We start from the raw sequence: 56,680 nt of genomic DNA, 5'->3' as shown, positions 1-56,680 counted from the left end.
TGAAGTGGTCGCCAGCCTCGATATGATGAAAGGAGTGGTCAGCCTGCCCCACGGTTGGGGCCATGCGCGACCGGGCGTGCAGATGACAATTGCCAGTGGCCAGCCAGGTTCCAGCGCCAATGACCTGACTGACGAATGTCAGCTCGATGAGTTGTCGGGCAATGCGGCATTGAACGGCGTTCCGGTGACCGTGGCGGCGGCGTGAACATGTCTGTCGGGGAGGCCGAGCATGGCGCTCGGGTTTCCGTTACAATGCGCCACCGTGCCGACCACTGAGTCGGAAAGTTCAGCCGAGGTGCTCCATGGATATCATCGAAACGATTAAAGAGCAGATTGCCAACAACACCATTCTGCTTTACATGAAAGGCTCGCCGAATGCCCCGCAGTGTGGGTTCTCCGCGAAAGCCGCCCAGGCTGTGATGGCCTGTGGTGAAAAATTTGCCTATGTGGATATCCTGCAGAACCCGGAAATCCGCGCCAACCTGCCAAAGTACGCCAACTGGCCAACCTTCCCACAACTGTGGGTCGCTGGTGAGCTGGTTGGTGGTAGCGACATCATGACTGAAATGTCTGCCGACGGATCGTTGCAGGCACTGATCAAAGACGCCGCCGCCAAAGCCGCCGCTGCCAAGACCGAAGCCTGAGACGCAAGCTCCCTACGGGTATACCGCGACCCAGTGTAGGAGCTGCCGAAGGCTGCGATCTTTTGATCTTCAGCATGTAAAAAAGCCCCGCCTCTGTAAAAGAGAGCGGGGCTTTTCATTGCGTTCAAGAAGTTACTGCACATTGCCGCTGCAATCGTGCCGCAGCGCTTACTCTTCGCCCATCTGCGATTGCAGATAGTTCTCAAGACCGACTTTATCGATCAGGCCCAGTTGGGTTTCCAGCCAGTCGATATGTTCTTCTTCGGATTCAAGAATGTCTTCGAGGAGTTCACGGCTACCGAAGTCGCCAACGGTTTCGCAATGAGCGATAGCGACTTTCAGGTCGGCATGGCCGTCGCGTTCGATCTTCAAGTCGCACTCAAGCATTTCCTTGGTGTGTTCGCCGATGTGCAGCTTGCCCAGGTCCTGGACGTTCGGCAGGCCTTCAAGGAACAGGATGCGCTTGATCAGCTTGTCAGCGTGCTTCATCTCGTCGATGGATTCGTGGTACTCGTGCTTGCCGAGCTTGTTCAGGCCCCAATCTTCATACATACGCGCATGCAGGAAGTACTGATTGATCGCGACCAGTTCATTGGCAAGGATTTTGTTGAGATGCTGGATGACTGTAACGTCGCCTTTCATGGTGGGAGTCCTGCCCTGTATTAGCTGTATATAAGGCAGAGTTTGAGCCGGGTAATTAACAGTGTCAAACCTAAGTTATTGAAACTTAAATGAAAATTAATCGGAATAAGAATGTTTGTGTTCCGCGTCTAGGCTCTAAGCGATTGATTTTCAGACATAAAAAAACCGGACATCAAGTCCGGTTCTTCGAAATACGGTAGTTATGCGGCTGTAAATTCTACGGGGTAGGGGATCGCCGCCTGGGCCGTTTGCAGTTTGCCCAGTGTTTCACGCACCACTTCCTTGGCCAGGCAAGCGCATTTACCGCATTGGCTGGCTACGCCGGTAGCTTGACGGACTTCTTTGTAGCTGCAGCAACCTTCATAGATTGCATCGCGGATTTGACCGTCGGTGACGCCAGTGCAGAGGCAGACATACATAAGTGAGAACCGTCGCTGGTTGTGACTCAATTGCGATGGATCTTAATGTTAACGAGAATGATTGTCAAAGTGGTTTCAGAAGGCTTTTCGTCATAAGGGCGTGTGACTGACGAACGGTTTCCTCTCGCGCCTTGTAAAAAATATAGCAGCGGCCATTTTGCCCGTCAGACAAAAACCGCTAAGGACAGGCGAAAAACGCGGTGTATGATGGTCGGCCTTTTGCGAAGGAGGTTCGTGTCACAGGGCTGTCGCCTGAGGGTGACAGGCTGGCATGAGCCCTGTTCTTCAACGTTATTACACCAGGAGATATCCAATGAGCGTACTCGTAGGCAAACAAGCCCCTGACTTCACCGTACCGGCCGTACTCGGCAATGGCGAAATCGTAGACAGCTTCACCCTGTCCTCGGCCATCAAAGGCAAATACGGCCTGGTGTTCTTCTACCCACTGGACTTCACCTTCGTTTGCCCGTCCGAGCTGATCGCTCTGGACAACCGCATGGCTGACTTCAAGGCACGCAATGTTGAAGTGGTCGCCGTTTCGATCGACTCGCACTTCACCCACAACGCATGGCGCAACACCCCGGTGAACAATGGCGGTATCGGCCAGGTTCGCTACACCATGGCTGCTGACATCAAGCAGGAAATCATGAAGGCTTACGACGTTCAGTCCGCTGACGGCGTAGCTTTCCGTGGTGCGTTCCTGATCGACGACAAAGGCGTTGTCCGCTCGCAGATCATCAACGACCTGCCGCTGGGCCGTAACATGGAAGAGCTGATCCGTCTGGTTGACGCTCTGCAATTCCACGAAGAGCACGGCGAAGTTTGCCCTGCCAACTGGAAAAAAGGCGACAAGGGCATGAACGCTTCGCCAGAAGGCGTTGCGGCTTACCTGACCGAGCACGCTGCTGCGCTGTAAGCCAGGCGTCCGGCAATAAAAAACCGGCCTCACTGAGGCCGGTTTTTTTATGGGCGGGATAAACCGGCGACCAGTATCAGTCGTTGTAGTCTTCCCAGCCGCCCATCTGTTTCCAGCGATTGACGATGCCGCAGAACAGCTCAGCGGTCTTCTCGGTATCGTAGCGAGCCGAATGAGCCTCGCGACCGTCGAAGTCGATGTCCGCTGCCTGACAGGCCTTGGCCAGTACGGTTTGACCGTAGGCAAGACCGGCGAGGGTCGCGGTGTCGAAGCTGGAGAAAGGGTGAAACGGGTTGCGTTTCATGTCCAGGCGCGCGACTGCTGCGTTGAGGAAACCCAGGTCGAAGCTGCTGTTGTGACCGACCAGGATCGCCCGTTTGCAACCGTTGGCCTTCAGGGCCTTGCGAATACCGCGGAAGATATCGGTCAGCGCCGCTTCTTCACTCACCGCCATGCGCAACGGGTGATCGAGTTTGATCCCGGTGAACTCCAGGGCTGCTGCTTCGATGTTGGCGCCTTCGAAAGGCTCGACCCGGAAGAAGTAGGTGTGATCGGGGTACACGAACCCTTTTTCATCCATGGCGATGGTGGTTGCGGCAATTTCCAGCAGGGCATCGGTGGCCGAGTTGAAGCCACCGGTTTCTACGTCGACGACAACCGGCAGGTAACCACGGAATCTGGCAGCCATTGGATGACGAGGACCACCTCCACCGCCTTGACCGTCCTGTTCGTCGTCGAAATGGTCTTCACTCACGCGTGTTCCTCCAGCAGGCGCCAGCGCAGTTTTTCACCGGCGCGCAGCGGGATAACGGTCAGCTCGCCAAATGGCAGGCTGGTTGGGGCGGTCCACTCGTCGCGGACCAGGGTGATGCGATCGGTGTTCGCCGGCAGACCGTAGAAGCGCGGGCCATTGAGGCTGGCGAAGGCTTCGAGCTTGTCCAGCGCATTACGCTGTTCGAAGGCTTCGGCATACATCTCGATCGCGGCATAAGCGGTGTAGCAACCGGCACAGCCGCAAGCCGCTTCTTTGGCGTGCTGGGCATGGGGGGCCGAGTCGGTACCGAGGAAGAACTTATCGCTGCCGCTGGTGGCGGCGTCGAGCAGGGCTTCCTGGTGGGTATTGCGCTTGAGGATCGGCAGGCAATAGAAGTGCGGCCGAATCCCGCCGACCAGCATGTGGTTGCGGTTGTACAACAGGTGATGCGCGGTAATGGTGGCGCCAACATTGGCCGAAGCCGAGTTGACGAACTGCACGGCGTCGGCGGTGGTGATGTGTTCGAACACCACTTTGAGCGTCGGGAAACGCTCGACCACGCGACGCATGTGCTCATCGATGAAGATTTTTTCCCGATCGAAAACGTCGACATCGCCACGGGTGACTTCACCGTGAACCAGCAAGGGCATCCCGACTTCGGCCATGGCCTCCAGTGCAGGGAAAATCTTGTCGATGCTGGTGACGCCAGAGTCCGAGTTGGTGGTCGCGCCGGCCGGGTACAGCTTGGCGGCGTGAATGAAACCGCTGGCCTTGGCCTCACGAATTTCTTCGGGCTGGGTGCGGTCGGTCAGGTACAGAACCATCAGCGGTTCGAAACGGCTGCCGGCCGGACGTGCGGCGAGAATCCGCTGGCGATAGCCATCGGCTTCAGCAGCGTTGCGCACCGGAGGTACCAGGTTGGGCATGATGATGGCGCGACCAAAGGTGCGCGCGACATCCGCGACGGTATTGGTCAACACGGCACCATCGCGAAGATGAATGTGCCAGTCGTCGGGACGCAGCAGGGTCAGGCGGTCGGACATGAGGGAATTCCAGGCGGGTCAAACTCAGGGGAATGCTACCGGAAAAGACTCTTCCAGGCACTCGCTATCAAGTTTTACGACAAGCTTCCGATACCCAACAGGCAGGCCGTGAATATATGTGTCGGTCTTTTTGTCGTAGAAGCCAGTGGAGCCTCCCGTGCGCCAGCGTTATTTAGCCTTGCTCAGTGTGTTTGCCAGCCTTCCCGCGATGGCGCTCACTTTCCAGACTCGTCTGGAGAGCATCGAGTGGACGGTCGAAGGTGACAAGTTCGAATGCCGCCTGACTCAACCGATCACTGATTTCGGTTCGGGTGAGTTTGTGCGTCGCGCCGGCGAGCAGGCGACATTTCGTCTGAAGGCCTACAACTCAATGATCGGTGGGGGTTCCGCCACCTTGCTGGCGGCGGCCGCGCCATGGCAGCCGGGGCGTGGCGACATCAACCTGGGGTCGGTGAGAATCGGTAGTGGCAACGTGCTGTTCAACAGCTCGCAAGCTCAGGCCGGGCGCCTGATCAGCGGGTTGATGGATGGTCGCAGCCCGGTCGTTCGACATTCCTCGGGCGACGGTCGGGTGTCTGAAGTCCGTCTGTTGCCGGTCAAGTTCAGTAAGGCCTACAGTGACTATCAGGGGTGCGTGGCCAAGCTGCTGCCGCAGAATTTCGAGCAGGTGAAGCAATCCGAGATCGGTTTTCCGGGGGAGGGTATCGATCTCGACGCCAACGCCAAGGCTCACCTGCAGGTCATGCTGGAGTTCATGAAGGCCGATCCGACGGTCAACCACATTGAACTCGACGGCCATTCCGACAACAGTGGCAACCGCCTGACCAACCGTGAACTGTCACGACGCCGGGCGCTGGCGGTGATGGATTTCTTTAAGGCCAATGGTGTTCAGGAGTCGCAGATCACCCTGCGTTTTCACGGTGAGCGCTATCCGCTGGCGCCTAACAACAATGCCGCCAACCGGGCGAAGAACCGCCGGGTTGCCGTGCGCCTCGAACGGGTCGCACCGACCGAGAAACCGGCGCCGCAAGCCACGGCCGCCGCGAGCAGCGCGACGACCTCCTGAACCTGCTGAATTCGTCGCCCGCTCGACATAATCTGTCGCTTCGTCGTCATAAGCTGTCGCGCCTCTGTAAATTATCCTGCATGAGCGGTAGACTTGACAGCTTTCCGTAGAACCCCGTGGAGTGATGGCATGGCGGACGTAAACAAGGTCGTTCTGGCGTATTCCGGCGGCCTGGACACTTCGGTGATCCTCAAGTGGCTGCAGGATACTTATAACTGTGAAGTAGTGACCTTCACCGCTGACCTGGGTCAGGGCGAAGAGGTCGAACCGGCCCGCGCCAAGGCACAGGCCATGGGCGTAAAAGAAATCTATATCGACGATCTGCGCGAAGAGTTCGTGCGTGATTTCGTGTTCCCGATGTTCCGCGCCAACACCGTTTACGAAGGCGAGTACCTGCTGGGTACTTCCATCGCTCGTCCGTTGATCGCCAAACGCCTGATCGAAATCGCCAACGAAACCGGCGCGGACGCCATTTCCCACGGCGCGACCGGCAAGGGCAACGACCAGGTTCGTTTCGAACTGGGCGCCTACGCTTTGAAGCCTGGCGTGAAAGTGATCGCTCCGTGGCGCGAATGGGACCTGCTGTCCCGTGAGAAACTGATGGATTACGCCGAGAAGCACGCGATTCCGATCGAGCGTCACGGCAAGAAAAAATCCCCGTACTCGATGGATGCCAACCTGTTGCACATCTCCTATGAAGGCGGCGTGCTTGAAGACACCTGGACCGAGCACGAAGAAGACATGTGGCGCTGGACCGTCTCCCCGGAGAACGCTCCTGACAAACCGCAGTACCTGGAACTGACCTACCGCAACGGCGACATCGTTGCACTGGACGGCGTCGAAATGACCCCGGCCACCGTGCTGGCGACCTTGAACCGTATCGGTGGCGAACATGGTATCGGCCGTCTGGACATCGTCGAAAACCGCTATGTGGGCATGAAGTCCCGTGGTTGCTACGAGACGCCTGGCGGCACCATCATGCTGCGCGCTCACCGTGCGATCGAATCGATCACCCTGGACCGCGAAGTGGCTCACCTCAAAGACGAGCTGATGCCTAAGTACGCCAGTCTGATCTACACCGGTTACTGGTGGAGCCCTGAGCGTCTGATGCTGCAACAGATGATCGATGCTTCCCAGGCCCACGTGAACGGCGTAGTGCGCCTGAAGCTGTACAAGGGCAACGTGATCGTCACCGGTCGCAAGTCCGACGAGTCGTTGTTCGACGCCAACATCGCGACCTTCGAGGAAGATGGCGGCGCCTACAACCAGGCCGATGCGGCGGGTTTCATCAAGCTCAACGCCTTGCGCATGCGTATCGCGGCGAACAAAGGCCGCAAGCTGTTCTGAGACCTTTGATGCGGTAATGGAACTGTGGCCTTGTCGATGACAAGGCCACAGTTCTGAAAAAGGGCTGCTGCATATTACGTTTCGCTTTCTGCTGGTTTCTTCTAACCATTCTTTCTGCTGCCTGCCTTTGATCTCACTTCAAGGGCTGCCTTGCTTTGTGCGACGGGTCAAAACCTAGCCCATAATCGTTACGCCATGTGAGCTCAAATTGTAAGAAATACAGAACGTTGCGTTGTTGCGTTTCTTTAGTTGTTTCCAGTATTTGAGCGCGCTGTCCTTCAGCACTATCTCCGAATCGGCGCACGTGAGAAATACGATCACTTGTGCAGGATTATCCGGAGCGTACCGGATACTCTCCATCAGGGCGCTGAACGCCATTTTTTTGGTTATCCAGCGTGCATCAATGATGTGCAGATCCTTTAGCGGTGCGGGTAGCTGCACATGGTGTTGGGCCGAGCGTTCAGGCGATACTCTGGAAGTGCTGTTTCCCGAGTGATCGGCGTTGTCCATGACTTTTATAAAATGCTTTCCCTTCTCGAAATCGGAGGGTGCGTAAAGCGATCGATAATTGAAGTTGAGTGTGGCGAAGAAAAGAAAAAGCAAATAAAAGGGAAAGCTGATCAGAAACCAGATGTAGAGCTCTCTCTCCTTGTTGTCAAGAAAGGGCAGCGATACAGCGGCTGATGTTTCGGACAGTGCTGCAAATATTGCAATGATTGTCATGGGGTTGGTGATTCTTTTTTTGAGTTTTTTCATGTTTTTTACTCATTGGGTATTATCTTTTTCTCTGTTGGTTTATAGGGTGTGTCTTGATGCTGATAATGCATGTATGAGTGTTTTTTTTGTTTTAAATTTCTTTTTGCTGTGTGGTTGAGGTTGATATAGTAACTGCATTGTTCTGGGTCTGGGTATGGCTGTTTATTTGTTTTAAGGTTGTGTGGGTTTATTTTGCTTGTGAAGTATTGCTGTGTGTAAGGTTTTTTGAGAAGTTTTGGTCGGGTTATGTAAGATCCTGCAAGATACTCGTTACCTTTAAGGGTAGCTTAATAGTCGATGTCTGTCGGACCAAGGGCGTTGAACCCTGTTTTTTGGGGTGTGAATTGTTACAAAGAAACGATCGAAGCGTTTAGCCGTGTTCGGCCAATAAAATCTCTGGCTCATCGTGTGCAATGATTTCTTGTAGGAATAATCCGTGTTGTTTGTAGGTAATGTCTCTCGGTGCGAGTGGTCGAGGGGGACGGCATGCCATGGGTGAAACGACTAGGCTATGGTGCGGGCTCTAAAAATTCGAACAGCGAAAATTGGACTTGCCCATGAATAAAGTGCTGATCGTGGATGATCACCCCGTCATTCGTCTTGCGGTACGTATGCTAATGGAGCGTCATGGCTACGAAGTCATTGCAGAAACAGATAATGGCGTGGATGCATTACAAATTGCCCGTGAACTTATGCCGGATATTGTCATTCTGGATATTGGAATACCAAAACTGGATGGGCTGGAAGTTATTGCGCGCCTGACATCGGCGGCGATGCCTCTTAAAGTGCTGATATTGACGTCCCAGGCTCCAGGGCATTTTTCCATGCGTTGTATGCAATCGGGTGCCGCCGGATATGTCTGTAAACAACAGGATCTTACTGAGTTGCTCAGTGCAATAAAGGCCGTACTGTCCGGTTATAGCTACTTTCCTAATCAGGCGCTGCATACTGTGCGCTCCAGTCTTGGGAATGCCAGTGAAGCCGATATGGTGGATCGATTGTCCGGGCGGGAAATGATGGTCCTGCAGCAGTTGGCCCGAGGAAAGACAAACAAGGAAATCGCCGATGGAATGTTCCTCAGCAATAAAACCGTCAGTACTTACAAGACTCGCCTGTTGCTAAAGCTCAATGCTCGCTCACTGGTCGATCTTATTGAATTGGCTCAGCGTAATGGCCTGGTATGAGTACGCCAGCGTTTGACGAGGGGCTATGAGTGGGCGTTTGTCGGGGATCGGCACTTAGTAAAAAGCCTCCGTTTCGGGAGGCTTTTAGGTGTCAAAGGTCAAAATCGTAATCGGCCAATTGCTTTTGCAGTCGGCGCTCCTCCAGCAGATTGTCGATGGTGCGGCGTTTGCTCAGGTTGGTCTTCGCTACTTCCACCACCGGTTCTGCGTCATCGGCCTCAACGGGGGTGAAGTCGTCTTCTACGTCCAATTGCTCTTTGCCAGTGCTCATAAGATTAACTCCAGGCTAAGACTGCCTTTGGCGCTCCTTATATCGACAATTTCCCGGCGGGTAAAAAAGATTTTTTCAATCGGCTCATCATAAAAATTAATAGCGCCTCAATCGTCCGAGGTCTTTTGCTTGTATTCGCATAAGTCCTCGATCCGGCAGCTGCCACAACGCGGCTTGCGGGCCAGGCAAACGTAGCGTCCGTGGAGAATCAGCCAGTGATGGGCGTCGAGCAGATATTCCTTCGGCACGAATTTCATCAGTTTCTGCTCCACCTCGACCACATTCTTGCCCGGAGCAATGCCGGTACGGTTGCTGACCCGGAAAATGTGGGTGTCCACGGCCATGGTCAGCTGACGAAATGCGGTATTGAGCACCACGTTGGCCGTCTTGCGACCGACGCCGGGCAACGCTTCCAGCGCTTCGCGGGTTTGCGGCACTTCACCGCCATGGCGCTCTACCAGCAAGCGACAGGTTTCGATCACGTTTTTTGCTTTGCTGTTGAACAGGCCGATGGTCTTGATGTATTCCGACAGTCCTTCGACGCCCAAGGCATGAATCGCCGCCGGCGTATTGGCCACCGGAAACAGTTTGGCGGTGGCTTTGTTGACGCCGACATCAGTTGATTGCGCCGAGAGAATCACGGCGATCAGCAGTTCGAACGGCGAGGAATAGGCCAGCTCGGTCTTCGGTTCAGGATTGTCTTCGTGAAACCTGCGGAAAATTTCCAGACGTTTTGCGGCATTCATGGGCGATGCGTTTCCTCGAAGGAGGTCAATGTGGGTGTCGGGCGGGTCCAGGCCTGACGTGCGGCGATCAGCAGTCCCAGCAGAATAAACCCGCCGGGGGCCAGCGTGGCCAAGCGCAGGCCACCGTCAGCGGTGAGCACCCAACCTTGCCAGTCCGGTTGCGTAGCACCGGTCAGCCAGGGCAGATGGCTACCCAGTGTCCCGTTGCCGATGAGCTCGCGCAGCAGGCCCAGGCCAATCATCAAGGCGCCGAACAGGCCGCACAGGCGCAGGCGATCACGTCTTGTGCTTTGGAAAAAACCGTTATGTTCCAGCACGACGCATTGCAAAGCGATCAATCCGGTATAGAACCCCAGATACTGGTGCCATTGAAGCGACCAGGCTTGCGTGGCGAGTTCCGCACAACTGGTCAGTGTGGCAGCCAGCAGGAGGCAGGCCAGTAAATGTGTTGCCGGAATCAGTCGCGAGCGCAAGACGCCCATGCTCACCCCATAAATACTGAGCACCAGAGCGAACATCAGCCACAGGCCCAGGGCCGTTACCAACGAATCAGTGACGCCGATCAGAGGCGCAAGCATCAGCGAGTTCTGCAGGGTTGATGACTTATTCATGGGCACTGCTCCCGATCAGCGATTGCCGGTGTTCGTCGAAGTAGCGCAATGCATCGTGGGTGGCATTGATCACCGCTCTTGAGGTGATGGTCGCGCCCGCAATCTGATCGAATTGCCCTTGGTCCTTTTTCAAGGCCCAGCCCTTGTCATCGGGTTCGGTTAGCGACTTGCCGGTAAACACCTGAAGCCAGGCGTTGGGCCAGTCGGCGAGCTTGCCGCCCAGCCCCGGGGTTTCCGATTGCTTGAGGGTTTTGACCCCCAGCAACTTGCCATGGGGGTCGACGGCGATCAGCAAATCGATGGAGCCGGCGTAGCCCAGTGTCTGGCTGCGCAGCAACACGGCGCTCGGTTGGCCGGCCTTGGACGCCAGGTAGCCACTCAGCAGCGTGCTGTTGGCCAGGCGAGTGTTTTCGACGCTGAGGGGCTGTTCCAGTGGTTGATTGTCGTAACTGTCGGGGGCTAGCAGATCCAGCAAATTGCGACTGTCGATCAAACGTTGTTCGGCGGCAATGCGTTCGGCGCTGGTGTGCTGCACGAGGTAAGTCGCGCCTGTCCCCAGGCCCGCCAGTAATACCAGGGCCACAACGCTTGTCGCTCGGTTCATGGGCTGACCTGCGCTTGCCTGGAGGCGGCAAACCGCTCCAGCGCCGGTACACAGAGGTTCATCAGCAGGACGGCAAAGGCCACCCCGTCCGGATACCCGCCCCACGTGCGAATCAGGTAAGTCAGTAACCCCACACCGGCGCCGAACAGCAACCGGGCCGTGGGGTTTTTCGCGCCGGATACCGGTTCCGTCACGATGAAGAAGGCACCCAGCATGCTCGCGCCGGTGAGCAGATGAAACAGTGGCGAGCCATGGGAGTCAGAGCCCGAACCGTTCCAGCACAGCAGGCTGATGATGAACAGGCTGGCGAGCATGCCGACCGGCGCATGCCAGCTGAACACCCGCCGTTGCAGCAGAAACGTGCCGCCGGCCAGAAAGGCCAGGTTGACCCATTCCACGCCCCGGCCGCCGAAATGGCCGAATGCCGGGTTGCCGGCGAACAGTTCGTCCATGGTCAGGCTTTTGTTGATTCGCAGGCTGTCCAGCGCCGTGGCCTGGGCCCAGGCATCCGGTGTCTGGCCGAGGCTGAAGCCGAACACCTGTTGCAGGCCACCGAGCAAGTCCATGCCATGGGACGACGGCCAATGGGTCATTTGCTGGGGAAACGTCACTAAAACCAGGGCAAAACCGAGCATCGCCGGGTTGAACGGATTCCTGCCGACGCCGCCGTACAGGTGCTTGCCAAAAAAAAGTCCGAATGCGGCGGCGCTGACGGTCAGCCACCACGGGCAATAAGGCGGCAACGCCAGGGCCAACAGGGTCGCGCTGACCAGCGCACTGCCATCGCACAACGTCGGTTTTACAGGTTGCTTGCGCAGCTGCAACACCGCCGCTTCAACGGCCAGTGCGGTAGCCGCCGTCAGAATCAGGTTGATCAACACGCCCCAACCATACAACCAGAACAACATCAGCATTCCCGGCAGGGTGGCCAGCAATACCAGCTTCATGGCCTGCTGAAGGCGTTCATCCACCGATTCAAGGGGCGGCATAGGTATCCACCTGCCGCTCGGCTTCGCTGAGCGCATGTTGCAATGCTGCGATCTGTTCGGCCGACGCTTCGCTTGTTTGAGCCTTCTTCAGTTCGGCGCGGCGCATGGCCAACTGGATCTTCGCCCGTTTCAGCTCGGCATCGTTCGCCTGAGCCGGTGGTGCAGCGACTTGCGGCGCACTGCTTTCCAGCAGCAACAGCGCCTGTTCAGCGGCTTCGAACTGCTGTTGCAGCACGATCAGTTGCGATTGCTGTTCGAAGGTCGGTGGATGCCCGAAGGCCTTGAGCGATTTGTTCAGCTGCGCCCGACTCATCGCCAGATCGACCTTGGCCTTTTTCAGTGCCGCATCGGCATTGGCGGCCTTCTGTGCGCGCACGCGTTCGAGCGCGGCCTGAACCGGGTCGAACGTCACTTCACTGTGCTGCACGGCGCGTTGGGCGCGGGCCTGGCGTTCGGCGAGTTTCTGTTCCTCTTCGCGGTGTAAGCGGGCATTGCGCTGTTCGAAGCGACGTCGCGCGCGGTTGCGCTTGGCGGCCCGGGCCTGTTGCTCCTCCAGGCTGAACGCCAGCCCACCGACAATCGGCAGCGTGGCCAGCGGTAGCGGATGCATCTCGATGCAATCCACCGGGCAGGGCGCCACGCAGAGGTCGCAACCGGTGCATTCGTCGACGATGACCGTGTGCATGAATTTCGCCGCGCCGACAATCGCGTCGACCGGGCAGGCCTGAATGCATTTGGTGCAGCCGATGCATTCGGCTTCGCGGATGTACGCGATCTGCGCCGGTGCCGAGCCGCGACTGACGTCCAGTTCCAGCACCGGCACTTTCAGCAACTCGGCGAGGGCCGCGATGGTTTCGCTGCCACCGGGTGGGCACTTGTTGATCGGCTCGCCGCTGGCGATGCCTTCGGCGTACGGTTTGCATCCGGGGTGGCCGCACTTGCCGCATTGAGTCTGCGGCAAGAGGGCATCGATGCGTTGAATCAGACTCATGTTTTGATCAGCCCGCTGAATCCGAGAAAAACCACCGCGATCAATCCGGCACCGATCAATTCGATCGGCAGGCCGCGAAAGGGCAGGGGGACATCGTTATCGAGTGTGCGCTGGCGCAAGTCGCTGAACAGGCTCAGCACCAGCCAGAAACCCAGCCCGGCACCGAGGCTCAGGGCTATGGCGTGGAAAAGTCCCTTGTCGTCCTGAGCATTGAGCAACGTCAGTCCAAGCACGCCGGCATTGCCCAGCAGCAGGGGCCAGAGACCCTCGAATGAAAGCTTGGCAAATAACCGTGGAAGCAGCTTCAGCAGCGGGCCGATCAGCAGAACGCTCAGCGGCAGGAATACGAACAGGCGCAGCGATGTCAGCCCCAGCGGCACCAGCAGCCAGTGGTAGAACGCATGGCCGAGTGTGCCGACGATCAGCATCAGGCACGTTGTCGCGACGCCCAGCGCATGGACCTGTCGCCGCCCGCTGCCCAGCACCGGATCGACGCCAAGCGGCCAGTGCAACACGAGGTTGTTGATCAGGGCAGCGCTGATAAGCGTAAGAAGCAGTTCGGTCATGATCGTGCCGGTAAGAACAGGGCTTTCTTAAAGGGCTCTCTAAAAAGAGATTAGGCATTATCCGGCAAGGAAGGAGGGTGGGCCAGATATGAAAATCCCACAGTCGCGCCGGGCACGACTGTGGGATCGGTTTAGCGCAGGACCTTACTTGATGCGCTGACCTGGCTTGGCGCCGCTGTCGGGGCTCAGCAGGTAGATTTCTTCACCGCCAGGGCCGGCCGCCATCACCATGCCTTCGGAGACCCCGAATTTCATTTTGCGCGGCTTGAGGTTGGCAATCATCATGGTCAGACGGCCCTCAAGCTTGGCCGGGTCCGGGTAGGCGCTCTTGATGCCGGAGAGCACGTTGCGTTGCTCATCACCGATGTCCAGGGTCAGGCGCAGCAGTTTGTCGGCACCCTCGACGGCTTCGGCCTTGAGGATCAGCGCGACGCGCAGGTCGACCGCGGCAAAGGTATCGAACTCGATCTCCGGCGACAGCGGATCCTTGGTCAGTTCGCCGTTGCCTTGAGGCGCGGCGGCTTCGCCGGTGTCGGTCTGGCTGGCGGTCAGGTCTTCTTTCGAGGCGTCGGTCATGGCTTGCACTTTTACCGGGTCGATGCGGGTCATCAACGGTTTGAACTCGTTCAGCTGATGGTTGCTGAGCAAGGTGGCGTGGTCGTTCCAGGTCAGCGGTGCGACGTTCAGGAACGCCTCGGCATCGGCGGCCAGCAGCGGCAGCACCGGCTTGAGGAAAATCACCAGTTGGCGGAACAGGTTGATGCCCAAGGCGCAGATGGCCTGGACTTCATCCTGCTTGCCTTCCTGTTTGTTCAGCGACCACGGTGCCTTGTCGGCGATCCAGGCGTTGGCACGGTCGGCCAGGCCCATGATTTCGCGCATGGCCCGGGCAAAGTCACGTGCCTCGTAGGCTTCGGCGATGCTCGGCGCTGCGGCCAGGAACGCTTCGGTCAGCTCCGGCGCGGCGTTGCCGGCCACCAGCACGCCAGCGTTGCCTTTGTGGATGAAACCGGCGCAACGGCTGGCGATGTTGACGACTTTGCCGACCAGATCCGAGTTGACCTTCTGCACGAAGTCTTCGAGGTTCAGGTCCAGGTCATCGACGCCACGGCTCAGCTTGGCCGCGTAGTAGTAGCGCAGGTATTCCGGCGACAGGTGATCCAGATAGGTCCGGGCCTTGATGAAGGTGCCGCGGGACTTGGACATCTTCTGGCCGTTGACGGTCAGGTAGCCGTGCACGTTGATCCCGGTCGGTTTACGGAAACCCGCGCCTTCGAGCATCGCTGGCCAGAACAGGGCGTGGAAGTTGACGATGTCCTTGCCGATGAAGTGGTACAGCTCGGCGGTGGAGTCCTTGCCCCAGAACGCGTCGAAATCCAGCTCCGGCGTACGGTTGCACAGGTTCTTGAAGCTGGCCATGTAGCCGATCGGCGCGTCCAGCCACACGTAGAAGTACTTGCCCGGCTCGTCGGGAATCTCGAAGCCGAAGTACGGCGCATCGCGGGAGATGTCCCACTGTTGCAGGCCGGCATCCAGCCATTCGGCGATCTTGTTGGCCACGGCCTCTTGCAACGTGCCGCTGCGGGTCCAGGCTTGCAGCATTTCCTGGAAGTCCGGCAGCTTGAAGAAGAAGTGCTGGGAATCCTTGAGCACCGGCGTGGCGCCGGAAATCGCCGACTTCGGATCTTTGAGGTCGGTCGGCGCGTAGGTTGCACCGCATTTTTCGCAGTTGTCGCCGTACTGGTCTTCGGTGCCGCATTTCGGGCAGGTGCCCTTGATGAAGCGGTCGGCCAGGAACATTTTCTTTTCCGGGTCGAAGTACTGCGTGATCGAGCGCGTGGCGATGTGCCCGGCGTCGCGCAGCTTCAGGTAGATCTGGCTCGACAGCTCACGGTTTTCTTCGGCGTGAGTGGAGTGGAAGTTGTCGAAGTCCACCAGGAACTCGGCAAAGTCGGCGCTGTGTTCAGCCTGGACGTTGGCGATCAGTTGTTCCGGGGTGATGCCTTCCTTTTCCGCGCGCAGCATGATGGCCGAACCGTGGGCGTCGTCGGCGCAGACATAAATGCATTGGTTGCCGCGGTGCTTCTGGAAGCGCACCCACATATCGGTCTGGATATATTCCAGCATATGGCCGAGGTGGATCGAACCATTGGCATAGGGCAGGGCGCTGGTGACGAGGATCTTGCGTGGCTCGGACATGGGGCTCGGCTACTTGATGAAACGGAGGTCGGCCACTATAAAGCGCCGGCGCATATTTTTCACCCCGTGAGCCTGTTTCATTGGATGAGTAACGGATGATTCAGTCTTTTGAACATCCCGCCAAACCATCAGAACAGGTAGGATACCCGCCTGATTTTCCAGTCTTGCTATCGGAGTTGCCCATGAGCGCCGTCAATCGCGTAGCGGTGGAAACCGTCCTTCGCCAATACACCGACCCTTATCTGAACCAGGACCCGGTCAGCGCCGGGTGCGTGCGCAGCATCGATATTCAGGACGATCGTGTCAGCGTCCAGCTGGAGCTGGGTTACGCCGCCGGTCTGTTCAAGAGTGGCTGGGCGCAGTTGCTGCAACTGGCCATCGAGGGCCTGGACGGCGTGGTCACTGCCCGCGTCGAGATCACCAGCGTGATCGCCGCGCACAAGGCCCAGGCGCAGATTCCGGGGCTGGCCAACGTCAAGAACGTAGTGGCCGTGGCGTCTGGCAAGGGTGGTGTGGGCAAGTCCACCACGGCCGCCAACCTGGCACTGGCGCTGGCTCGTGAAGGCGCCAAAGTGGGGATTCTCGACGCAGACATCTACGGCCCGAGCCAGGGCATCATGTTCGGCATCCCCGAAGGCACCCGACCACAGGTCAAGGATCAGAAATGGTTCATTCCGATCGAGTCCCATGGCGTCGAAGTGATGTCCATGGCCTTCCTGACCGACGACAACACGCCGATGGTCTGGCGTGGGCCGATGGTGTCCGGCGCCTTGTTGCAACTGGTCACGCAAACAGCCTGGGGCGACCTGGATTACCTGGTCATCGACATGCCGCCAGGCACCGGCGACATCCAGTTGACCCTGGCGCAAAAAGTCCCGGTGGCCGGTGCGGTGATCGTGACCACCCCGCAGGATCTGGCATTGCTGGATGCGCGCAAGGGCGTGGAAATGTTCCGCAAGGTCAACATCCCGGTGCTGGGCGTGGTCGAAAACATGGCCGTGCACATCTGCTCCAACTGCGGGCATGCCGAGCATCTGTTCGGTGAGGGCGGCGGTGTGAAGCTGGCCAACCAGTACGGCGTCGAACTGTTGGCTTCGTTGCCGCTGTCGATGCTGATTCGCGAACAGGCCGATGGCGGCAAGCCAACGGTGATCGCCGAGCCTGACAGCCAGATTGCGATGGTTTACCAGGAACTGGCCCGCCATGTCGGTGCGCGGATTGTGTTGCAGGAAGCCGCGACGCCGGCGATGCCGAACATCACCGTCAGCGACGATTAAACCGCCGAAAAGAGATCGCAGCCTCGCTTCGCTCGACAGCTCCTACAGGTGTAAGCCAATCCCTGTAGGAGCTGTCGAGCGAAGCGAGGCCGCGATCTTTTGATCGTGCTTCAGATGCGCAACCCGCCATCCAACTCCAGAATCCGACCGGTGTAGTAGTCATTCTCGAAAATGTAGGCCGCCGACTGGGCGATCTCTTCGGGTTTGCCCATGCGCTTGAGCGGGATCCCGGAGGTCATTTTCTCCAGCGCTTCAGGTTTCATGCTCAGGGTCATTTCGGTTTCGATAAAGCCCGGCGCAATGCCCGCCACGCGAATCCCATAGCGCGCCAGTTCCTTGGCCCAGGTCACGGTCGCCGCGGCGACACCGGCCTTGGCGGCGGAGTAGTTGGTCTGGCCGATGTTGCCGGCGCGCGAGATCGACGAGATATTGATGATCGCGCCGCTGTTGTTCAGCTCGACCATTTTTGCCGCGACTTCACGGGTGCACAGGAACACGCCAGTCAGATTGACGTCGATCACCGCTTGCCATTGGGCCAGGCTCATCTTGGTCATTTCGCCATCCTTGACCTTCAGCAACAGGCCATCACGCAAAATACCGGCGTTGTTGATCAGGCCATGGATCGCGCCGAAATCGTCGGCCACCTGGCTGACCATGTGGGTCACTTGCTCTTCATCGGCGACGTTGCACAAGTAGGCGCGGGCCTCGACACCCTTGGCCTTGCAAGCGGCGACGGCGGCGTCGAGTTTTTCCTGGTTCAGGTCCACCAGGGCCAGCTTCGCGCCACGACCTGCAAGATACTCGGCCATGGACCGGCCTAAACCCTGGCAACCGCCGGTGATAATGATTACTTTGTCAGTGAGTTGCATTCGCATGCCCCGTTAGCTGGTCAGAGTGGATTTCTTGTAGGCCTCTCTTGCGCGGGTCGGCCACACATGAGAACTGCCCGATGGCGTCCTGGGAACTTTAGCCCAGTTGTCCGTCCGTTTTCGACGGATTCTACATAAGGAGTCATAAATTGAGCATTAAAGTTGCTAAGAGCGCCCGAGAATTGCTTCTCAAGGAATACCGTGGAGTGCTTTCGACGCACTCCAAAGCGATGCCCGGTTTCCCGTTTGGCTCCGTGGTTCCGTACTGTCTGGACGAACAGGGCCGGCCGCTGATCCTTATCAGCCGCATCGCTCAGCACACTCACAACCTGCTGAAGGATCCGAAATGCTCACTGCTGGTGGGTGAACGCGAGGCCGAAGACGTGCAAGCCGTTGGTCGGCTGACCTACCTGGCCGAAGGGGAAAAGCTCGAGGACACCGCAGCCATCGAAGCGGCAGCCGAGCGTTACTACCGCTATTTCCCGGATTCGCAGAACTATCACAAGGCCCACGATTTCGATTTCTGGGTGCTCAAACCGGTACGCCACCGTTACATCGGCGGCTTTGGCGCGATTCACTGGATCGATCAGTTGACCCTCGCCAACCCGTTCGTCGGCAAGGCCGAAATGAGCATGGTCGAGCACATGAATGCCGATCACGCTAAAGCCATCGCCCACTATGTTGACTTGGCGGGCCTGCCGAAAACCGTGCCGGCACAATTGGTCGGCATCGACACCGAAGGCATGCACTTGCGCATCGGCCAAGGGCTCTACTGGCTGCCGTTTCAAGCGCCCTGTAATACGCCGACACAAGTCCGGGAAGCCTTGGTTTTCCTGGCTCACGCCGAACATTGGCCGAAAAATGAAGCGGCCGACGCTTGAATTCACGAAACGGCGACGTCATCTAAGGAACACTGGCAAGGCTTACTTGCGTTGAGGAACCATTTGATGCGCCCTTTTTTGTTGCTCTTTGTACTGTTTCCGGTGTTGGAGCTGTTCGTATTCGTCAAGGTCAGCGGGGCGATCGGGTTTTTCCCGGCCCTGTTGCTGATCATCCTCGGCTCGATGCTCGGCGTGTTCGTGCTGCGTATCGCCGGTCTGGCTACTGCGCTGCGCGCTCGTGAAAGCCTGAGCCGCGGCGAGCTGCCGGCCCAGACCATGCTCGAAGGCCTGATGCTGGCCCTGGCCGGCGGTCTGTTGATCCTGCCGGGCTTCGTCACCGATGTGCTGGGCCTGATCATGTTGCTGCCGATCTCTCGTCGACTGCTGGCCAATAAAATGCGCCAGCGCGCCGAGGAACAAGCGATGCGCCAGCGTGCGTTTGCCGATGACCTTCAGCCACGGGGCGGTCCTGTCCCTCGTCAGCCGTTGGGCCGTGAGCCCAACGTGATCGAAGGTGAGTTCGAACACCGCGACTCCAAGTAACACGTCCATCGACACGGCACCTTCGGGTGCCGTGTTCGTTTTCAGGGCATCGACATAAAAATTTTGCTCACGGCCCTTGAAATAGGCTTGTACGCCCTTATGTAACGGTCACCGCAAGGTTTCTGGCAATTGCGCCAGACAGACTTCCGCGGTTCGCTCGACGAACCGCACCCGGCGCCGCCGGATTTGTTAAACCCGCCGGGACTACACCGGCCGATGAAAACCACAATTAGGAGAGATCGACAATGAAGCTTCGTCCTCTGCATGACCGCGTCGTCATCCGTCGCAGCGAAGAAGAAAAGAAAACCGCTGGCGGTATCGTCCTGCCAGGTTCGGCTGCTGAAAAGCCAAACCAGGGTGAAGTCGTCGCTGTAGGCCCAGGCAAAGTACTGGACAACGGTGAAGTACGTGCGCTGGCCGTGAAAGTGGGTGACAAGGTGGTGTTCGGCCCTTACTCCGGCAGCAACACTGTGAAAGTCGACGGCGAAGACCTGGTGGTAATGGCTGAGAACGAGATTCTCGCTGTTATCGAAGGCTGATTCCCCGCTCATTTTCCCGCTACTACAAAGTATTTAAGGAATATCGATCATGGCTGCTAAAGAAGTTAAATTCGGCGACTCCGCCCGCAAGAAGATGCTCACCGGTGTCAACGTTCTGGCTGACGCGGTAAAAGCGACCCTGGGCCCGAAAGGCCGTAACGTGATCATCGAGAAGAGCTTCGGCGCTCCGACCATCACCAAGGACGGCGTTTCCGTAGCCAAAGAGATCGAACTCGAAGACCGCTTCGAAAACATGGGCGCGCAGCTGGTCAAAGACGTTGCTTCCCGTGCCAACGATGACGCAGGCGACGGCACCACCACCGCTACCGTTCTGGCTCAGTCGATCGTCAACGAAGGCCTGAAAGCCGTCGCTGCCGGCATGAACCCGATGGACCTGAAGCGTGGTATCGACAAAGCGACCATCGCGATCGTCAAGGAACTGAAAGCCCTGTCCAAGCCTTGCGCTGACACCAAGGCAATCGCTCAGGTAGGTACCATCTCGGCCAACTCCGACAACTCCATCGGCGACATCATTGCCGAAGCCATGGAAAAAGTCGGTAAAGAAGGCGTGATCACCGTTGAAGAAGGCTCGGGCCTGGAAAACGAACTGTCGGTTGTTGAAGGCATGCAGTTCGACCGTGGCTACCTGTCCCCGTACTTCGTCAACAAGCCAGAGACCATGACTGCCGAGCTGGACGGTCCGCTGATCCTGCTGGTCGACAAAAAGATCTCGAACATCCGCGAAATGCTGCCAGTGCTGGAAGCCGTTGCCAAAGCCGGCCGTCCACTGCTGATCGTGGCCGAAGACGTTGAAGGCGAAGCCCTGGCGACTCTGGTTGTGAACAACATGCGTGGCATCGTTAAAGTCGCAGCCGTCAAGGCTCCAGGCTTCGGCGACCGTCGCAAGGCCATGCTGCAGGACATCGCTGTTCTGACCGGCGGTACCGTGATCTCCGAAGAGATCGGTCTGAGCCTGGAAAGCACCACCCTGGAACACCTGGGTAATGCCAAGCGCGTGATCCTGTCCAAAGAAAACACCACCGTGATCGACGGCGCCGGCGTTGAGGCTGACATCCAGGCTCGCGTGACCCAGATCCGTCAGCAAGTGGCCGACACTTCGTCCGACTACGACCGTGAAAAACTGCAAGAGCGCCTGGCCAAACTGTCCGGCGGCGTTGCAGTGATCAAGGTTGGCGCTGGTTCCGAAGTCGAAATGAAAGAGAAGAAAGCCCGCGTTGAAGACGCCCTGCACGCTACCCGTGCAGCCGTTGAAGAAGGCGTGGTACCTGGCGGCGGCGTGGCACTGATCCGTGCCCTGCAAGCCATCAGCGAACTGAAAGGCGACAACGCCGATCAGAACGTCGGTATCGCTGTTCTGCGTCGTGCGGTCGAAGCGCCACTGCGTCAGATCGTTGCCAACTCCGGCGACGAGCCAAGCGTAGTTGTCGACAAGGTCAAGCAGGGTGCAGGTAACTTCGGTTACAACGCTGCTACCAGCGAATACGGCGACATGATCGAAATGGGCATCCTGGACCCAACCAAGGTGACCCGTTCGGCTCTGCAAGCTGCATCCTCGATTGGCGGTCTGATCCTGACCACCGAGGCCGCTGTTGCCGAAGCGCCGAAGAAAGAAGGCGCAGCTGGCGGCGGTATGCCAGACATGGGCGGTATGGGTGGCATGGGCGGCATGATGTAAGCCAGCCTTACCCCTATAAAAAAGCCCCGCCTGCGTTGAGCAGGCGGGGCTTTTTATTGCCCTTCAAAAGATCGCAGCCTTCGGCAGCTCCTACGGAGGTTCGCAATCTCGTGTAGGAGCTGGCGAAGCCTGCGATCTTTTGATCTTTGTTCAGGCGCTGACCGGTTTTGCCTCGTTCGCCTGCTCAGTCTTGGTCGCCGGCCGGTACAGGATGTAGTAATACGCCCCCAGACAAAACAGCCAGCAAAAAATCGCTGTCCACACGTTGTGCGAGAAGAAGTGCGCGCCCTGCATCATCCGGCCGACGGAAAACACCGAGCCCAATGCGAAAGCGAAGACAAATGCCTTGCGTGCCAGCCGCGGGCGTCGGTCGCGCAACACAAAGAACAACGCAAACAGGGTGAAACCGGTCGCCGCATGACCACCGGGCCAGCAGCGGCCAGGCTTGTCGGTGTGCGGACGAGGGCTCAGCAGTTCGCTGTAGGTTTCGTGCCCGCCGAATTGTTCCAGGCTCCATGGGCATTGCACCGCCGTCACCGCTTTGAGCGGGGTGACAAAGGAGGTTGCCAGCGCCAGAGACAACACCAGGCAGCCCATTTCACGTTTGAACGGTTTGAGCCTTTCAACGAAAAAGGAGCCGACAAAGCCCAGGATGGAGAACACCGAAAAGGCAATGACCACTTGCTTGGCCCGGTCATGCAGGATGTCTTCCAGGAAATGACTGTGGCGCCCGATGAATGCACCGGCGACCGGGTCATAGAACAGCTTGGCAAGGTCCATGTCCAGGGATGTCAGCTCGAGCAGCAGCAGGGTGATCGCCGCAACGGCGGGCACTCCCAGGCATAGCCAGAAGTTGAGCGGGCGGGAAACGGGACGGACAGCGGTTGATGACATGGTGGATCCTGATGAATGGAAAAACCCCGGGGCATCAGCCCGGGGCCATTCGGTTAACGGTCGCTGACTTGGCGGGTGCCCTCCTTGGGCGCTTTCCAGCCGAGCAGCTGTTGCTTGAAGCCATGACTGGCCGTTTGGTAATAAGTGATTGCGCGGCTGATCAACGGATCATCAGTGGTGGCCCGTGACTCGCGACTGTCGGTCAGTGCGTCGTCGTGGCGACGCAGACCCTGACGAGGGCTCAGGATCGCTAAATCCTTGCCGTCGAACAAGCCCAGATGTTGATAGTTGCCAACCACCACTCGCGGTGGCAGTGGATTGTCCTGCAATAGGTTGCGACCGAAGAACGTCGACTGGTAATCCAGGTTCAGCAGCCCGAGCAGTGTTGGCGCCAGGTCGATCTGACTGGCCAGCTGTGCGGTTTCTCGAGCCTCGATCAGATTCGGTGCATAGATGAACAGCGGAATCTGATAGTTGCTGATCGGCAAGTCTTCTTTGCCGGCGCTGCCAGCCGTGTGGTCGGCGACGAAGACGAAAATCGTGTTATCGAACCAGGGTTTCTTGCGCGCCTGATCGAGGAACTGACCGATGGCGAAGTCGGTGTACTTCACCGCACCGTCGCGTCCGTTACCGGATTTGATGTCGATCCGGTTATCCGGGTAGGTATAGGGGCGATGGTTGGAGGTGGTCATCAACTGCAGCAGAAACGGCTGTTGCCTGGCGTAGTCGGCGTCGGCCAGTTTCAGTGTCTGGTTATAGAGGTCTTCGTCGGCCATTCCCCAGGCGTTCTTGAAGTGAATCTCTGATTCATCAACGCTGCTCTGGTCGACGACACGATAGCCGTTGCCGCTGAAGAACGCGTTCATGTTGTCGAAGTAACCGCGCCCGCCATACACGAATACGCTGTCGTAACCCACGGCGCTGAGTTGCTGGCCGAGGCTGGCGAAACCGCTTTCACGACCCACGCGCTTGACGATCGAGCGCCCCGGCGTCGGTGGAATGGCCAGGGTGATGGCCTCCAGGCCGCGATCGGTGCGGGTGCCGGTGGCGTAGAAATTATTGAAGTACAGGCTTTGTTTGCGCAAGGCATCGAGGTTTGGTGTCAGGTTGCGATCGTCGCCATTGCTGCCCATGTACTTGGCACTGAAGCTTTCGATGGTGACCAGCACGATGTTGGGTGTTCGTTCGGTGCCGGGATTATCGATCATCCGGCGGATGTCCTGCGGATCTTCGCCGATGAAGCGAGCGTTGGGCTCGGTCAGTTCAGCGCGAATCTGTTGTGCGACGACGGCGCTCGGCAGGGTGCTGTAGAACTGCGGGTAATCCAGTTCGTTATTGCGAAAGGCGGCAAAGAACTGGTACGGGCCATTGCTCGCCAGTTCGTTCTGATAGGCATTGCCGCCCTGAGCGCGCGGCGCATCCTGGCTGAGCAGTTGCGCGCTCAGGCCCGCGACGATCAGCAGGCCGAGCGCATTCAGCAGGCGCCCGCGCATGGCAGGCAATGGTGCGTCCAGCGCAGCGTTGAAGGATTTGCGCAGCGCAAAGCTCAGGACCACGGCCAGCGCCGCGAGCAGGCTCAGCAGCTTGCCGATCGGGTACGACTCCAGCAGGTTATTCAGCACTTCGTCGGAGTACACCAGGTAATCGACGGCGATGAAGTTGAAACGCACACCGAACTCATCCCAGAACAGCCATTCGGCCACCGACGTGAACAGCATGGCAAACAGGCTGACGGTCAGCAGTCCCTGAAGGAACCAGCGATGGCCACGGCGGCGCCACAAGGCCGGCGGGCATAGCAACAGATAGAGGCCCATGGGCAGCACCGCGTAGGCAATGAAACCCAGGTCATAAAGCAGGCCGATGCCAAACACTGACAGCAGTCCGCTGCCGGCCTCATCCAGATGAGTGAGGAGCAGAATGCTTCGGGTCAGGAGAAAAATGACCAGCCAGGAACCGGTTACCAGCAGCAGAAAGCGCATTGGCGCCGTCTTCAAACAATCCATTATCTACATTCCCTATATCAATCGCGCGACAGTTTGTCTTGAACGCTGTAGTCAGGTTGTGAACCAGCAGTGAAAAACTTGTTATCACCATTATTTGGTTGAGCGCATCGATTCTACGACCGGCCGCCCTAGCCCTGAGTCACACTTGGCCTTAAGCTGCGCGGGCCAAGACGGCCGTTACTGTATACGGAGGAGGTGCCGATGCGAATTCTATTGGTTGAAGACAACCGCGATATCCTGGCCAACCTGGCCGATTATCTGGGGCTCAAAGGTTACACCGTGGATTGCGCGCAGGACGGTTTATCTGGCTTGCACCTGGCGGCCACCGAGCATTACGACTTGATCGTACTCGATATCATGCTGCCCGGCATCGATGGCTACACCCTGTGCAAACGCCTGCGCGAAGACGCCCGCCGTGATACGCCGGTGATCATGCTCACCGCGCGCGATCAACTGGATGACCGTCTGCAAGGCTTCAAGTCCGGTGCCGACGATTACCTGATCAAACCCTTTGCCCTGTCCGAACTGGCGGCGCGCATCGAGGCGGTCATGCGCCGTGCCCAGGGTGGCGGTCGCCGTGCCTTGCAGGTCGGCGATCTGAGTTACGACCTCGATACCCTGGAGGTGACGCGCGAAGGCCGTCTGCTGAAACTCAACCCGGTGGGCCTGAAGTTGCTTGCCGTGTTGATGCAGAAAAGCCCGCACGTGCTGCGCCGGGAAATTCTCGAAGAGGCCCTGTGGGGCGACGACTGCCCGGACAGCGACAGCCTGCGCAGCCACGTCCATCAGTTGCGCCAGGTGATCGACAAGCCGTTCGCCAAACCCCTGCTGCACACGGTACACGGCGTCGGTTATCGCTTGGCCGAGGGCCGTGATGGAGTTTAAGCAGAGCCTTTCGCAACGGATCATCATCGCCTTTGCGTTGATGAGCGCATTGGTCGCGGGAGCCTTCGCGATAGGCATCATAGCGACCGTGCACCTGGTGGAAGAGAAACTGATTTCGTCAGGTCTGGGTGGCGATTTGCAACGCCTGTTGCTGATGGACAGCGTGACGGACTGGAGCCACCGCCCCGAGCCGGACCAGTTGTTCTATTTCAGCGGCGGGCCGGGCGACTTTGAGTTACCCAAGGATTTGCGGCACCTGGACTCAGGTTTTCATGAAGTCTTTCGCGACCATCTGTCGTATCACGCAATGGTCGAAATCGTCGACGGACGGCGCTACGTGCTGTTGCAGGACCAGAGCGATTTCGAAGAGCGTGAACGGGTGCTGTTTGCCGTAGTGCTTGTGGGTTTCGTGCTGAGCCTGGCGCTGGCGGTATTTCTGGGTTGGGTGCTGGCGCGCAAGGTGATGGCGCCGGTGGTGCGACTGGCCCGTCAGGTGCGCCATCGCGATCAGCTGTTGGGCCTGGCACCGCCACTGGCTCCGGATTATGCCGCCGATGAAGTGGGCGAACTGGCCGTAGCCTTCGACGCCACCCTCGGACGTTTGCGTCAGGCGTTGACCCGTGAGCGATTGTTCACCAGTGACGTCAGCCACGAACTGCGCACGCCATTGATGGTGTTAGCCAGTTCCTGTGAATTGTTGCTGGAAAACTCCGGCATCGATCAGCGCGGGCGTGCCCAGGTCGAGCGGATCGCCCGGGCTTGCGCAGAGATGCGCGAGTTGGTGCAAACCTTCCTCATGCTGGCCCGCGCTCAGCATGAAGACGCCAGCATGGGACCTCAGCAGAGCCTCAGTCAGGTGGCCGACGGGCTGCTTTGCCAATGGCGCGAACCGATCGAAGCCAAGGGCCTGATGTTGAACGTCGAGTTGGGCAACCCGCCGGACACTCGCTATAACGCGACGCTTCTGCACGCGGTGATGGGCAACCTGTTGCGTAATGCGCTGCATTACACCGAGCATGGGTTTATCCGCTTGGCCCTGACGGATACGGGGTTCGTGGTCGAGGACAGTGGTGTAGGCATTCCCGAGGAAAAACGCGAGGCGATGTTCGAGCCTTTCGTACGCGGCAGCGAGAAGCGTGGCGAGGGCTTGGGGCTGGGACTGTCGCTGGTGCAGCGGATCTGCGAGAGCCAGGGCTGGAGTGTCAGCCTGACGAACATGGAACCCAATGGTTGTCGCTTTCAGGTGGAGTTGAGTCTGAAATAGCGGTGAATGGGTTGAAAATTAAATCGGCTCCGTAAAACCCTGAAATGATTCCGGGGTTTACCTGACGAAATTTTCACCAAGGCATGACCTGATGCTGACACCACGCAACTTAAGGTGGTTGTCATCAGAAGCTCAGGAGATTGCAGTCATGGCTGGCCCGATAAAGCTCGGCTTCTCCGAAAAATACGACGATCAACCCGCACAGAAGAATTTGCGCAAGCACCAGGTGGGGCTCGGTCGCCGACTGTCCCAATGGCGTGACGAACACCTGGCGCGTAAAGCCCTGGCGTTGGCCGGTGAACCTGGCCTGGTCCTCGATTTGCCCTGCGGTGCCGGGCGTTTCTGGCCGTTGCTCGCGGAAAAACACAACCGTGTCATCATCGGGGCCGACAACTCGGTGTCCATGCTCAAGACTGCCATGCGGACGCAACCCGCTGACGTGGTCAAAAGGGTACAACCCTTGCACACCTCTGCATTCGACATTGCCTTGCCCGATAATGCCGTCGACAGCATTTTCTGCATGCGTCTGCTCCATCACATCGGTGAAGCCGAGCAACGACTGACCATCCTGCGCGAATTCGAGCGTGTCACCCGCGACAGCGTAATTGTATCGTTGTGGGTAGACGGCAATTTCAAGGCCTGGAAACGCAAGCGTGCCGAGAAACGGTGTGGGCAGGAGGGTTACCAGAATCGATTTGTGTTACCCGTCGCCACGGTCGAAAAGGAATTCGAGCAGGTGGGTTTCCGTATTCAGGAACAACTGGATTTCTTACCGCTCTATGCCATGCGGCGGGTTTACGTATTACGCAAGAGGTAACTGGATGGCAGTGCAATCTGTAGCAGAAATGGAAGTTGCCTTAATCGACCAGGAGAAATGTCGGCAGCGTTTGACCGCTCGTCGCGCCGCAGCCCATGACCTGAAGCAACTGCGTCGCCACTCGTCGTTCAGCGATACAGACTGGAAAAAACTCGTCTACTTTTATGAGAAGGCGTTTGGCAGCGCTATCAAAGGCTTATCGCGATGAAACTCGAAATTGCACGAGGTTTGTTTTTAGCCGGAGCCTTGGCAGTTGCTTCATTGGCGGTGGCTGCCTGGGAGCAGCCCCGCACGCAAGTCCTCAGTTCAGTGCACGGTGACGCGCATTGTCCGTTGCCCCGGGTAGCCAAAGCACCCGTGGCCACTCAACCTGATCATGACTTGTTACTGTTCATGTTCGGACTTTCTCAAGGACTGAGGCCACAGAGTTGAACAGATTGAAGCCCAAATAAAAGGCCTCGCGGATGCGAGGCCTTTTGCTTTTTGACGTTAAGGTTTATCGGGCTGCCGATCGTTCCCACGCTCTGCGTGGGAATGCCTCTACGGACGCTCCGCGTTCGGCTTTTGAGGGGCCGCGGAGCGTCCCGGGCTGCGTTCCCACGCAGAGCGTGGGAACGATCATTCGCCTTGCGCGCTTCCACAGGTTTATGGGTGTTCTTCAGGGTTTATCGGGTTTGGCCAGCAATGTGTAAATGCACGGCAGCACGAACAAGGTGAACAGCGTCCCGATCGACATCCCCGTTGCGATCACCGTGCCGATGTCGAACCGGCTGACGGCCCCCGCGCCCGTGGCGATGATCAACGGCACCATGCCGAACACCATCGCCGCCGTGGTCATCAATACCGGACGCAAGCGAATGGCCGCCGCTTCCTCCACCGCTTCGCGAGGTGTCAGGCCTTTCTCCTTGCGTAACTGGTTGGCGAACTCGACGATCAGGATCCCGTGCTTGCTGATCAGCCCGATCAACGTCACCAGCCCCACCTGGGTATAGATGTTCATGCTCGACCAGCCGAGGAATAGCGGGATCAGCGCGCCACAGATCGACAACGGCACGGTCACCAGAATCACCAGCGGATCGCGGAAGCTTTCGAACTGGGCCGCCAGCACCAGGAAGATGATCGCCAAGGCCAGGGCGAAGGTGACCCACAGTGCGCTGCCTTCCTGAACGTATTGCCGTGATGCACCGGCATAGTCGACGGCATAACCCGCCGGCGCCTCTTCCCGGGCTATCTGGCGCACGGTGTCGATGGCTTCCCCCATGCTGACCAGCGGAACCCCGGAAAGAATCGCCGAGTTGAGTTGCTGGAACTGGTTCAACTGACGCGGCCGCGCGCGGTCGGTCACGGTGATCAGGGTCGATAGGGGCAGCAACTCGCCCTTGGTGTTCTTGACGTAATAATGGTTCAGCCAGTCAGGGTTATCGCGGTAGGGCCGTTCCACTTGGGCGATGACTTTGTAGCTGCGACCTTCGATGGTGAACCGGTTGATCTCAGCCTCACCCAGCAACGTCGCAAGAGTTCCGCCCAGGTCCTGCATGGACACACCCATCTGCGCGGCCTTGGCGCGATCGATATTCACCACCACTTCGGGCTTGTCGAAAGCCAGATCGACGTCGACGAAAGCAAACTTGCCGGATTCCATCGCCCTTTTTTTCACCCGGTCCGTCACCTCCAACAACGATTCGTAGGCGTTAGCCGAGTTGATCACGAATTGAAACGGCAAGCCTTCGCCGGTGCCCGGCAGGGACGGCAGGTTGAAGCCGAAGATTTGCAGCCCGGGAATGCTTTCCAGCTTGCTCTGGACCTCGGGCAGGATCTGCATCTGGGTCCGGTGGCGTTCGTTCCAGGGTTTGAGCAGGAAGCCGCCGATCCCTGATTGCACGCCGTTGAAGCCGTTGATCTGGAACGAGGAGTAGTACTCGGGGAACGCCTTGAAAATCGCGACGAACTCGTCGGTGTAGGCGTTCAGGTAGTCGAGGTTGGCCGTCTGCGGTGAGTTGGCCATCATGAAGATCACGCCCTGGTCCTCGTCTGGCGCCAGTTCCGACTTGGCGAATTTGAGCAGCACCGGAATCAGGCACAGTACGATCACCGCGAACACCAGCACCACCGGCCGGGTGTTGAGGGTGCCGTGAAGCACACTCTGGTAACGGCGCTTGAGGCCTTCGAAGATCACGTCCAGGCGATGGGCCAGGCCGCTGGGGTTTTCATCGTGACGCAGCAGCAAGGCGCACATCATCGGCGACAGCGTCAGTGCGACGATGCCGGAAATCACCACCGCCCCGGCCAGGGTCAGGGCGAACTCCTTGAACAGCGCCCCCGTCAGGCCGGTCAGGAAGCCGATCGGTGCATAAACCGCCGCCAGGGTAATGGTCATCGACACCACTGGCATGGCGATTTCCCGGGCACCCTCGATGGCCGCATCCAGTGGCGTCTTGCCCTCTTCGATGTGCCGGTGAATGTTTTCCACCACCACAATGGCGTCGTCTACCACCAGCCCGATGGCCAATACCATCGCCAGCAAGGTCAGCAGGTTGATCGAGTAGCCCATCATCTGCATGAAGAACATCACACCGATCATTGACAGCGGAATGGTGACCACCGGGATCACCACCGAACGCAGGGCGCCGAGGAACAGGAACACCACCACGATCACGATCAGCACCGCTTCAAACAGGGTTTTCAACACTTCGTCGATGGAGGCCTGGATGAACAGCGTGGCGTCGTAGGCGATTTCGCCCTTGAGGTTTGGCGGCAGCTGGGCTTCCAGGTCCGGCATGATCTTGCGCACTTCCCTGATCACGTCCAGCGGGTTGGCGCCGGGCGTGGCCTTGATGCCGATGTACACCGAGGGCGTGCCGCCAAAGGAACTGACGGAGTTGTAGTTTTCCGCGCCCATCTCGACCCGTGCCACGTCCCGCAGCAACACACGGCTGTCGCCGCTGACCTTGAGCGGGATCGCGGCAAAGGCCTCGGCGGATTTGAGTTCGGTGTTGGCGTTGATGCTGGTGACCACGTACTCGCCTTTCACTTCGCCGGCGGCGGAGAGGAAGTTGTACTGGCGCACGGCGTTTGTCACATCGCTGGCGCTCAGGCCGAAACCGGCGAGTTTCACCGGGTCCAGCCACAAGCGCATGGCGAACACCTGGTTGCCGAGAATCTCGGCTTCGGCCATGCCCGGCAGGGTCGCCAGTTTCGGCTGGATAACCCGGGACAGGTAGTCGGTGATCTGCGGGTTACTCAGCTCGTTGCTGAAGAAACTGATGTACATCAGCGCCGAGGCGCCGGCGGCTTCCTTGCTCAGCACCGGGTCCTCGGCGTCCTGGGGCAGCTGGTTCTTGACCTCGTTGGCCTTGGCCAGCAGTTCGGTGAACAGGCGGTCGGTGTTGGAGCCGATGCGCGCGTAGATCGAGATCACCGAGAAGTTCTGGCGACTGACCGAGGTCATGTAGTCGATGCCCTCGGCGCTCGCCAGGCTCTGTTGCATCGGTTGGGTGATGTAACCCTGAATGGTTTCGGCGTTGGCCCCGGGGTAAGCGGTGGTCACCGTGATCAGGGCGTTTTCCATTTGCGGGTATTGGCGCAGCGGCAACTTGCTCCAGGCCTGGAAGCCCAGCAGCACAATCAACAGGCTGACCACGGTGGCGAGCACCGGGCGGCGGATGAACGGGTCGGTAAAAGCCATGGGGAATTCCTTGATCAGTCAGCGCGCGGCTGACTGCTCTTCTCGGCTAGGGTCTTGTCGTCGCTGATGGCGATGTGCGCGCCGTGGTCCAGTTTGAGCTGGCCGCCGGTGACCACTTTTTCGCCGTTCTGCACGCCTTTGATGATCATGACCATCCCGTCGCGTCGCTCGCCGGTTTCGACGAAGCGTCGTTCGGCGATCAGAACCGGCTCGCCCTTGTCGTCTTTTTCGAGGCTGCCGTCTTCGGCCTTTTTCTGCGCAACGACGTACAACGAGTTGCCATAAAGGGTGTAGGTGATCGCGCTTTCCGGCACGACGATGTGCGGCTGCGGGTCGGGCAACATCACCTGCAGGCTGGCGAACATCCCTGGCAGCAGCTTGCCATCGGGGTTGGCCAGGGTCGCGCGCACCAGCACGTTGCGGGTGCTGCTCTCGACCTTCGGATTGATCGCGCTGACGGTGCCGGGGAAAGTCTCTGTCGGGTAGGCCGAGACAATGATCTGTACCGATTGGCCGAGGGTGATCTTTGGCACGTCCTGTTCGGGTACAAAGAAGTCGACGTAGAGGCTGCTGAGGTCTTGCAGGGTGGCGATCATCGTGCCGCTGGCCACGTAGTCGCCGACATCTACCCGACGAATGCCGATGGTTCCGCTGAACGGGGCGAGGATGCGTTTTCTCTCCAGAGCCGCCTTGAGCTGATTGACCGTGGCACGGCTCTTTTGCAATACCGCGGAGAGTCGGTCGAACTCGCCTCTGGAAATAGCCTGGCTGCCTACCAGTTGGCTGCCGCGACCGTAATCCAGTTGTGCCAGCCCCAGGTCGGCTTGAGCGGTTGCCAGCAGGGCAGTTTCCACGGCGGTGTCGAGTTGCAGGATCGGCTGACCGGCCTTGACCTTCTGCCCCGACTCGAACTGAACTTCCTTGACGGTGCCGGCGATCTCCAGGCTCAGATCGACCCCTTGCAGCGCCGTGAGCGTGCCGACCGTCGGCAAACGGCTTTGCCACGGGCGTTCGGTGGCCGTGGCCACGGCGACATTTATCGGCGGTTTCGGCACGGAGAAGCCTTGCATCATCGTGTAGATGGAGAAGGCTTTGTAACCGGCCAGGACCAGCACGATTAGCAGGACAACACCCAACATGATCAGCATGCGGCGGCGCAGCATATTTCCATTTCCTTGGAGAAAATCAGGTGAGACAGGCGGAAACATTACTCCGTGTGTGAGGGGGATTCCAACTGGCAGTTATTACAGAATGACGCAAACTCTGTAGGAGCGAAGCTTGCTCGCGAACGCGGTGTGTCAGTCAATAGATTAGTTGGCTGACACACCGCGTTCGCGAGCAAGCTTCGCTCCTACAAGGGAGGATGAAGTCAGATCAGATGCAGGTGGTTGTCCCAGAGCCCCGCAGGCAATTCCAGCGGTTTTGCAACAAGGTTTGTCTGGCGGCAATCGTAGAACCGGCAACGGCCTTGCCCGGAGGTCACGACAAAACCATCGGCCACGGCCCCGACACCGGCGCAATCGGGAAGCGGTGCATCCAGGCGTACTTCACCGCTGTCCAGGTCCCAGATAAAAAAGCGGTTGCCCCGCGGCGCGGTCAGGGCGACCAGGCGCAGTTCGCTGTGCACGGCCACGCTGGCGGTGTAATGCCCCATGGCCTGCAACTGATGCTCGGGCACCGGGAAGGCCACGAACGGTTGGCCCGGACGCTTGATCGCCAGCAGTTCCGAAGACTCGTGAGCATCGCCCATGAACTGCTGACCGGCGACGATGGTGCCGTCACTGGCGATACCCAAGTGCCGCACGCTGTTCATCTGCTGGGCCAGTGTTTCCTTGCTCAACAGCGTGCCGTCGCGCTTCATCAGCACCAGGCTCGGTTCCATGGCGTTGAGGTTCATCTCGACCCGGCTTTCGGCCTCGGTGCGAATGCCGCCGTTGGCCACCACCAGTGTCTCGCCATCGGGCATCCACGACACCTGATGCGGACCGACGCCGTGGGTGGAAATTTCGCCGCTGTGCACCAGTCGCTCACCTTCGAATTTATACACACCGAGCAGGCCACGGCCCGGATCGGAGGTGTCGTTTTCGGTGGCGTACAACCAGTCGCCGCTCTGGTGAATCACCGCGTGACCGTAGAAGTGCCGGTTCGGCTGCGACACCACGGTTTGCAATAGCGTGCCGTCGCGCAGGTCGATCAGGTAGCTCTCGGTGCCCGGCCGCCGAGCGACGAAAAGCGCCATCGACAGTGTCGGGTGGTTGATGATGTCATGGCAGCGCTGGCTGACCTGGGTGGCAAACACCCGGGTGCCGTCCAGCCGGTAACCGACGGCATAGTGCTTGCCGTCACCGTCGTCCCGCGCCGAGAGCAGCAGCGGGCTTTTGTCCTTATGCTTGAACAGCGTCCAGCCGCCCAGTGTCACCGCACCCAGCAGCAAACTCCCTAACGTCAGAGCCTGGCGTCGCAGCATGGCACTTGCCCTCATCAGTCACCGTCGTTGGCGTTGAAGCCCAGTTGGATACCCAGCGCCTTGGCCAGTTCGCCTTCGTGCAGGCGGTGGACAACGTTGAGGCTGTCATAGATGTCGTTCAGCTGTTGGCGACCGGCATCGTCGGTGAGCATGTCGGTCAGCGAGCGCTGGTTACCGGCAAGCAGTTTCAGGGCCGCTGCGTAGGCCGCGTCGATCTTGTCGGCCAACGGTTTTTGCTCGCTCGGCAACAGACCGCGCAGGCCTTTGTTGTCGACACCCACCCAGACGGTTTGCGCAGCAGTCAGGCTTGCTTCCATGCCTTTGAGCGACGATTGGCTGCGCCAGGCATCGGCCTGGAACGGCTGTGGCGTGCCCTTGCTCTGACGGCCCATCGGCGTGCCGAGTTTTTTCTTCAGGGTGTCCAGCGCGGTCACTTGTACACGCAGCAGATCGGCGATCGCTTCGTGGGAATCGGCGTAGCGCTGATTGGGGAACTTGCTCAACTGCGCGAGCATGCCGTCGTTGGTGTTCCAGCGCGACAGGATCTCTTCGGCCAGTTGTTTCTGACGCTCGCCAATGGCGGTCAGCAGCGGGCAGTATTTGGCTTTCTGAGCACTGTCGGCCATGTCGATCTTGCTGTCGAACAGGATGTATTCATAGGCCGAGAGCCCTTGCACCACGACACTGGACTTGGCCAGGGCGGCAGCATCGATCTGCGGTTGCGCGGTGACCAGTTGCTCGACTTGACGGCCGACGAGGTTTTTCTTGTCCGGCCAGAACTGCACCTGCCACGAACGGTTGCCCTCGGCCAGCGGGCCGATCAGCAGCGGTTGCAGCTCGGCCCAGGCTTTCTGCGCGTGCAGGAAGTCGGCGCGAGCGGTTTCCAGGGTTTCCTTGCCCTGGCAGAACGCCAGGGCGCTGACTGCCAGTTGCCGGTCGGCTTCAACCCAGCGGCTGTAGGTTGGCAGGATCACTTGCTTGGCGATGGCCGCCGAGGTGACCGCTTGCGGATCCTGGGGCGAGCAGGCGCCCAGGGCGAGGGCGGCAAGGCTGGTGAACAACAATTTGGGACGGAACATGTCGGGCTCCCGTTGAAGGAATACGTATTAAAGGGAATTCAAAAATGCCAGCAACGCCGCGCGCTGCTCGGCGTTGAAAGACAAAACCTGTTGCTGCGCCGCTTTTGCTTCGCCGCCATGCCAGAGCACGGCTTCGAGCAGGTTGCGGGCGCGGCCGTCATGCAAAAACTGGGTGTGGCCGCTGACCGTCTGCGTCAGGCCGATGCCCCACAACGGCGGCGTGCGCCAGTCGCGGCCACTGGCCTGGAACTCGGTGCGATTGTCGGCCAGACCGTCGCCCATGTCGTGCAGCAGCAGATCGCTGTAAGGGCGAATCACTTGATTGGCCAATTCAGGTTCCGCGGCGTTGGCGGCGGTGGTGTATTGAGGGGTGTGACAGGACTGGCATCCGGCCTGGAAAAACAGATTCTTGCCGGCCAGCACCTGCGGTGCGCCAACATCGCGACGGGCCGGCACGGCGAGGTTACGGCTGTAGAACAGCACCAGACGCAAAATGTTGTCGCTGACTTCCGGCTCGCCATCCGGGCCATTGCCGTTGGGCGCCTGCTTGCAAGCGGTTTGTGCGTCGGTGCAGTCATCAATGGGCCTCAGGCTGGTCGTGAGGCCCATGTCACCAGAGAACGCGTGAACATTCTGCTGATTGAGGTTCGGTTGCCCGGCTTTCCAGCCAAATCGTCCGAGAACCGTCTTCTGCTGCGCGTCGTCCCAGACCCGGTTCGGTCGCCCGGCGATGCCGTTTTTCTCCCGGGCCTGGGCCTCGGCGTTGGCCAGGATAGCCTCGTCGGGGATCGCTTCAAGCAAGCCCAGGCCAATCATTGGCGGTGCAATGCGCGCCGAGAAACGCGTGTCGGGGTGCATCGGGCCGTAGCCGAGTTGGGTCATCTGCAAGGTCGGCTTGCGCAACTCGATTTCGCTGCCGTCCTTGAAGCGTACCGGGACCGGCGTGTAATCGACGCGCACTTTGCCTTCCGGGGCAACGCCGGGCACCGACATGTCCTGGAACTGGCCGCCGTAGACCGGCTCCGGCACCACGCCCATTTGCTCGATGACTTTGGCGTAGGCCGGCGAATTGGGAATCGACAGGCGCACCAGCATCGACACCGCATTCGGCGCATCGGGCGTCGGTGGATGACCGCGCCCGTCCTTGATGTGGCAGTTCTGGCAGGCGTTGGTGTTGAACAGCGGGCCGAGGCCATCGCGGGCGGTGGTGGTCGACGGCGCGATCACCCAGGGGCTGCGAAAGAAGCTGTTGCCGACGCTGAAATCGACGCGCCGTGACGGCGGCAGATTGGCGGACGGCAGGGAGAATGCGTTCTGATCGGTCTTGCGCACCGTCGCGCTGCCACCGGACCGGGCTTCACCGGGTTCGGCCTGGGTAAAACGCGGGGCGTCATCGCAGGCACTCAGGCCCAGGGCCAGCAACAGTGCAGACAAGCGAAGAGGCAGCGAGGGCATCGGATATCCTGCAAGACGAGCAAAACAAGGGCGCAAAGTCTAACAGGGCAGGGGAGTTTGAATAAGAGGAATTATCGTTTGGTTGATGTGTGTCAGATGATCGTTCCCACGCTCTGCGTGGGAATGCATCCCGTGACGCTTTGCGTCACACATCACGAGCGGAACGCGGAGCGTCCCCAGAGGCATTCCCACGCAGAGCGTGGGAACGATCGGCAACCCGAAGGTCGCCTTTGTATTCATTCAGCCAGCGTTGATCAGAACTCGTGATCAGCGTTGTCCGGGTTCAGGTCGCTGATGCCCAGTTTGCCGGCGGCGGCTTCGATCGAACCGGTCTGCTTGACCAGGGAAGCAATGGCGTCGCGCACGATCTGATTGCCAGCGGTGTTACCGGCGGCGATCAGTTGATCGTAGTGTTCACCCTTGTTGGCGTGATCGACCATGATCTGGATCTTGGCTTCGGTCGCAGCCAGGTCGGCTTTCAGCGCGGTGTCGGCAGCCGGGTCGGCCTTGGCCACCAGGGACGACAGGCTGGCGCCGGTCATTTTGGTGCCGTCGACACGGGTGTATTCGCCCAGGTACACGTTACGAATGCCTTTGGCATCGTAGAAGTGCGAGTTGTGGGTGTTGTCGCTGAAGCAATCCTGTTCGTCTTCCGGGGAGTTGGCTTCCAGGGAAACCTTCATGCGCTCGCCCGCCAGTTCGCCCAAGGACAGGCTGCCCATGCCGAACAGCATTTTGCGCAGACCGGATTCAGCCGGTTCCGCTTCCAGGGTGGCGCGGTAGTTGTCAGCCACGTTCGGCTTCCAGTTACCGACCATTTCTTCCAGGTCGTTGACCAGCAATTGGGTCACGGATTTCAGGTAAGCGCGACGACGATCGTTGTGACCGCCGGTAGCGCCTTTGCCTTCCAGGTAGTCGGAGGCCGGACGGTTGCCGGCGCCAGGGCCGGTGCCGTTCAGGTCCTGGCCCCAGAGCAGGAATTCGATGGCGTGGTAACCGGTGGCGACGTTGGCCTCGGAACCGCCCAGCTCGTTCAGGCTAGCGAGTTTTTCCGGGGTGATGTCCTTCACGTCGACCTTGTCTTCGCCGACCTGAACCTGAGTGTTGGCGATGATGTTGGCGGTGGCGCCCGGGTTACCCAGTGCGTGTTCGTAGGATTTGTCGACGTAGTCGATCAAGCCTTCATCCAGTGGCCAGGAGTTCACCTGACCTTCCCAGTCGTCGATGATGGTGTTGCCGAAGCGGAACACTTCGCTCTGCAGGTAAGGCACGCGGGCCGCTACCCAGGCAGCCCTGGCGGCTTTGAGGGTGTCGGCGTCCGGCTTGGCGAGGAATGCGTCGACGGCGGTTTGCAGGGTTTTTGCGGTGGATTCGGCATCGCTGTAAACGGCGAAGACCATGTCGGCGTAGTGCGCGACCACAGCCTTGGCGGCGGCTTCGTCGACTTTAGCGCTGGCAGCAGGTGCAGCCGGGGCAGCTGTGCTGGCAGCCGGGGTCGGCGCTTGTGGAGCGGCAGCCTTGTCTTTGCCTTCGCCGCAACCGGCGAGGGAAATAGCGATGGCCAGCAGACTGGCGGTGGCCAGAGGCATACGAATCATGGCGAACATCCTGCTTCGGTGATGGATTGGGCGCGCACGGGCGGCGCGCAAAAGTGCGACATAATGCAAATCTTTCGCATTATGTGTAAAGGGTTGCGCCTGTAAATATTTCTTATTCACGCAAAGATGTGGGGCGCGTTAAAAGATCGCAGCCTCGTTTCACTCGACAGCTCCTACAGTGAAACGAGGCTGCGATCTTTTTGCCCTTACAAAATGGCCGCGTTACTGCGCTGGGCCTGCTTGAGGTAGACGCTCAATTCCCGCGCCGGCAGCGGTTTGCTGTAGTGATAGCCCTGACCTTCGTGACAGCCTTCGGAGATGATGTAGGCTTCTTGTTCGGCGGTTTCCACGCCTTCGGCAATCACCTGCATGCCCAGGCTTTTGCCCAGCTGAATGATGGCCCGAACGATGGTCGCATCGTCGTCGTCATCGAGCAGGTCCTGAACGAAGCTCTTGTCGATCTTGATCTTGTCCAGCGGCAGGCTTTTCAGATAACTCAATGACGAATAACCGGTGCCGAAGTCGTCGATGGCGATCAGCGCGCCGGAACGACGCAGGCTCAGCAAGTGCTGGGCGGCGGTGCTGATGTCTTCCATCAGGCCGGTTTCGGTGACTTCCAGCTCCAGGCTGCGCGGTGGCAGGCGGTAGATCTGCAGCAGGTTATTGACCACCCGCGGCAACTCGGCGTGGTGCAATTGCACGGTGGACAGGTTCACCGCCATGCGCAGGTCGACGAAGCCCTGATCGTGCCATTCGCGCAGTTGTTTGCAGGCCTGGTCCAGCACCCATTCGCCAATGGCGATGATGGTGCCGTTCTGCTCGGCCAGCGGGATAAACAGGTCCGGCGGCACCAGCCCATGCTCGGGATGCTGCCAGCGAATCAACGCCTCGACACCTACCACGCGATGATCGCGGTAGCTGATCTGCGGTTGGTAGACGAGGTAGAACTGGTCACGGATCAAGGCGTCTCGCAGGTCTTTTTCCAGCTCGCGACGCCGACGCATTTCCGTGTCGACGCTGGCGATATAGAACTGATAGCGGTTGCGCGAGCGCGTCTTGGCCAGGGTCATGGTCTGCTCGGCTTTTTGCAGCAGCTTCTCGGTGCTGTCACCGTCCTCGGGGAACAGGGTGATGCCGATGGTGGCGCGCAGGCGGATTTCCTGATGATCGAGGGCGAACGCCGCTTCCAGGTCATCGAGAATGCTTTGGGCCAGTTCGGCAGCTTCGTAGGGTTGTTCGATGTCGGCCTGGACCAGCGCGAACTGGTCGCCACCCAAGCGGGCGAGGGCGCCGAGGCGGCCACTGTGAGCCCGCAGGCGATCGGCCAGGGCCAGCAGCAACTGGTCGCCGGTCTGGTAGCTGAACTGTTCGTTGACGCCTTTGAAATCATCGAGCCCGACACACAGTACCGCGACCCGACGCTGCAATTTGCCGGCGTCGACGAGGATCTTGTCCAGCTGTTGCTGCAGTTGCTGGCGGTTCGGCAGACCGGTGAGGAAGTCGTACTGGGCCATGCGCAGCAGGCTGTTTTCCGCTTCGTGGCGCAGGTGAGTGTTGCGCTCAATGGATTCGAGCAGCTGGTTGGCGGTGTTGATCCAGACCCCCAGCTCGTTTCTCTCATGACCCTTGAGCTGTGGGATCTTGTGGGCGCTGGGCCGGTCCGGGTTGATTTCAGTCAGATGTTCGATGATCCGCGACAACGGCTTGGTCAGCAGCCAGTGGTAAACCAGATACAGCACCAGGCTCATGGCCAGGGCACGCAATACGCCAGAGATGAAGATGATCACCGAGCTGACGATGAAGCTCTGGCCGTAGGTGGCGGTGTCGAGGGTAATGCTCAGGTCGCCGTAGTACTCGCTATAGGGACCGCGACCCACCAGTTGGGTGGTGAACGTGCGTTCCTTGCCGAGGATCAGGTCGGTCAGCCAGCGGCTGTGGGAGTGCTGCAGTTCGCGGGATTTTTGCGCGAGCATGGCTTCGTGGGGGTGGCCGATGGAGGCCATGCGCACGGCGTCGTCCTGGAACAGGCCTTCGATCACCTGCATGCCCATTTCCCGGTCCAGGCTGTAGACCGCCTGGGTGGAGGGATCGCGGAACATGTCGAGGATGCGCTGGGCATCGTTGGCAACCGCCTGACGTGTTTTATAGGCATCGAAAACAATCTGTGCGCAGCTCAAGACCACGCCGACGATCAATGCCGACAGGAGCACGACCCGGAGTAACTTCACCGACAAGCTGTTCTTGAGTTCCAGCTTCAAAGGGTTATTCCTTGTTCCGTGCGGGTAGCGTCAAGTTGCCATGAGTATTGGCAATCCCGTGATGGCAGTCAAAGGGACAATCCAACCCGGGGGATATTGCCGGTAGCTTGGCCGATATGCTGCTGTTTGGAGTATTTGCCCTATTAACACTGTGTCGGTTGTCGAGGCCTTCAACTTGAGGCGGTTGAGGCAATTTTTCCTTGTGTTGATGTTAGACCGCTGTGCTGTGGGGGCAAGAGGGCGAATGCGGCTCGCGTTGTGGGAAAGCACACCACCCATGTACGGATTTTCGATGGCATAAAAAAACCCGGCATAAAAGCCGGGTTTCTTGACTGGCGCGAAGCTTAAGCGGTGAAGGTTTTGCCTTCGAACTGCTCAGCCACGAATTTCCAGTTGACCAGGTTCCAGAACGCTTCGACGTACTTTGGACGAAGGTTGCGGTAGTCGATGTAGTAAGCGTGTTCCCAGACGTCGCAGGTCAGCAGCGGGGTATCGCCGCTGGTCAGCGGGTTGCCGGCGCCGATGGTGCTGGCCAGGGCCAGGGAACCGTCAGCCTTTTTCACCAGCCAGCCCCAACCGGAACCGAAGGTGCCGATGGACGTTTTGCTGAACTCTTCCTTGAACTTGTCGAACGAACCGAAAGCAGCGTTGATGGCATCAGCCAGAGCGCCGGTTGGTTGACCGCCGGCGTTTGGCGCCAGGCAGTTCCAGTAGAAAGTGTGGTTCCAGACCTGAGCGGCGTTGTTGAAGATACCGCCCGAGGAAGTCTTGACGATTTCTTCCAGGGTCTTGCCTTCGAACTCGGTGCCTGGCACCAGGTTGTTCAGGTTCACGACATAGGTGTTGTGGTGCTTGTCGTGGTGGTATTGCAGAGTTTCCTCTGAAATGTGCGGCTGCAGGGCATTGTGCGCGTAAGGCAGCGGCGGCAATTCGAAAGCCATGATAATTCTCCTAATCAGGTCAGTTGCGGTGAGCGCAAGGCCGATCACGGGCGGCCAGACATGCGCCGGGGAGTTTGTACTCTTTGCGGCGCAGGGATCGGATCATAGCACCGGGGGTGCGGCATAACCACGCAACAACTGTGTGGAATAGAGGTTCAAGGGGATGCCCTCGCTAAATGACGGATCGCGTTGGAGCTGTGATCGTGCCAGGCAAGGCGCGGGACGCTGAAGATGCTTTCTGCCTCTTCAAGTCCCGCAACGCCGCCTGGCACGATCACAGCTCCAACCCGGAGGGCCGTCCCCCCGTAAAGCGCAATCCGTCGTTGTTCGTCGCTCATTTGGACCACCAAACCTCGCTCCTCACGCCTAGTCTTGCGCTTTACGGGGGGGCGGCGCGACCGTTATTTAGCGAGGGCATCCCCTTGGCCATTTGCAATAAATCACCCGGCGATGACTAGTTGAATCGCTACGGTGAACATCATCACGGCGACCAACAGGTCGAGAATTCGCCAGGTACTGGGGCGTGCTAACCACGGTGCCAGCCACGCTGCGCCAAAGGCCAGGGTGAAAAACCACAGTAATGATGCACTGGCCGCGCCCACGACATAAGCACCGGGCTCGGTCTGTTGTGCGCCGAGAGAGCCGATCAGCAACACGGTGTCCAGGTAGACGTGCGGGTTGAGCAGGGTCACCGCCAAAGCGCTGAGCAGTACCGCCCGCAGTGAGCGCACGGTCTGGTTCTCGCCTTGTTGCAGGCTCTGTTTCGAGCAGGCCCGACGCAGCGCAAGGCTGCCATACCACAGCAGAAACGCCGCGCCACCCCAGCGAGCGATGGCCAACAGGGTTGGGTTCTGCGCCAGCAATGTCGCCAGGCCGAACACCCCGGCGGCTACCAGCAACGCATCGCAGGTTACGCAGAGCGCCGCCACCGGCAGGTGATGTTCACGTCGAAGGCTCTGCGCCAACACAAACGCATTCTGAGTGCCGATCGCCATGATCAGCCCGGCGGCCACCAACAGGCCGTTCACATAGCTTTGCCACATAAGATTTTTACTCCGCGTTGGCCGCCAGATCCCGCAGTACCTGCAGGGCGCGCTCGGCATCGGCCTGGCCGACGAACAAATGGTCGTGGTAGTAGCCGGCAATCACATTGCAACTGATGCCGGCCTGGCCCAGTGCCGTGGCGAACGCGGCGGTCAGGCCGACGGCTTCAAGGGCTGAGTGCACGTTCAAGGTGATCCAGGCAGCGACGTAGTCGAAGCTGAAGCCGGCCTTTTCGGCGTGGGAACGTTGCAGAATCACGGTCAGCCCTTCCTGCTCGCGAAAGCTGCCGACAATCTCAAGGCCTGCGGGCAGCTTGCCGTCGGGCAACGTGCAGAACACGTATTCGCCGTCGTTGAGTTGCGGGCTCATGCTGCGCAGCAGGGTTGCCAATGAGGTTTCGCCAGCCATGTCGGTGATCCTTGTTCAAGAGTTCTTGCTGGCCATTCTCCGGTGGGAAGCTGTATAAGAAAAACCAATAGTACTGATCGCTCATTAGGAAAACTGATGTTCGACTACAAATTACTGTCCGCGCTCGCCGCCGTGATCGAGCAGGCCGGATTCGAACGCGCCGCGCAGGTCTTGGGCTTGTCCCAATCGGCCATCTCCCAGCGCATCAAACTGCTCGAGGCGCGGGTCGGCCAACCGGTGCTGGTGCGGGTCACGCCCCCGGCCCCGACGGAGATCGGCCGGCGATTGCTCAACCATGTGCAGCAGGTGCGATTGCTGGAGCGCGATCTGCAAAGTCTGGTGCCGGCGCTGGACGAAGAAGGGCTGCCCGAACGCCTGCGTATCGCGCTGAATGCTGACAGCCTGGCCACTTGGTGGGCTGCGGCGGTGGGGGACTTTTGCGCGCAGGAGCATCTATTGCTCGACCTGGTGGTGGAGGATCAGACCGTCGGCCTAAAACGCATGCGCGCTGGTGAAGTGGCGGGATGCCTCTGCGCCAGTGAGCGGCCGGTGGCCGGCGCGCGCAGCGTGTTGTTGGGGGCGATGCGCTACCGTGCGCTGGCCAGCCCGGCATTCATTGCCCGGCATTTCCCCGAAGGCGTGCGCGCCGATCAGTTGGCCAGAACCCCGGCGCTGGTATTTGGCCCGGACGATTTCCTGCAGCATCGTTACCTTGCGTCAGTAGGCGTGAATGGCGGTTTCGAACACCATTTATGCCCGTCTTCCGAAGGGTTTCTTCGTCTCACGGAAGCGGGGCTTGGCTGGGGCCTGGTGCCTGAATTGCAGGTGCGCGAGCAATTGGCGCGCGGCCAATTGGTGGAGCTTTTGCCAGATAAGCCGATCGATGTGCCGCTGTACTGGCATCATTGGCGCAATGGCGGTCAGCTGTTGGGGTTACTCACCGATCAATTGGTGCGCTCGTCGAAGCAATGGCTGGTGCCGTTGGACTGACGGCTGGCGTCAAGACCTCACGCCTTACGCAATATGCAAAACGCAAAACGAAATATTCGGAGCAATACATGAAGATTCTGGTCACCGGCGCAAGCGGCTTCATTGGCGGACGTTTTGCGCGTTTCGCCCTGGAGCAGGGCCTGGACGTGCGGGTCAACGGTCGCCGGGCCGAGAGCGTCGAGCATTTGGTGCGCCGTGGTGCCGAGTTCATCCAGGGCGACTTGAGCGACCCGCAACTGGCGCGCGACCTGTGCTCCGACGTCGAAGCCGTGGTCCATTGCGCCGGTGCTGTCGGTTTGTGGGGGCGGTATCAGGACTTCCATCAAGGCAACGTCGAGGTCACCGAGAACGTGGTCGAGGCCTGCCTGAAACAACGGGTGCGGCGCCTGGTGCACTTGTCGTCGCCATCGATTTACTTTGATGGCCGCGATCATCTGGGGTTGACCGAAGACCAGGTGCCCAAGCGCTTCAAACATCCCTACGCCGCGACCAAATACCTGGCCGAGCAAAAAGTCTTCGGTGCGCAGGAGTTCGGCCTCGAAACCCTGGCCCTGCGCCCGCGTTTCGTGACGGGCGCCGGCGACATGAGCATTTTCCCCAGATTGCTGAAGATGCAGCGCAAAGGGCGGTTGGCGATTATCGGCAATGGCCTGAACAAGGTTGACTTCACCAGTGTGCAAAACCTCAATGAAGCGTTGTTCAGCAGCTTGCTGGCCAGCGGTTCGGCCTTGGGCAAGGCCTACAACATCAGCAACGGAGCACCGGTGCCGTTGTGGGATGTGGTCAATTACGTGATGCGCAACATGGATGTCCCACAGGTTACCCGTTACCGTTCCTACGGCTTGGCCTACAGCCTTGCGGCGCTCAACGAGGCCGTTTGCAAGCTGTGGCCGGGGCGTCCCGAGCCGACCCTGTCGCGGCTGGGCATGCAGGTAATGAACAAAAATTTCACCCTGGACATCAGTCGCGCCCGGCATTATCTGGACTACGATCCGAAAGTCAGCCTCTGGACCGCTCTCGATGAATTTTGCGCCTGGTGGAAGGCTCAGGACATTCGCTGACACACAAGGGCTGCCCCCTACTGAACCGAGTTCGGGGTTCAGGGTCAACCGGTGTGCCAGCGGGAGTTATACTTCGCCGCATCAAGCCATCACCGCGTTTTACAAAGGTTGACTCAATGTCCATGCGTAACGATGCCAACGACGACTTCGACGATGTACCGAGCCTGCGTGCCGACAGCCTCGATGACGACGATTTTCCGACCACCGCGCGCACTTCCGTGCATTCGCGCACCACACCGGTCGTCAAGGTCAAAGGCCCGAGCACCGGCCCGCTGTGGGCGTTGGTCGGCGCGTTGTTCTTTGCCTTCGCCGGCCTTGCCTGGTGGAGTTTTCAGCAGATTTCGCTGATGGAACAACAACTGGTGGCGACCCAGGAAAGCTTCGCCCGTATCAGTGAGGAAGCGGCGGGGCGCTTGCAGGACATTTCCGGCAAGGTGGTGGCCAGCCAGTCCACGGTCAACACCGGCAGTGAAGCGTTGAAGCTGCAAATCAAACAACTGGAAGGCAAACTCCAGGACCAGAGCAAACAGCTGGAAAGCAAACTCCAGGATCAGAGCAAACAGCAGCAAGGCGTGCTCGGCCAGACCTCCGATCTGGACAAGCGCCTGGCGCAAATGACCACGCAGGCCACCGAACAACAAGCCGCCAATGCCCAGTTGCAGGCCCAGGTCAAAGCCTTGAGTGGCGAACTGGCCGCGTTGAAGAGCGCACCGGCCGATACCAGCAAGGTCGACGCCCAACTCAAAAGCCTTGGCGCCGACATCGCTGCGCTGAAGCGGCAAGGCAACCCGAGCGCCGCCGTCGAGCGCCTGGAGCAAGACATGATTGTGCTCAAAAGCCAACAGGACAACCGCCCGGCCGCAGCGCAAGGTGGCAACAATACCGCCGAGTTCGATGCCTTCCGCGGCCAGGTCACCCGCAACATCAACACCCTGCAGGCGCAGATCCAGAACCTGCAACAACAGCTGAACGCCCGGCCTTAAGTCACACAGATCCCCGTAGCAGCTGGCGCAGCCTGCGTTCGGCTGCGAAGCAGTCGTGAAATCAGACACCAAGTTGTATCAGACAAACCGCGGTGTCTGGATTACGACTGCTGCGCAGCCGAACGCAACCTCGCAGGCTCGGCAGCTGCTACAGGTCGAGACCTGTGCTTTCCTGAATATTCATACATAGCCCCAGGCCGTCTACGCTCTTGAAACACTAATAAGAACGGGGGATGCGCCATGGGGGTTCTTCGCAAGCTGGCCTGGCTGGGCGGGATGCTGTTGCTGTGCCTGGGGCCGGTTCACGCCGCCACGACGGAAAAAGATGACAGCCAGGCCGCCAAAGCCTTGCTGGAAAAAGCCCTGGCCTACTACCACGAGCAGGGCGACAAGGCTTTCGCGGCCTTCAGCCGTCAGGGCGAGTTTGTCGACAAGGATCGTTATGTCTTCGTGGTCGATACCAAGGGCGTGATGCTCGCCAGCGGCGGGCCGTCTTCGGCGTTGATCGGTCGTGATGTGTCCGAGGTGCTCGGGCCGGATGTGCAGAAAGCCTTCAAGGACGCCTTGAAAGTGCCGGAGGGCAACGGCATTCAGCAAGCCGAATACCGTTGGCAGAACTGGGCCGACGGTAAGGTCGAACGCAAACATGTGTTCTATCAGCGCATCGGCCAGCGGATTCTGGCGGTCGGTTACTACCTGCCACGGGCCTCGCCGCAACAGGCGCAAGCGTTGCTGGATAAAGCAGCGGTCGACCTGGCTAAAAACGAGAAGGGCACGCTCACGGCGGTCAACACTCTCAAGGGCGGTTACTTGCAGGATGACCTGTACGTGTTTGTCGTCGACCTGGACACTCGGCGTTATGTCGCCCACGGCACCAATCTGCGACTGATCAACACCGACTTCGGCAAGATCAAGGACCCGGAAGGCAAACCGGTGGGCGAGCCGATCCTGGGGCTGATGGCCAAACAGGATGACGGCGAATACGAATACCGCTGGAAAAACCCGGTAACCGGCAAGGTCGAAGACAAGCATGCCTACCTGAAAAAGGTCGGGCATTTTCTGGTGGCGGTGGGGTATTACAGCCCTTGATCGGTAGACACTGATCGTTCCCACGCTCTGCGTGGGAATGCCTCAAGGGACGCTCCGCGTTCCAATGGGACGCAGAGCGTCCTGGCTGCATTCCCACGCAGAGCGTGGGAACGATCGGTCGGAGGGGTTAGCGGACCTTGTCTTCCCGCCCACGCAACAGCCTGTTCGGCATGGCAATCGCCGCCGCCAGCCCCAGCAGCGACACCGCCGCGCTGACCATCAGCAAATGCCTGAAGGTCAGCAGCAACTCGGCGCGCAAGGCGTTTTGCGCATCCCCCGGCGCGGCGTTCAAACCATCGAGCAAGACATTCCCCGAACGGCCCTCGGCAATCAGCGACGAGCCGGCCAGGTGCGCGAAACTGGAGTCCTGCAACAACGCCAGCAACAGCGCCGACATCAATGCCACGCCCACTGCACCGCCCAGAGCGCGGAACAGATTGGTGGTGCTGGTGGCAACGCCAATGTCCCGTTGATCCACCGAATTTTGCGTGCCCACCAACGACGTCGGGAACTGCATGCCGCCAGCGATCCCGCAGAGCAACATGAACAGGCTGCTCAGCACAAATGCCTGCGGCGCACTGAACGCCATGCCGAGAATCGACAACGGCATGAGCAGCGCGCCAGTCAAAATCATCGGTTTGTAACGACCGGTCACCGAAGTCCTGCGCCCGGCGAAATACGCGCCTATCGGCAAGCCCATGGCCAGCGGCAACAGATGCAGCGCAGCGCTGTCGGCGCCGGCGCCGGTGACGCTCTGGAAGCGCAGCGGCATCAGCACGATCAGAGAGATCGCCTGGAAACTGGTGAAGAAAATCGTGCACCAGCAAAAGATCGCATTGCGGTTGGCGAACAAATGCATCGGCAGCAACGGTTCCCGCGCCCGCCGTTCATGCCAGACGAACACGGCCAGCACCACCACCGCACAACCGAGCAAACCCGCCACTTCGGCACTGCACCACGAATGCCCCTGGCCAACCTGAGTGATGCCCAGCAACAACGCCGTCAGGCCAATGATCATCAGCAACGTACCGAGGTAGTCGATGATCGGCTTGCGCTGCGGCACCGGCAGGCCCACCAGCGTGTGGTAGGCCACCAGCCACGCCCCCAGGCCCAACGGAAGATTGATCAGAAACACCCAGCGCCAGGACAGGTATTCGGTCATGTAGCCACCGAGTACCGGGCCGGCCACGCTGGCCACCGCGTACATGCTGCTGAAGTAACCCTGATAGCGACCGCGTTCGCGCGGTGGAACGATGTCGCCGATGATCGCCTGGCTCACCGAAATCATCCCGCCGGCGCCGATGCCTTGAAAGATCCGCGCCAGTACCAATTGCTCCATGCTTTGCGCCATGCCGCAGAACAATGACGCCAGGGTGAACAAGCCCATTCCGAACAGCATCAACCGGCGGCGGCCATACAGATCGCCGAGCTTGCCGTAGATCGGCACTGCCACGGTCATCGCCACCATGTAGCCGGAAATGACCCAGGCCAGCAGGCTGACGTCCTTGAATTGCGCGGAAATCGCCGGCATCGACACCGCGACGATGGTCTGGTCCAGCGCACCCAGAAAGATCGCCAGCATCAGGGCGATCAGCACGCTGCGGATGGCCGGTTTGGGCGTTTCAGGGCGGTTGAGATTGGTCACGGGTAAACCTGCGGGCAGTGATTGACCCGCAAGAGGCAGGCGAGCGGGAATGCTCGCCAGTGTAAGTCGATAGCAGGCTATTCGATAGCCTCGTATGGAAGGCCAACGTAGTTTTCCGCGATGGTTTTTCGCCCGGCCTCGGAGTCAACGAAGTAGGCCAGCTCCGACTCGCTGATGCGCTGGCTGAAAGCGTCGTGCTCGTCGAAGCGATGCAACATCGAAGTCATCCACCAGGAAAACCGTTCGGCTTTCCACACCCGCCGCAGACAGACTTCGGAATACTTCTCCAGCAAATCAACACGGCCTTCGCGGTAAACCTTCAGCAGAATATTGAACAACGTACTGACGTCGCTGGCCGCCAGGTTCAGGCCCTTGGCACCGGTGGGCGGGACGATGTGCGCGGCGTCGCCGACCAGGAACATCCGCCCGTACTGCATCGGCTCGACCACGAAACTGCGCAGCGGCGCGATGCTTTTCTCGATTGACGGGCCGGTCACCAGCACATCAGCGAGGGCGGCCGGCAGACGGGATTTGAGTTCGTCCCAGAAGCGTTGGTCGGACCAGTCCTCGACCTGATCCTGGGCCGGCACCTGAAGGTAATAACGGGTACGTGTCGGCGAACGCATGCTGCACAACGCAAAGCCCCGTTCATGCCGCGCGTAGACCAACTCCTCGTGCACCGGCGGGGTGTCGGCGAGAATCCCCAGCCAGCCGAACGGATACACCCGCTCGAACACCTTCAGGCAGTCGGCAGGGATCGACTGCCGCGCCACGCCATGGAAACCGTCGCAACCGGCGATGTAGTCACAATCGAGTCGATACGTTTCGCCGTCCTTGTCGAAGGTGACATAGGGTTCAGCGGTTTTCATGCCGTGGGGGACGACGTTGCCGGCTGCATAAATTGTCTGCGCGCCGGCGTCCCGACGAGCGGCCATCAGGTCGCGGGTGACCTCGGTCTGGCCATACACCATCACGGTTTTGCCGCCGGTCAGCGCCTGCAGATCGATGTGTACCCGGCGCCCGTCCAGGGCCAGTTCGAAGCCTGTATGGACCAGCCCTTCGGCGTCCATGCGCTGGCCCACCCCGGCCTGACGCAACAGCTCTACCATGCCTTGTTCGAGGACACCGGCACGGATGCGTCCCAGCACATAATCCGGGGTCTGGCGTTCGAGAATCAGGGTGTCGATGCCGGCGTTATGCAGCAATTGGCCGAGTAGCAAACCAGAGGGGCCGGCGCCGATGATGGCGACTTGGGTTCTTAGTGTTTTCATTGTTTTTATGACTCGCAAGCTCCGCGCGACCAAGGCCGGTGGATGATTTTTATGGATCGAGTGCTTGCATTTTTCACTTGCGGGTCTGTCAATTGAAGGTGAAAACTGAGCCGATACCTGTACATTCTGCCAATCGGTGCGATTATCGCCCCGTTACCCTCGAGGCCTGGATTGAAGTGATGAACAAGCCCGCCCTGCCATCGATTCCGGTGTTCAAACTCTACGGTGAAAGCCTGGATTGGCCGACCCCCGATTTGCTCCACTGTGAAACCATTTCAAAACGCAGCCGCGAACATCAATGGGAAATAAAACCCCATCGCCACGCTGATTTGTGTCAGTTGCTCTTCGTCTTCAAAGGTCAGGCAGAGCTTGAGATCGAAGGGAAACGCTCACAATTGGCTGAGCCGGCAATCATCATTCTGCCGCCGTTATCGGTGCATGGTTATCGGTTTTCCGAGGACGTCGAAGGGTTCGTCGTCACCCTGGCCGCGCCGCTGGTCGCCCATCTTCAGGCGCAACTGGGTAATTCGGTGAACGCCCTGGCCCAGGCCGAAAGCTACCCGGCGGGCAAGGACGGCGAGTACCTCAACAGCCTGTTTTCAGCACTGCAAAGCGAATACACCGGTCATCAACCGGCGCGGGAAATGCTCATGCATTCGCTGGTCAGCGTGATCATGGTGTGGGTCAGCCGCCAGGTGATTCAGCGCCGCGCTGCCAATCAGCGTCCACAACGGGCTCGGGAATACCTCAACGGTTTTATCCAACTGGTGGAGGAGACCTATCGCCAGCACGTCAAGGTCGAGGACCTGGCCCATCGGCTGGGGATTTCTGTGTCCCACCTCAACGGCACGTGCCGCGAACTGGCTGGGCAACCGGCGTTGCAGATCATGCACGAGCGTCAATTGCTGGAGGCCAAGCGCTTGCTGACCTACACCAGCATGACCATTTATGAAATGTCCGACGTGCTGGGGTTTTCCGATCCGACCAACTTCACACGCCTGTTCCGGCGTCGGGTGGGGATCTCGCCCAAGGCTTTTCGCGACCGCTTGAAGGCCGATCAGGACGCTGCCGATCAGAAGAGCGAGGCCTGACCCCCTTCGTTACCGGAGGGCGTTGAGGCTTGCGTTGTGGGGGATGCAGCGCTCGAAGTTGCAGCTCGCGAAGTCACGGGGCACTTTTCGCAACTGCTCGACACGCCAGGCGGCCGTGCCATACAGCGCCAGCGTCGCCGCGCAAGTGATAAAAATGGCGAGGTATCTTCTTGTTTTGATGTTCATGGCGTTGACCTCTGAACGAATACCCTTGGGTACTGCTTTGAGCATAGGTCAGCGCCGGTGAGTTGCCATCAAAACCACCCTCGCGTTTAACACGATATTCAGAACATTGATGCTCCCACATTGGTCCGGTTAGAGGCCCACATCCCATGCCGGTTCTTCCGGAAATCTGAGCACCAGAAAATCCAGCATGCTGCGCAGCGCCACCGGCATGTGCTTGCGTGAGGCATACACCGCATAGATGTTCATCTGCCGGGGCTCGGCCTGGGGCAGCAGGCGGATCAGTTCGCCGCTGTGGATATGCACGCCGGCCTGGTAACTGGGCAGCATCGCCACACCGGCTCCGGCCATTGCCGCGCGCAATAGCGTGCTGGCTTCGTTGGCGCTGATGTTGCCCTGTACCGGCACCGAGACCGGTTCGCCGTCCTGCTCGAAATGCCAGAGGCTTTTGCCGAAGTAGAAGTGGGTCAGGCAATTGTGCAGGCTCAGGTCTTCGACCCGCTGCGGCGCCGGGTGCTCGCGCAGGTAAGCGGGGGAGGCGCAGATCACCGAGCGGCAGACCGTCAGCCGCCGGGCGATCAGGTTCGGGTCCAGGTCGTTGCTGGTGCGGATGGCCAGGTCGATGCGCTCATCCACCAGGTTCACCGTGCGGTCGAGCATCTGCAGGTCGATGCTCACGCCGGGGTAGCGTTTGACGTAGGCCGCCATTGCGTCCGCCAGTTGTGCCTGGCCGAACGAGGTGCTGACGCTGATCCGCAGCAGGCCGCGCGGTGCGTCGTCCGGCTCGCTGACAGCGGCTTGCATGTCGCTGGATAAATCGAGCATCTGCCGGCAGCGGGGCAGGATTTCGCTGCCGGCGGCGGTCAGGCTCAATTTGCGCGTGGTGCGGTGCATCAGGCGCGCACCGACCCAATCCTCCAGCTCCGCCAGATACCGTGAGACCACCGGCCGTGACAGGTCCAGGTGATCGGCGGCGGCCGATTGGCTACCCAGATCCACCACCGTAACGAACACCCGCATTGCTTGTAGACGATCCATGATTTGCCCGCTTTCAGAAACAAACTATGTTCAAGCATCGCATTTTTTGTATCGAACCAGGCAACTAAGCTCTGTCCCATCGCCAAGCACGGCATTCGGACAACGGAGCAACAGATGATCGGCTTCACTTCAATCAAACGCATTCTTCTGGCAACCGCCGCACTGGGCTTCGCGGCCCACGCCGCTGCGGCGTCGACCCTGACGCTGGACGTCTACAATCCTGGCACCAACGCAATCTTCCCGGTGACCTCGGTACTGGTCAGCGGCGATAAGGAAGCGATTCTGGTGGACGCGCAATTCGGCAAAGCCCAGGCCGAACAGGTAGTGGAAAAAATCCGCGCCAGCGGCAAGCAACTGACCACCATCTACATCAGCCACGGTGACCCGGATTACTACTTCGGCCTCGACACCATCACCCAAGCGTTCCCGAACGCCAAAGTGCTGGCCTCGCAACCGACCGTTGACCACATCAAGAAAACCGTCGACGGCAAACTGGCGTTCTGGGGCCCGAAAATGGGCGCCGACGTGCCGAACAAAACCATCGTGCCGCACGTGCTCAAGGGCGACAGCCTGATGCTGGAGGGGCAGAAACTGCAGGTGCTCGGCCTGGATGGCAAGCAACCGGATCGCAGCTTTGTGTGGATCCCGTCGATCAAGGCAGTGGTCGGTGGCGTGGTTGTCGCCGAAAACATTCACGTGTGGATGGCTGATACCCAAACTGCGCAGTCTCACGCCGATTGGCTGACTACGCTGCACTCCATCGAAACCCTGAAGCCGAACACCATCGTGCCGGGTCACTACCTCGGTGAGAGCGCTCGTTCGCTGGCCGCTGTGCAGTTCACCGCCGATTACATCAAGGCTTTCGACGAAGAGACCGCCAAGGCGAAAGATGCTGCCGAACTGATCGGCGCGATGAAAAAACGCTACCCGACCCTGGGCGAAGAAAGCTCGCTGGAGCTGAGCGCCAAAGTCGCCAAGGGCGAGATGAAGTGGTAACTCGCTGAGATGATCGTTCCCACGCGCAGCAAAGGAACGCAGCCCGGGACGCTCCGCGTCCCATCAAAAGCCGAACGCGGAGCGTCCGTTGAGGCATTCCCACGCAGAGCGTGGGAACGATCAATCAATACAGATTCACCCAAGCCAACTGGAGAACGTCATGAGCAAAATCGCAATCATCGGTGCCACCGGTCGTGCCGGTAGCCAACTGCTGGAAGAAGCCCTGCGTCGCGGTCACAGCGTCACCGCCATCGCCCGCGATACCTCGAAAATCGGCCAGCGTGCCGGTGTTGTCAGCAAAAACGTCGATGTACTCGATGCTGCTGCTCTGCAAGCGGCAGTAGCTGGCCATGACGCAGTGATCAGCGCGGCGCATTTCTCTACCATCCCCGCCAGCGCCGTTATCGAGCCGGTGAAGAAGGCCGGGGTCAAGCGTCTGCTGGTGGTGGGCGGTGCCGGTTCGTTGTTGTTGCCGGGCGGCAGCCGGGTGATCGACAGCGAAGGCTTTCCGCCGGAGTACAAGGCCGAGGCCAGCGCCGGCGCCGAATTCCTGAATACCTTGCGTCAGGAAAAGGATCTGGACTGGACCTTCCTGTCGCCGTCGGCGGAATTTGTCGAAGGTGAGCGTACGGGCACGTTTCGAGTCGGCAAGGATGACTTGCTGGTGAGTGCGCAGGGCCGCAGCTGGATTACCTTTGCCGATTACGCGATCGCGCTGCTGGATGAAGTGGAAACACCGAAGCATTCCCGCCAGCGGTTTACGGTTGGGTATTAATTTCGCAACACCACATCCCTTGTAGCAGCTGGCGCAGCCTGCGTTCGGCTGCGAAGCAGTCGCAAAACCATACACTGCGGTGTGTCAGAAAAACCGTGGGTACAGGGTTTACGACTGCTGCGCAGCCGAACGCAGGCTGCGCCAGCTGCTACAGGGCGATTTCGGTTCAGCGTGCCTGTGCTTGCTCCACCAACCACCCCATCAATTCGCGCAACTTCGGCGAAGGCTCCGGTTTCTCGGGGAATACCAGGTAATACGCCAACCCGGTTTTCACTTTCAAATCAAAGGGCATGACCAGCCGCCCGGCGCTCAGGTCATCGCCGATCAACGACCAATCGCCAATCGCCACACCCGTCCCTTGGGACGCCATCGACATCGCCAGGTCCAGGGTTTCGAAATGCTGGCCCTTGCCGACATTGTTCAGATGAATATCCGCCGCTTTCAACCAGGCTTTCCAGTCCCGCTCATCCCGGGTCGGATGCAGCAACAAGTGCTGTTGCAGGTCTGCCGGTGTCTGCAAGGCCTGTGGCCCTTCCAGCATCGGCCGGGAACACACGGGCGTCAGTTGCTCATCGAACAAATGATGGGAGGCCAGTGAGCTGTCCGGCGGCGTGCCATACATCACCGCGGCATCGAACTGCTCGCGATGAAAGTCCACGCCGTGTTTCACCGTGGTGGTCAATTCCACCGGCACATCCGGGCGTTCCTTTTGCCATTGCAACAGGCGCGGCAACAGCCAGCGCATCACGCAGGTCGGCGCCTTGAGTTGCAGGGTTTCGCGCTTCTCGCCGATCTGCTCCACCGCCTCGTCGATCAGGCCGAAAATCTGCTGCACCCGTGGCAACCACTCCCGCCCTTCGGCGGTCAGGCTCAAGCCCCGCGCCTGGCGGATGAACAGCTCATAACCCAGATGATCTTCCAGCCCGGCAATCTGCCGGCTCACCGCGCCTTGGGTGATGTGCAGCTGTTCGGCGGCCCGGGTGAAGTTGCAGCACTGCGCGGTGATCAGAAAAGTGTGCAGCGCCGGCAGGGGAGGCAGTCGTTTCATTGGGATCCAAGGTATGACGTGAGGACATGGCTAGTATGACTTTTTATCCATTGTTGCGGCTACGTGTCGCCCGTTCCAATGAGGCTATTCCCGGGCCTGCCAATCCATCATAAACACTGCGCAGGCCCGGCGTCTCAAACGAACAAAAAGGGCAAACACATGGCGACGTGCGGCGAAGTATTGGTCAAGTTACTCGAAGATTACGGGGTCGAGCAGGTGTTCGGCATTCCCGGGGTGCATACCGTGGAGCTGTATCGCGGGCTGGCCCGTTCGAGCATCAACCACGTCACTCCACGTCACGAACAGGGCGCCGGTTTCATGGCCGACGGTTATGCGCGCACCAGCGGCAAACCGGGCGTGTGCTTCATCATCACCGGCCCCGGCATGACCAACATCACCACTGCCATGGGCCAGGCTTACGCCGACTCGATTCCGATGCTGGTGATCTCCAGCGTGCAATCGCGCAGCCAATTGGGCGGCGGGCGCGGCAAGCTGCATGAGCTGCCGAACCAGAGCGCACTGGTCGGCGGTGTGGCAGCGTTCTCCCATACCTTGATGTCGGCGGCGGAACTGCCGGGCGTGTTGGCGCGGGCCTTCGCACTGTTCCAGGCCGGTCGTCCGCGCCCGGTGCACATCGAAATCCCGTTGGACGTGCTGGTCGAAGAGGCCGATGACTTGCTCGCCAGCGTGCCGGTGAATATCGATCGTGCCGGTGCTTCGCCCAGCGCGATCAGCCGCATGACCGACCTGCTGGCCGGTGCCAAGCGCCCGTTGATTCTTGCCGGTGGCGGCGCCATCGATGCGGCGGCCGAGCTGACTGAACTGGCCGAGCTGCTGGATGCACCAGTGGCCCTGACCATCAATGCCAAAGGCATGCTCGAATCCAGCCATCCGCTGCTGATCGGTTCGACCCAAAGCCTGGTGGCCACCCGTGCGCTGGTGGCCGAGGCCGACGTGGTGCTGGCCATCGGCACCGAACTGGCCGAAACCGATTACGACGTCACCTTCGCCGGCGGCTTCGAAATCCCTGGCGTGCTGCTGCGCGTGGACATCGACCCTGACCAGACCGTACGTAATTACCCACCGAAGGTGGCGTTGGTGGCCGACTCGCGTAACGCCGCCCAGGCCCTGTTGAGTGCGCTGTCCCACAAGTCGCTGGCCGAACGCCGCAACGACTGGGGGCAGGTGCGCGCCGCTCGCCTGCGAGAAGAGCTCGCCGCCACCTGGGACGCCCCGACCCTGGCCCAGACTCGCTTCCTGGAGACCGTGCTGTATGAATTGCCGAACGCAGTGTTCGTCGGCGATTCGACCCAACCGGTGTACACCGGCAACCTGACTTTCAACCCGGAGCGTCCGCGTCGCTGGTTCAACTCGTCCACCGGCTACGGCACCCTCGGTTACGCCTTGCCGGCGGCGATTGGCGCCTGGCTCGGTGGCAGCGTCGAAGGTGGCGCACGCCCGCCGGTGGTGTGCCTGATCGGCGACGGCGGCCTGCAATTCACCCTGCCGGAACTGGCCAGTGCGGTGGAAGCCCGCACCCCGGTGATCGTGTTGCTGTGGAATAACCAGGGCTACGAAGAGATCAAGAAATACATGGTCAACCGCGACATCGAACCGGTGGGCGTGGACATCTATACCCCCGATTTCATTGGTGTGGCCAAAGCGCTGGGCTGTGCGGCCGAAGCTGTCAACAGTGTTGACAGCTTGCGTGAGGCGTTGCGTCTCGCCACCGATCGTCAGGGTCCGACCCTGATTGAAATCGATCAGACTTCGTGGATGAAGGCGGTGTCGAAATGACTTTCCGCATGACTTTCCCAACGGCACTCGACGGCCTGTTCATCGACGGCCAATGGTCCGCCGGCAACGAACATCTGCGCGTGATCAACCCGGCGACCGAAGCGCTGCTGACCACCGTTAACGGCGGCGATGCGCAGGCTGTCGATCAGGCCGTCACGGCGGCGACCCAAGCGTTCAAGCAATGGTCGAAAACCACCGGCGCCGAGCGCGGGGCGATCCTGCGCAGAATCGCCGCGGGCGTGCAGGCCGGGCGCGAACACTTGATGAAGTTGCAGTCGAGCAACAACGGCAAGCCGCTGTTCGAAGCGGCCATCGACGTCGACGACGTGATCGCCACCTTCGAGTATTACGCCGGGCTGGCT

The 56,680-nt window shown here is 59.5% G+C and carries 55 protein-coding genes and 1 pseudogene (2 of these 56 only partly in view); 25 read left to right on the top strand and 31 right to left on the bottom strand.

From position 1 onward, the window contains the following. Both PMI21_RS12785 and grxD read left to right on the top strand, forming a co-directional pair. A protein-coding gene (locus tag PMI21_RS12785) for a molybdopterin oxidoreductase family protein (protein WP_007938923.1) crosses the window boundary here: on the top strand, positions 1–205 show its 3' end. It extends 1,904 nt beyond the left edge of the window; only the last 205 of its 2,109 coding nucleotides appear in the window; its start codon lies off the left edge, out of view; its stop codon occupies positions 203–205. A gap of 97 nt (positions 206–302) precedes the next feature. Continuing rightward, positions 303–644: a Grx4 family monothiol glutaredoxin gene (grxD, locus tag PMI21_RS12790; RefSeq protein WP_007938922.1), complete on the top strand. Its 342-nt coding sequence runs from the start codon at positions 303–305 to the stop codon at positions 642–644. Between the two features lie 168 nt (positions 645–812). Here the strand turns inward: grxD and bfr are convergent, their stop codons facing one another. Continuing rightward, positions 813–1,286: a bacterioferritin gene (gene bfr / locus PMI21_RS12795; protein WP_007898512.1), complete on the bottom strand. Its 474-nt coding sequence runs from the start codon at positions 1,284–1,286 to the stop codon at positions 813–815. Between the two features lie 200 nt (positions 1,287–1,486). Beyond that, positions 1,487–1,705 carry a bacterioferritin-associated ferredoxin gene (locus PMI21_RS12800; RefSeq protein ID WP_007938921.1) on the bottom strand — a complete coding sequence of 73 codons (219 nt, stop codon included), beginning with the start codon at positions 1,703–1,705 and terminating at the stop codon, positions 1,487–1,489. A gap of 313 nt (positions 1,706–2,018) precedes the next feature. Here PMI21_RS12800 and PMI21_RS12805 point away from each other — a divergent pair, with 313 nt between their 5' ends. Beyond that, positions 2,019–2,621, top strand: a complete 603-nt coding sequence (locus PMI21_RS12805; RefSeq protein ID WP_007938920.1) for a peroxiredoxin — start codon at positions 2,019–2,021, stop codon at positions 2,619–2,621. 76 nt (positions 2,622–2,697) lie between these two features. Here PMI21_RS12805 and rnt read toward each other — a convergent pair whose 3' ends face one another. Further along, a complete protein-coding gene (gene rnt / locus PMI21_RS12810) occupies positions 2,698–3,375 on the bottom strand; it encodes a ribonuclease T (RefSeq protein WP_007938919.1) in 678 nt (225 codons plus the stop codon). Further along, positions 3,372–4,418 carry a dihydroorotase gene (gene pyrC, locus PMI21_RS12815; protein WP_007938918.1) on the bottom strand — a complete coding sequence of 349 codons (1,047 nt, stop codon included), beginning with the start codon at positions 4,416–4,418 and terminating at the stop codon, positions 3,372–3,374. Before pyrC ends, rnt begins: the two co-directional genes overlap by 4 nt. A gap of 157 nt (positions 4,419–4,575) precedes the next feature. Here pyrC and PMI21_RS12820 point away from each other — a divergent pair, with 157 nt between their 5' ends. After that, entirely contained in the window at positions 4,576–5,484 is a 909-nt protein-coding gene (locus PMI21_RS12820) for a flagellar protein MotY (protein WP_007938917.1), read from the top strand. Between the two features lie 129 nt (positions 5,485–5,613). Then, a complete protein-coding gene (locus PMI21_RS12825) occupies positions 5,614–6,831 on the top strand; it encodes an argininosuccinate synthase (RefSeq protein WP_007938916.1) in 1,218 nt (405 codons plus the stop codon). Between the two features lie 174 nt (positions 6,832–7,005). On the opposite strand, the gene PMI21_RS12830 is transcribed toward PMI21_RS12825, so the two are convergent. After that, positions 7,006–7,587 carry a hypothetical protein gene (locus PMI21_RS12830; protein ID WP_007938915.1) on the bottom strand — a complete coding sequence of 194 codons (582 nt, stop codon included), beginning with the start codon at positions 7,585–7,587 and terminating at the stop codon, positions 7,006–7,008. Between the two features lie 557 nt (positions 7,588–8,144). Here PMI21_RS12830 and PMI21_RS12835 point away from each other — a divergent pair. Continuing rightward, entirely contained in the window at positions 8,145–8,771 is a 627-nt protein-coding gene (locus tag PMI21_RS12835; RefSeq protein WP_007938913.1) for a response regulator transcription factor, read from the top strand. A gap of 91 nt (positions 8,772–8,862) precedes the next feature. On the opposite strand, the gene PMI21_RS12840 is transcribed toward PMI21_RS12835, so the two are convergent. The 8 genes from PMI21_RS12840 to metG all read right to left on the bottom strand — a co-directional run bounded on the left by PMI21_RS12840 (position 8,863) and on the right by metG (position 15,748). Then, a complete protein-coding gene (locus tag PMI21_RS12840; protein WP_007898493.1) occupies positions 8,863–9,042 on the bottom strand; it encodes a PA3496 family putative envelope integrity protein in 180 nt (59 codons plus the stop codon). A gap of 107 nt (positions 9,043–9,149) precedes the next feature. After that, a complete protein-coding gene (nth, locus tag PMI21_RS12845; RefSeq protein WP_007938911.1) occupies positions 9,150–9,788 on the bottom strand; it encodes an endonuclease III in 639 nt (212 codons plus the stop codon). Continuing rightward, a complete protein-coding gene (locus tag PMI21_RS12850) occupies positions 9,785–10,399 on the bottom strand; it encodes an Rnf-Nqr domain containing protein (RefSeq protein WP_007938909.1) in 615 nt (204 codons plus the stop codon). The genes nth and PMI21_RS12850 overlap by 4 nt, the downstream gene beginning before the upstream one ends. Further along, positions 10,392–11,003, bottom strand: coding sequence for an RnfABCDGE type electron transport complex subunit G (locus tag PMI21_RS12855; protein WP_007938906.1), 612 nt, complete (start codon positions 11,001–11,003; stop codon positions 10,392–10,394). Before PMI21_RS12855 ends, PMI21_RS12850 begins: the two co-directional genes overlap by 8 nt. Continuing rightward, positions 11,000–11,992 carry an RnfABCDGE type electron transport complex subunit D gene (locus PMI21_RS12860; protein ID WP_007938904.1) on the bottom strand — a complete coding sequence of 331 codons (993 nt, stop codon included), beginning with the start codon at positions 11,990–11,992 and terminating at the stop codon, positions 11,000–11,002. Before PMI21_RS12860 ends, PMI21_RS12855 begins: the two co-directional genes overlap by 4 nt. Then, entirely contained in the window at positions 11,979–12,983 is a 1,005-nt protein-coding gene (gene rsxB / locus PMI21_RS12865; protein WP_007938903.1) for an electron transport complex subunit RsxB, read from the bottom strand. The genes PMI21_RS12860 and rsxB overlap by 14 nt, the downstream gene beginning before the upstream one ends. Beyond that, positions 12,980–13,549: an Rnf-Nqr domain containing protein gene (locus PMI21_RS12870; RefSeq protein ID WP_007938902.1), complete on the bottom strand. Its 570-nt coding sequence runs from the start codon at positions 13,547–13,549 to the stop codon at positions 12,980–12,982. Before PMI21_RS12870 ends, rsxB begins: the two co-directional genes overlap by 4 nt. 144 nt (positions 13,550–13,693) lie before the next feature. Further along, on the bottom strand, positions 13,694–15,748 hold the full coding sequence (gene metG, locus PMI21_RS12875; RefSeq protein WP_007938901.1) for a methionine--tRNA ligase: 2,055 nt from the start codon (positions 15,746–15,748) through the stop codon (positions 13,694–13,696). Positions 15,749–15,930: 182 nt separating this feature from the next. Here metG and apbC point away from each other — a divergent pair, with 182 nt between their 5' ends. Further along, complete coding sequence (gene apbC / locus PMI21_RS12880) at positions 15,931–17,025, top strand: iron-sulfur cluster carrier protein ApbC (RefSeq protein WP_007938900.1); 1,095 nt, start codon at positions 15,931–15,933, stop codon at positions 17,023–17,025. A gap of 110 nt (positions 17,026–17,135) precedes the next feature. On the opposite strand, the gene PMI21_RS12885 is transcribed toward apbC, so the two are convergent. Further along, positions 17,136–17,894, bottom strand: a complete 759-nt coding sequence (locus tag PMI21_RS12885; RefSeq protein ID WP_018926591.1) for an SDR family oxidoreductase — start codon at positions 17,892–17,894, stop codon at positions 17,136–17,138. A 149-nt stretch (positions 17,895–18,043) separates the two neighbouring features. On the opposite strand from PMI21_RS12885, the gene PMI21_RS12890 reads away from it, so the two are divergent. From PMI21_RS12890 to groL, 4 genes are all read left to right on the top strand, one after another. After that, positions 18,044–18,775, top strand: coding sequence for a HugZ family pyridoxamine 5'-phosphate oxidase (locus tag PMI21_RS12890; protein ID WP_007938898.1), 732 nt, complete (start codon positions 18,044–18,046; stop codon positions 18,773–18,775). A 66-nt stretch (positions 18,776–18,841) separates the two neighbouring features. After that, complete coding sequence (locus PMI21_RS12895; RefSeq protein WP_007938896.1) at positions 18,842–19,318, top strand: FxsA family protein; 477 nt, start codon at positions 18,842–18,844, stop codon at positions 19,316–19,318. Positions 19,319–19,563: 245 nt separating this feature from the next. Further along, a complete protein-coding gene (locus PMI21_RS12900; RefSeq protein ID WP_007938894.1) occupies positions 19,564–19,857 on the top strand; it encodes a co-chaperone GroES in 294 nt (97 codons plus the stop codon). 49 nt (positions 19,858–19,906) lie between these two features. Then, on the top strand, positions 19,907–21,553 hold the full coding sequence (gene groL, locus PMI21_RS12905; protein WP_007938893.1) for a chaperonin GroEL: 1,647 nt from the start codon (positions 19,907–19,909) through the stop codon (positions 21,551–21,553). 150 nt (positions 21,554–21,703) lie between these two features. On the opposite strand, the gene PMI21_RS12910 is transcribed toward groL, so the two are convergent. Then, on the bottom strand, positions 21,704–22,447 hold the full coding sequence (locus PMI21_RS12910) for a phosphatase PAP2 family protein (RefSeq protein ID WP_007938892.1): 744 nt from the start codon (positions 22,445–22,447) through the stop codon (positions 21,704–21,706). Between the two features lie 53 nt (positions 22,448–22,500). Continuing rightward, complete coding sequence (locus PMI21_RS12915; protein WP_007938891.1) at positions 22,501–24,450, bottom strand: LTA synthase family protein; 1,950 nt, start codon at positions 24,448–24,450, stop codon at positions 22,501–22,503. A 201-nt stretch (positions 24,451–24,651) separates the two neighbouring features. Here PMI21_RS12915 and colR point away from each other — a divergent pair, with 201 nt between their 5' ends. From colR to PMI21_RS28955, 5 genes and pseudogenes are all read left to right on the top strand, one after another. Further along, positions 24,652–25,335 (top strand): two-component system response regulator ColR, encoded by a 684-nt coding sequence (gene colR / locus PMI21_RS12920; RefSeq protein WP_007938890.1) that lies wholly within the window; start codon positions 24,652–24,654, stop codon positions 25,333–25,335. Further along, positions 25,325–26,599: a sensor histidine kinase gene (locus PMI21_RS12925; RefSeq protein ID WP_007938889.1), complete on the top strand. Its 1,275-nt coding sequence runs from the start codon at positions 25,325–25,327 to the stop codon at positions 26,597–26,599. The genes colR and PMI21_RS12925 overlap by 11 nt, the downstream gene beginning before the upstream one ends. Positions 26,600–26,747: 148 nt before the next feature. Further along, positions 26,748–27,416: a class I SAM-dependent methyltransferase gene (locus PMI21_RS12930; protein ID WP_007938888.1), complete on the top strand. Its 669-nt coding sequence runs from the start codon at positions 26,748–26,750 to the stop codon at positions 27,414–27,416. Positions 27,417–27,438: 22 nt separating this feature from the next. After that, positions 27,439–27,624: pseudogene (locus tag PMI21_RS12935) on the top strand (lipopolysaccharide kinase InaA family protein); the annotation flags it as partial. Beyond that, positions 27,621–27,848: a hypothetical protein gene (locus PMI21_RS28955; RefSeq protein ID WP_026331876.1), complete on the top strand. Its 228-nt coding sequence runs from the start codon at positions 27,621–27,623 to the stop codon at positions 27,846–27,848. The pseudogene PMI21_RS12935 and the gene PMI21_RS28955, both read left to right, overlap by 4 nt. A 226-nt stretch (positions 27,849–28,074) precedes the next feature. Here PMI21_RS28955 and PMI21_RS12940 read toward each other — a convergent pair whose 3' ends face one another. The 10 genes from PMI21_RS12940 to PMI21_RS12985 form a co-directional block, all read right to left on the bottom strand. Further along, entirely contained in the window at positions 28,075–31,101 is a 3,027-nt protein-coding gene (locus PMI21_RS12940; protein WP_007938885.1) for a multidrug efflux RND transporter permease subunit, read from the bottom strand. 14 nt (positions 31,102–31,115) lie between these two features. After that, on the bottom strand, positions 31,116–32,264 hold the full coding sequence (locus PMI21_RS12945) for an efflux RND transporter periplasmic adaptor subunit (RefSeq protein ID WP_007938883.1): 1,149 nt from the start codon (positions 32,262–32,264) through the stop codon (positions 31,116–31,118). A gap of 206 nt (positions 32,265–32,470) precedes the next feature. After that, on the bottom strand, positions 32,471–33,568 hold the full coding sequence (locus tag PMI21_RS12950) for a DUF1513 domain-containing protein (RefSeq protein WP_007938881.1): 1,098 nt from the start codon (positions 33,566–33,568) through the stop codon (positions 32,471–32,473). Between the two features lie 14 nt (positions 33,569–33,582). After that, positions 33,583–34,647 carry an imelysin family protein gene (locus PMI21_RS12955; protein WP_007938880.1) on the bottom strand — a complete coding sequence of 355 codons (1,065 nt, stop codon included), beginning with the start codon at positions 34,645–34,647 and terminating at the stop codon, positions 33,583–33,585. A 27-nt stretch (positions 34,648–34,674) separates the two neighbouring features. Beyond that, on the bottom strand, positions 34,675–36,102 hold the full coding sequence (locus PMI21_RS12960) for a di-heme oxidoreductase family protein (protein ID WP_007938879.1): 1,428 nt from the start codon (positions 36,100–36,102) through the stop codon (positions 34,675–34,677). Positions 36,103–36,356: 254 nt separating this feature from the next. Further along, positions 36,357–37,700 carry an imelysin family protein gene (locus PMI21_RS12965; RefSeq protein WP_007938878.1) on the bottom strand — a complete coding sequence of 448 codons (1,344 nt, stop codon included), beginning with the start codon at positions 37,698–37,700 and terminating at the stop codon, positions 36,357–36,359. A 206-nt stretch (positions 37,701–37,906) separates the two neighbouring features. Then, entirely contained in the window at positions 37,907–39,958 is a 2,052-nt protein-coding gene (locus PMI21_RS12970; RefSeq protein ID WP_007938877.1) for a putative bifunctional diguanylate cyclase/phosphodiesterase, read from the bottom strand. 344 nt (positions 39,959–40,302) lie between these two features. Further along, the gene (locus PMI21_RS12975; protein ID WP_007938876.1) at positions 40,303–40,899 is read right to left on the bottom strand and encodes a superoxide dismutase; all 597 of its coding nucleotides are present in this window, start codon (positions 40,897–40,899) and stop codon (positions 40,303–40,305) included. 440 nt (positions 40,900–41,339) lie between these two features. After that, positions 41,340–41,942, bottom strand: coding sequence for a LysE/ArgO family amino acid transporter (locus PMI21_RS12980; RefSeq protein WP_007938875.1), 603 nt, complete (start codon positions 41,940–41,942; stop codon positions 41,340–41,342). Positions 41,943–41,949: 7 nt separating this feature from the next. Further along, a complete protein-coding gene (locus PMI21_RS12985; protein WP_007938870.1) occupies positions 41,950–42,351 on the bottom strand; it encodes an ACT domain-containing protein in 402 nt (133 codons plus the stop codon). A 96-nt stretch (positions 42,352–42,447) separates the two neighbouring features. Between PMI21_RS12985 and PMI21_RS12990 the strand changes: the two genes are divergently transcribed. From PMI21_RS12990 to PMI21_RS13005, 4 genes are all read left to right on the top strand, one after another. Further along, a complete protein-coding gene (locus PMI21_RS12990; RefSeq protein WP_007938868.1) occupies positions 42,448–43,341 on the top strand; it encodes a LysR family transcriptional regulator ArgP in 894 nt (297 codons plus the stop codon). Between the two features lie 68 nt (positions 43,342–43,409). Next, the gene (locus tag PMI21_RS12995) at positions 43,410–44,402 is read left to right on the top strand and encodes an NAD-dependent epimerase/dehydratase family protein (RefSeq protein ID WP_007938866.1); all 993 of its coding nucleotides are present in this window, start codon (positions 43,410–43,412) and stop codon (positions 44,400–44,402) included. A gap of 116 nt (positions 44,403–44,518) precedes the next feature. Continuing rightward, on the top strand, positions 44,519–45,385 hold the full coding sequence (locus PMI21_RS13000) for a hypothetical protein (RefSeq protein WP_007938864.1): 867 nt from the start codon (positions 44,519–44,521) through the stop codon (positions 45,383–45,385). A gap of 240 nt (positions 45,386–45,625) precedes the next feature. Further along, positions 45,626–46,474: a cache domain-containing protein gene (locus tag PMI21_RS13005; protein ID WP_007938863.1), complete on the top strand. Its 849-nt coding sequence runs from the start codon at positions 45,626–45,628 to the stop codon at positions 46,472–46,474. Between the two features lie 127 nt (positions 46,475–46,601). Here PMI21_RS13005 and PMI21_RS13010 read toward each other — a convergent pair whose 3' ends face one another. Beyond that, complete coding sequence (locus tag PMI21_RS13010; protein WP_007938862.1) at positions 46,602–48,119, bottom strand: MDR family MFS transporter; 1,518 nt, start codon at positions 48,117–48,119, stop codon at positions 46,602–46,604. Positions 48,120–48,196: 77 nt separating this feature from the next. Continuing rightward, the gene (gene pobA, locus PMI21_RS13015; RefSeq protein WP_007938861.1) at positions 48,197–49,390 is read right to left on the bottom strand and encodes a 4-hydroxybenzoate 3-monooxygenase; all 1,194 of its coding nucleotides are present in this window, start codon (positions 49,388–49,390) and stop codon (positions 48,197–48,199) included. Positions 49,391–49,569: 179 nt separating this feature from the next. On the opposite strand from pobA, the gene PMI21_RS13020 reads away from it, so the two are divergent. Beyond that, positions 49,570–50,481 (top strand): helix-turn-helix domain-containing protein, encoded by a 912-nt coding sequence (locus tag PMI21_RS13020; RefSeq protein ID WP_007938860.1) that lies wholly within the window; start codon positions 49,570–49,572, stop codon positions 50,479–50,481. Positions 50,482–50,490: 9 nt separating this feature from the next. On the opposite strand, the gene PMI21_RS29725 is transcribed toward PMI21_RS13020, so the two are convergent. Both PMI21_RS29725 and PMI21_RS13025 read right to left on the bottom strand, forming a co-directional pair. Continuing rightward, positions 50,491–50,667, bottom strand: a complete 177-nt coding sequence (locus PMI21_RS29725) for a hypothetical protein (RefSeq protein WP_007938859.1) — start codon at positions 50,665–50,667, stop codon at positions 50,491–50,493. Positions 50,668–50,796: 129 nt separating this feature from the next. After that, a complete protein-coding gene (locus PMI21_RS13025) occupies positions 50,797–51,702 on the bottom strand; it encodes a LysR family transcriptional regulator (protein WP_202948787.1) in 906 nt (301 codons plus the stop codon). A 114-nt stretch (positions 51,703–51,816) separates the two neighbouring features. On the opposite strand from PMI21_RS13025, the gene PMI21_RS13030 reads away from it, so the two are divergent. Both PMI21_RS13030 and PMI21_RS13035 read left to right on the top strand, forming a co-directional pair. Continuing rightward, positions 51,817–52,698, top strand: a complete 882-nt coding sequence (locus PMI21_RS13030; RefSeq protein WP_007938856.1) for an MBL fold metallo-hydrolase — start codon at positions 51,817–51,819, stop codon at positions 52,696–52,698. Positions 52,699–52,858: 160 nt separating this feature from the next. Then, positions 52,859–53,473, top strand: coding sequence for an NAD(P)-dependent oxidoreductase (locus tag PMI21_RS13035; protein ID WP_007938854.1), 615 nt, complete (start codon positions 52,859–52,861; stop codon positions 53,471–53,473). 166 nt (positions 53,474–53,639) lie between these two features. Here PMI21_RS13035 and PMI21_RS13040 read toward each other — a convergent pair whose 3' ends face one another. Next, on the bottom strand, positions 53,640–54,521 hold the full coding sequence (locus PMI21_RS13040; RefSeq protein WP_007938853.1) for a LysR substrate-binding domain-containing protein: 882 nt from the start codon (positions 54,519–54,521) through the stop codon (positions 53,640–53,642). A 159-nt stretch (positions 54,522–54,680) separates the two neighbouring features. Here PMI21_RS13040 and PMI21_RS13045 point away from each other — a divergent pair, with 159 nt between their 5' ends. Both PMI21_RS13045 and PMI21_RS13050 read left to right on the top strand, forming a co-directional pair. Beyond that, entirely contained in the window at positions 54,681–56,318 is a 1,638-nt protein-coding gene (locus PMI21_RS13045; RefSeq protein WP_007938852.1) for a 5-guanidino-2-oxopentanoate decarboxylase, read from the top strand. An 8-nt stretch (positions 56,319–56,326) separates the two neighbouring features. Then, positions 56,327–56,680, top strand: the start of a protein-coding gene (locus tag PMI21_RS13050) for an aldehyde dehydrogenase family protein (protein WP_033064032.1). 1,095 nt of this gene lie beyond the right edge of the window; only the first 354 of its 1,449 coding nucleotides appear in the window; the start codon lies at positions 56,327–56,329; its stop codon lies off the right edge, out of view.

This window comes from Pseudomonas sp. GM18, assembly GCF_000282195.1.
Taxonomy (GTDB): Bacteria; Pseudomonadota; Gammaproteobacteria; order Pseudomonadales; family Pseudomonadaceae; genus Aquipseudomonas.
Note: the sequence above shows the minus strand (reverse complement) of the source record. Positions and strands in the feature narration are given on the sequence as shown.

Coding starts and splice junctions, on each gene's coding strand:
- PMI21_RS12805 (WP_007938920.1), top strand. CDS start 2,019: ATGAGCGTACTCGTAGGCAAACAAGCCCCTGACTTCACCGTACCGGCC.
- PMI21_RS12850 (WP_007938909.1), bottom strand. CDS start 10,399: ATGAATAAGTCATCAACCCTGCAGAACTCGCTGATGCTTGCGCCTCTG.
- PMI21_RS12885 (WP_018926591.1), bottom strand. CDS start 17,894: ATGCAACTCACTGACAAAGTAATCATTATCACCGGCGGTTGCCAGGGT.
- PMI21_RS13045 (WP_007938852.1), top strand. CDS start 54,681: ATGGCGACGTGCGGCGAAGTATTGGTCAAGTTACTCGAAGATTACGGG.
- groL (WP_007938893.1), top strand. CDS start 19,907: ATGGCTGCTAAAGAAGTTAAATTCGGCGACTCCGCCCGCAAGAAGATG.
- rsxB (WP_007938903.1), bottom strand. CDS start 12,983: ATGAGTCTGATTCAACGCATCGATGCCCTCTTGCCGCAGACTCAATGC.
- nth (WP_007938911.1), bottom strand. CDS start 9,788: ATGAATGCCGCAAAACGTCTGGAAATTTTCCGCAGGTTTCACGAAGAC.
- PMI21_RS12955 (WP_007938880.1), bottom strand. CDS start 34,647: ATGTTCCGTCCCAAATTGTTGTTCACCAGCCTTGCCGCCCTCGCCCTG.
- PMI21_RS12990 (WP_007938868.1), top strand. CDS start 42,448: ATGTTCGACTACAAATTACTGTCCGCGCTCGCCGCCGTGATCGAGCAG.
- bfr (WP_007898512.1), bottom strand. CDS start 1,286: ATGAAAGGCGACGTTACAGTCATCCAGCATCTCAACAAAATCCTTGCC.
- PMI21_RS12985 (WP_007938870.1), bottom strand. CDS start 42,351: ATGGCTGGCGAAACCTCATTGGCAACCCTGCTGCGCAGCATGAGCCCG.
- PMI21_RS13035 (WP_007938854.1), top strand. CDS start 52,859: ATGAGCAAAATCGCAATCATCGGTGCCACCGGTCGTGCCGGTAGCCAA.
- PMI21_RS12895 (WP_007938896.1), top strand. CDS start 18,842: ATGCGCCCTTTTTTGTTGCTCTTTGTACTGTTTCCGGTGTTGGAGCTG.
- PMI21_RS12960 (WP_007938879.1), bottom strand. CDS start 36,102: ATGCCCTCGCTGCCTCTTCGCTTGTCTGCACTGTTGCTGGCCCTGGGC.
- PMI21_RS13020 (WP_007938860.1), top strand. CDS start 49,570: ATGAACAAGCCCGCCCTGCCATCGATTCCGGTGTTCAAACTCTACGGT.
- PMI21_RS12925 (WP_007938889.1), top strand. CDS start 25,325: ATGGAGTTTAAGCAGAGCCTTTCGCAACGGATCATCATCGCCTTTGCG.
- PMI21_RS12910 (WP_007938892.1), bottom strand. CDS start 22,447: ATGTCATCAACCGCTGTCCGTCCCGTTTCCCGCCCGCTCAACTTCTGG.
- PMI21_RS13000 (WP_007938864.1), top strand. CDS start 44,519: ATGTCCATGCGTAACGATGCCAACGACGACTTCGACGATGTACCGAGC.
- PMI21_RS12840 (WP_007898493.1), bottom strand. CDS start 9,042: ATGAGCACTGGCAAAGAGCAATTGGACGTAGAAGACGACTTCACCCCC.
- PMI21_RS13030 (WP_007938856.1), top strand. CDS start 51,817: ATGATCGGCTTCACTTCAATCAAACGCATTCTTCTGGCAACCGCCGCA.
- PMI21_RS12940 (WP_007938885.1), bottom strand. CDS start 31,101: ATGGCTTTTACCGACCCGTTCATCCGCCGCCCGGTGCTCGCCACCGTG.
- grxD (WP_007938922.1), top strand. CDS start 303: ATGGATATCATCGAAACGATTAAAGAGCAGATTGCCAACAACACCATT.
- PMI21_RS12900 (WP_007938894.1), top strand. CDS start 19,564: ATGAAGCTTCGTCCTCTGCATGACCGCGTCGTCATCCGTCGCAGCGAA.
- PMI21_RS12975 (WP_007938876.1), bottom strand. CDS start 40,899: ATGGCTTTCGAATTGCCGCCGCTGCCTTACGCGCACAATGCCCTGCAG.
- PMI21_RS12870 (WP_007938902.1), bottom strand. CDS start 13,549: ATGACCGAACTGCTTCTTACGCTTATCAGCGCTGCCCTGATCAACAAC.
- PMI21_RS12995 (WP_007938866.1), top strand. CDS start 43,410: ATGAAGATTCTGGTCACCGGCGCAAGCGGCTTCATTGGCGGACGTTTT.
- PMI21_RS13040 (WP_007938853.1), bottom strand. CDS start 54,521: ATGAAACGACTGCCTCCCCTGCCGGCGCTGCACACTTTTCTGATCACC.
- PMI21_RS12950 (WP_007938881.1), bottom strand. CDS start 33,568: ATGCTGCGACGCCAGGCTCTGACGTTAGGGAGTTTGCTGCTGGGTGCG.
- PMI21_RS12855 (WP_007938906.1), bottom strand. CDS start 11,003: ATGAACCGAGCGACAAGCGTTGTGGCCCTGGTATTACTGGCGGGCCTG.
- colR (WP_007938890.1), top strand. CDS start 24,652: ATGCGAATTCTATTGGTTGAAGACAACCGCGATATCCTGGCCAACCTG.
- PMI21_RS13025 (WP_202948787.1), bottom strand. CDS start 51,702: ATGGATCGTCTACAAGCAATGCGGGTGTTCGTTACGGTGGTGGATCTG.
- pyrC (WP_007938918.1), bottom strand. CDS start 4,418: ATGTCCGACCGCCTGACCCTGCTGCGTCCCGACGACTGGCACATTCAT.
- PMI21_RS28955 (WP_026331876.1), top strand. CDS start 27,621: ATGAAACTCGAAATTGCACGAGGTTTGTTTTTAGCCGGAGCCTTGGCA.
- PMI21_RS12835 (WP_007938913.1), top strand. CDS start 8,145: ATGAATAAAGTGCTGATCGTGGATGATCACCCCGTCATTCGTCTTGCG.
- PMI21_RS12965 (WP_007938878.1), bottom strand. CDS start 37,700: ATGATTCGTATGCCTCTGGCCACCGCCAGTCTGCTGGCCATCGCTATT.
- PMI21_RS12800 (WP_007938921.1), bottom strand. CDS start 1,705: ATGTATGTCTGCCTCTGCACTGGCGTCACCGACGGTCAAATCCGCGAT.
- metG (WP_007938901.1), bottom strand. CDS start 15,748: ATGTCCGAGCCACGCAAGATCCTCGTCACCAGCGCCCTGCCCTATGCC.
- PMI21_RS12860 (WP_007938904.1), bottom strand. CDS start 11,992: ATGCCGCCCCTTGAATCGGTGGATGAACGCCTTCAGCAGGCCATGAAG.
- apbC (WP_007938900.1), top strand. CDS start 15,931: ATGAGCGCCGTCAATCGCGTAGCGGTGGAAACCGTCCTTCGCCAATAC.
- PMI21_RS12915 (WP_007938891.1), bottom strand. CDS start 24,450: ATGGATTGTTTGAAGACGGCGCCAATGCGCTTTCTGCTGCTGGTAACC.
- PMI21_RS12830 (WP_007938915.1), bottom strand. CDS start 7,587: ATGAAAAAACTCAAAAAAAGAATCACCAACCCCATGACAATCATTGCA.
- PMI21_RS13005 (WP_007938863.1), top strand. CDS start 45,626: ATGGGGGTTCTTCGCAAGCTGGCCTGGCTGGGCGGGATGCTGTTGCTG.
- PMI21_RS12945 (WP_007938883.1), bottom strand. CDS start 32,264: ATGCTGCGCCGCCGCATGCTGATCATGTTGGGTGTTGTCCTGCTAATC.
- pobA (WP_007938861.1), bottom strand. CDS start 49,390: ATGAAAACACTAAGAACCCAAGTCGCCATCATCGGCGCCGGCCCCTCT.
- PMI21_RS29725 (WP_007938859.1), bottom strand. CDS start 50,667: ATGAACATCAAAACAAGAAGATACCTCGCCATTTTTATCACTTGCGCG.
- PMI21_RS12930 (WP_007938888.1), top strand. CDS start 26,748: ATGGCTGGCCCGATAAAGCTCGGCTTCTCCGAAAAATACGACGATCAA.
- PMI21_RS12980 (WP_007938875.1), bottom strand. CDS start 41,942: ATGTGGCAAAGCTATGTGAACGGCCTGTTGGTGGCCGCCGGGCTGATC.
- PMI21_RS12825 (WP_007938916.1), top strand. CDS start 5,614: ATGGCGGACGTAAACAAGGTCGTTCTGGCGTATTCCGGCGGCCTGGAC.